This is a genomic window from Streptomyces sp. NPDC048197 (assembly GCF_043202395.1).
GTDB classification, from domain to species: Bacteria; Actinomycetota; Actinomycetes; order Streptomycetales; family Streptomycetaceae; genus Streptomyces; species Streptomyces siderophoricus.
On the sequence record NZ_JBIDAJ010000051.1, the window covers coordinates 1 to 47702 of the forward strand.

Annotated in this window: 35 protein-coding genes, 5 tRNA genes and 1 riboswitch; of the genes, 19 read left to right on the forward strand and 21 right to left on the reverse strand. The window is 72.6% G+C overall.

Going from position 1 to position 47702, the window contains the following annotated elements:
• Both ACGF4C_RS36490 and ACGF4C_RS36495 read left to right on the forward strand, forming a co-directional pair.
• A partial coding sequence (locus ACGF4C_RS36490) for an AIR synthase-related protein (RefSeq protein WP_393572493.1) occupies positions 1-261 on the forward strand: 261 nt, incomplete at its 5' end.
• Between the two features lie 127 nt (positions 262-388).
• Positions 389-1186 carry a sterol carrier family protein gene (locus ACGF4C_RS36495; RefSeq protein ID WP_393572495.1) on the forward strand — a complete coding sequence of 266 codons (798 nt, stop codon included), beginning with the start codon at positions 389-391 and terminating at the stop codon, positions 1184-1186.
• Positions 1187-1261: 75 nt separating this feature from the next.
• Here the strand turns inward: ACGF4C_RS36495 and ACGF4C_RS36500 are convergent, their stop codons facing one another.
• Both ACGF4C_RS36500 and ACGF4C_RS36505 read right to left on the reverse strand, forming a co-directional pair.
• Entirely contained in the window at positions 1262-2782 is a 1521-nt protein-coding gene (locus tag ACGF4C_RS36500; protein ID WP_393572497.1) for a sulfatase, read from the reverse strand.
• 256 nt (positions 2783-3038) lie between these two features.
• Positions 3039-3158, reverse strand: a complete 120-nt coding sequence (locus tag ACGF4C_RS36505; RefSeq protein WP_351533618.1) for a putative leader peptide — start codon at positions 3156-3158, stop codon at positions 3039-3041.
• Between the two features lie 127 nt (positions 3159-3285).
• Between ACGF4C_RS36505 and purF the strand changes: the two genes are divergently transcribed.
• Positions 3286-4845: an amidophosphoribosyltransferase gene (purF, locus tag ACGF4C_RS36510; RefSeq protein WP_030416655.1), complete on the forward strand. Its 1560-nt coding sequence runs from the start codon at positions 3286-3288 to the stop codon at positions 4843-4845.
• A gap of 34 nt (positions 4846-4879) precedes the next feature.
• The gene (gene purM / locus ACGF4C_RS36515) at positions 4880-5950 is read left to right on the forward strand and encodes a phosphoribosylformylglycinamidine cyclo-ligase (protein ID WP_201811733.1); all 1071 of its coding nucleotides are present in this window, start codon (positions 4880-4882) and stop codon (positions 5948-5950) included.
• 192 nt (positions 5951-6142) lie between these two features.
• Here purM and ACGF4C_RS36520 read toward each other — a convergent pair whose 3' ends face one another.
• Together ACGF4C_RS36520 and ACGF4C_RS36525 are read right to left on the reverse strand one after the other, a co-directional pair.
• Positions 6143-6397 (reverse strand): DUF3073 domain-containing protein, encoded by a 255-nt coding sequence (locus ACGF4C_RS36520; protein WP_393572500.1) that lies wholly within the window; start codon positions 6395-6397, stop codon positions 6143-6145.
• Between the two features lie 313 nt (positions 6398-6710).
• Positions 6711-7829, reverse strand: a complete 1119-nt coding sequence (locus ACGF4C_RS36525; RefSeq protein WP_393572502.1) for a Leu/Phe/Val dehydrogenase — start codon at positions 7827-7829, stop codon at positions 6711-6713.
• Positions 7830-8049: 220 nt separating this feature from the next.
• Here ACGF4C_RS36525 and ACGF4C_RS36530 point away from each other — a divergent pair, with 220 nt between their 5' ends.
• Together ACGF4C_RS36530 and bldC are read left to right on the forward strand one after the other, a co-directional pair.
• A complete protein-coding gene (locus tag ACGF4C_RS36530; RefSeq protein WP_362146475.1) occupies positions 8050-8886 on the forward strand; it encodes a hypothetical protein in 837 nt (278 codons plus the stop codon).
• A gap of 525 nt (positions 8887-9411) precedes the next feature.
• The gene (gene bldC / locus ACGF4C_RS36535) at positions 9412-9618 is read left to right on the forward strand and encodes a developmental transcriptional regulator BldC (RefSeq protein WP_003949541.1); all 207 of its coding nucleotides are present in this window, start codon (positions 9412-9414) and stop codon (positions 9616-9618) included.
• Between the two features lie 570 nt (positions 9619-10188).
• On the opposite strand, the gene ACGF4C_RS36540 is transcribed toward bldC, so the two are convergent.
• From ACGF4C_RS36540 to hrpA, 3 genes are all read right to left on the reverse strand, one after another.
• A complete protein-coding gene (locus tag ACGF4C_RS36540) occupies positions 10189-10434 on the reverse strand; it encodes a DUF6274 family protein (RefSeq protein ID WP_393572504.1) in 246 nt (81 codons plus the stop codon).
• Between the two features lie 256 nt (positions 10435-10690).
• Positions 10691-10765, reverse strand: a tRNA-Asp gene (locus ACGF4C_RS36545).
• Positions 10766-10857: 92 nt separating this feature from the next.
• On the reverse strand, positions 10858-14946 hold the full coding sequence (gene hrpA / locus ACGF4C_RS36550; RefSeq protein WP_393572506.1) for an ATP-dependent RNA helicase HrpA: 4089 nt from the start codon (positions 14944-14946) through the stop codon (positions 10858-10860).
• Between the two features lie 123 nt (positions 14947-15069).
• Between hrpA and ACGF4C_RS36555 the strand changes: the two genes are divergently transcribed.
• Positions 15070-16122: an ABC transporter permease gene (locus tag ACGF4C_RS36555; RefSeq protein ID WP_393572508.1), complete on the forward strand. Its 1053-nt coding sequence runs from the start codon at positions 15070-15072 to the stop codon at positions 16120-16122.
• 73 nt (positions 16123-16195) lie between these two features.
• On the opposite strand, the gene ACGF4C_RS36560 is transcribed toward ACGF4C_RS36555, so the two are convergent.
• From ACGF4C_RS36560 to ACGF4C_RS36575, 4 genes are all read right to left on the reverse strand, one after another.
• Positions 16196-16269, reverse strand: a tRNA-Phe gene (locus ACGF4C_RS36560).
• A 4-nt stretch (positions 16270-16273) separates the two neighbouring features.
• Positions 16274-16348 (reverse strand) — tRNA-Asp (locus ACGF4C_RS36565).
• 48 nt (positions 16349-16396) lie between these two features.
• Positions 16397-16469: transfer RNA gene (locus ACGF4C_RS36570), tRNA-Glu, on the reverse strand.
• 82 nt (positions 16470-16551) lie between these two features.
• Positions 16552-18270: a metallophosphoesterase gene (locus tag ACGF4C_RS36575; RefSeq protein WP_393572510.1), complete on the reverse strand. Its 1719-nt coding sequence runs from the start codon at positions 18268-18270 to the stop codon at positions 16552-16554.
• Between the two features lie 120 nt (positions 18271-18390).
• Here ACGF4C_RS36575 and ACGF4C_RS36580 point away from each other — a divergent pair, with 120 nt between their 5' ends.
• Positions 18391-18741, forward strand: a complete 351-nt coding sequence (locus ACGF4C_RS36580) for a metallopeptidase family protein (protein WP_030416647.1) — start codon at positions 18391-18393, stop codon at positions 18739-18741.
• A 132-nt stretch (positions 18742-18873) separates the two neighbouring features.
• On the opposite strand, the gene ACGF4C_RS36585 is transcribed toward ACGF4C_RS36580, so the two are convergent.
• Entirely contained in the window at positions 18874-19074 is a 201-nt protein-coding gene (locus tag ACGF4C_RS36585; RefSeq protein WP_393572512.1) for a hypothetical protein, read from the reverse strand.
• On the opposite strand from ACGF4C_RS36585, the gene ACGF4C_RS36590 reads away from it, so the two are divergent.
• The 4 genes from ACGF4C_RS36590 (at position 19064) to ACGF4C_RS36605 (ending at position 23861) form a co-directional block, all read left to right on the forward strand.
• Positions 19064-19624 (forward strand): hypothetical protein, encoded by a 561-nt coding sequence (locus tag ACGF4C_RS36590; RefSeq protein WP_393572514.1) that lies wholly within the window; start codon positions 19064-19066, stop codon positions 19622-19624. The two genes, ACGF4C_RS36585 and ACGF4C_RS36590, sit on opposite strands and share 11 nt — an antisense overlap.
• Before the next feature lie 323 nt (positions 19625-19947).
• Positions 19948-22194 (forward strand): DEAD/DEAH box helicase, encoded by a 2247-nt coding sequence (locus ACGF4C_RS36595; protein ID WP_393572516.1) that lies wholly within the window; start codon positions 19948-19950, stop codon positions 22192-22194.
• A 183-nt stretch (positions 22195-22377) separates the two neighbouring features.
• Positions 22378-22453 (forward strand) — tRNA-Lys (locus ACGF4C_RS36600).
• A gap of 265 nt (positions 22454-22718) precedes the next feature.
• Positions 22719-23861: a PP2C family protein-serine/threonine phosphatase gene (locus tag ACGF4C_RS36605; RefSeq protein ID WP_393572542.1), complete on the forward strand. Its 1143-nt coding sequence runs from the start codon at positions 22719-22721 to the stop codon at positions 23859-23861.
• 164 nt (positions 23862-24025) lie between these two features.
• Here ACGF4C_RS36605 and ACGF4C_RS36610 read toward each other — a convergent pair whose 3' ends face one another.
• Positions 24026-25303, reverse strand: coding sequence for a DUF2332 domain-containing protein (locus ACGF4C_RS36610; protein WP_393572518.1), 1278 nt, complete (start codon positions 25301-25303; stop codon positions 24026-24028).
• Positions 25304-25597: 294 nt separating this feature from the next.
• Positions 25598-25752, forward strand: a riboswitch (cyclic di-AMP (ydaO/yuaA leader).
• Positions 25753-25763: 11 nt separating this feature from the next.
• On the opposite strand from ACGF4C_RS36610, the gene ACGF4C_RS36615 reads away from it, so the two are divergent.
• Both ACGF4C_RS36615 and ACGF4C_RS36620 read left to right on the forward strand, forming a co-directional pair.
• On the forward strand, positions 25764-27158 hold the full coding sequence (locus tag ACGF4C_RS36615; RefSeq protein ID WP_393572520.1) for a M23 family metallopeptidase: 1395 nt from the start codon (positions 25764-25766) through the stop codon (positions 27156-27158).
• Positions 27159-27304: 146 nt separating this feature from the next.
• Positions 27305-28264 (forward strand): aldo/keto reductase, encoded by a 960-nt coding sequence (locus ACGF4C_RS36620; protein ID WP_393572522.1) that lies wholly within the window; start codon positions 27305-27307, stop codon positions 28262-28264.
• 88 nt (positions 28265-28352) lie between these two features.
• On the opposite strand, the gene ACGF4C_RS36625 is transcribed toward ACGF4C_RS36620, so the two are convergent.
• Positions 28353-28655, reverse strand: coding sequence for a hypothetical protein (locus ACGF4C_RS36625; RefSeq protein WP_030415925.1), 303 nt, complete (start codon positions 28653-28655; stop codon positions 28353-28355).
• 124 nt (positions 28656-28779) lie between these two features.
• On the opposite strand from ACGF4C_RS36625, the gene ACGF4C_RS36630 reads away from it, so the two are divergent.
• The gene (locus ACGF4C_RS36630; protein ID WP_393572524.1) at positions 28780-29709 is read left to right on the forward strand and encodes a YDG/SRA domain-containing protein; all 930 of its coding nucleotides are present in this window, start codon (positions 28780-28782) and stop codon (positions 29707-29709) included.
• On the opposite strand, the gene ACGF4C_RS36635 is transcribed toward ACGF4C_RS36630, so the two are convergent.
• From ACGF4C_RS36635 to ACGF4C_RS36650, 4 genes are all read right to left on the reverse strand, one after another.
• A complete protein-coding gene (locus ACGF4C_RS36635) occupies positions 29633-30877 on the reverse strand; it encodes a PrsW family intramembrane metalloprotease (RefSeq protein WP_393572526.1) in 1245 nt (414 codons plus the stop codon). The two genes, ACGF4C_RS36630 and ACGF4C_RS36635, sit on opposite strands and share 77 nt — an antisense overlap.
• Positions 30878-31058: 181 nt before the next feature.
• The gene (gene trmB / locus ACGF4C_RS36640) at positions 31059-31778 is read right to left on the reverse strand and encodes a tRNA (guanosine(46)-N7)-methyltransferase TrmB (RefSeq protein ID WP_393572544.1); all 720 of its coding nucleotides are present in this window, start codon (positions 31776-31778) and stop codon (positions 31059-31061) included.
• Positions 31779-31982: 204 nt separating this feature from the next.
• Positions 31983-33203, reverse strand: a complete 1221-nt coding sequence (lhgO, locus tag ACGF4C_RS36645) for an L-2-hydroxyglutarate oxidase (RefSeq protein WP_393572528.1) — start codon at positions 33201-33203, stop codon at positions 31983-31985.
• Positions 33204-33513: 310 nt separating this feature from the next.
• Positions 33514-34962: a hypothetical protein gene (locus tag ACGF4C_RS36650; RefSeq protein WP_030415920.1), complete on the reverse strand. Its 1449-nt coding sequence runs from the start codon at positions 34960-34962 to the stop codon at positions 33514-33516.
• An 801-nt stretch (positions 34963-35763) separates the two neighbouring features.
• Here ACGF4C_RS36650 and ACGF4C_RS36655 point away from each other — a divergent pair.
• Complete coding sequence (locus tag ACGF4C_RS36655; RefSeq protein ID WP_393572530.1) at positions 35764-37860, forward strand: asparagine synthase-related protein; 2097 nt, start codon at positions 35764-35766, stop codon at positions 37858-37860.
• 175 nt (positions 37861-38035) lie between these two features.
• Here ACGF4C_RS36655 and ACGF4C_RS36660 read toward each other — a convergent pair whose 3' ends face one another.
• Together ACGF4C_RS36660 and ACGF4C_RS36665 are read right to left on the reverse strand one after the other, a co-directional pair.
• Entirely contained in the window at positions 38036-40057 is a 2022-nt protein-coding gene (locus ACGF4C_RS36660; protein WP_393572532.1) for a sigma-70 family RNA polymerase sigma factor, read from the reverse strand.
• Between the two features lie 275 nt (positions 40058-40332).
• Positions 40333-41214, reverse strand: coding sequence for a TetR/AcrR family transcriptional regulator (locus ACGF4C_RS36665; protein WP_393572534.1), 882 nt, complete (start codon positions 41212-41214; stop codon positions 40333-40335).
• Between the two features lie 436 nt (positions 41215-41650).
• Between ACGF4C_RS36665 and ACGF4C_RS36670 the strand changes: the two genes are divergently transcribed.
• Together ACGF4C_RS36670 and ACGF4C_RS36675 are read left to right on the forward strand one after the other, a co-directional pair.
• Positions 41651-43039: an NAD(P)/FAD-dependent oxidoreductase gene (locus ACGF4C_RS36670; protein WP_393572536.1), complete on the forward strand. Its 1389-nt coding sequence runs from the start codon at positions 41651-41653 to the stop codon at positions 43037-43039.
• A 311-nt stretch (positions 43040-43350) separates the two neighbouring features.
• Positions 43351-45168, forward strand: coding sequence for a SpoIIE family protein phosphatase (locus ACGF4C_RS36675; RefSeq protein WP_393572538.1), 1818 nt, complete (start codon positions 43351-43353; stop codon positions 45166-45168).
• A gap of 138 nt (positions 45169-45306) precedes the next feature.
• Here the strand turns inward: ACGF4C_RS36675 and ACGF4C_RS36680 are convergent, their stop codons facing one another.
• Positions 45307-46611, reverse strand: a complete 1305-nt coding sequence (locus tag ACGF4C_RS36680; protein WP_393572546.1) for an MFS transporter — start codon at positions 46609-46611, stop codon at positions 45307-45309.
• A gap of 200 nt (positions 46612-46811) precedes the next feature.
• On the opposite strand from ACGF4C_RS36680, the gene ACGF4C_RS36685 reads away from it, so the two are divergent.
• Positions 46812-47372, forward strand: coding sequence for a MarR family winged helix-turn-helix transcriptional regulator (locus ACGF4C_RS36685; protein ID WP_393572540.1), 561 nt, complete (start codon positions 46812-46814; stop codon positions 47370-47372).
• Positions 47373-47702: the final 330 nt, after the last annotated feature.

Genomic DNA, 47702 nt, shown 5'->3' on the forward strand with positions numbered 1-47702 from the left:
GGGGCCGGTGCCCGGCTCGTCGTGCCCGATGGGCTGGACGCGTTCACCTTCCTGTTCTCCGAGTCGGCGGGCCGTGCGGTCGTCGCCGTGCCGCGCAGCGAGGAAGTCCGCTTCACCGACATGTGCACCGTCCGGGGCCTGCCGGCCACCCGCATCGGCGTCGTCGACGGCGAAGAGATCGACATCCAGGGCGAGTTCAGCATCCCGCTCGGCGAACTGCGCACCGCCCACGAGAGCACCATCCCGGGGCTGATTGCCTGATCTGCTCCGCCTCGGAACGGCCCGCCGGTACGCCTGGCGGGCCGTTCCGCGTGCGGGGCCGGGCGCGGGCCCGGAGGCCCTTGCGTGAGGCGGGGCGGTTGTCAGTGCTGCCGCTTACGCTGAACGCATGTCTCCTGCCGCCCGGAAGTCGCGCTCCCGCCAGTACGACGAGAAGAAGACCCGCGCCGCCGTCCGCGCGCAGTTCGCGCACGTTCGCGCGACCGTGGGTGAGCTGACGGACGATCAGTTCGCGCTGCCGACCCGGCTGGGCGACTGGACGGTGCGGGAGCTCGTGGCGCATCTGGCGTTGGTGCTCGGCAGCGTGTCGCGTGCGCTCGCGCTGCCCGCCCCGCCGCAGGTGACGACCACCTTGCTGGACTGGCCGTTCGCCACCGCGCCGCTCGCCCCCGGGATCGACGCCGACACCCGCGCGCTGGCGTCCGGCAACGACCCCGTGGAGCTGCTGGCGCGCACCGCGGAGGAGTTCGAGCGCCTGCTGCCGCCGGAGGGTGTGGAGCGCCTGGTGGCCGCCCGGCCCGGCGCGATGCGGCTGGCCGACTACCTGGTCACCCGCTGCGTCGAGCTCGTCGTGCACACCGACGACCTGGCCGCGGCGACCGGCGCGGAGATCCCGTACGACCGCCAGGCGCTGGCCACCACGACGCGGCTGCTGGCCGACGCGCTGGCCGTCAAGGCGCCCGGCGGATCGGTCGAGGTCCGGGTGCCGCCGTTCGCCGTGGTGCAGTGCGTCGAGGGCCCCCGGCATACCCGCGGCACCCCGCCGAACGTCGTCGAGACCGACCCGCTGACCTGGATACGCCTGGCCACCGGCCGGACGACCTGGGACGCGGAGCTGGCCGCCGCGACGGTCAGCGCCAGCGGCGAGCGGGCCGGCCTCGCCGGCCAGCTGCCGGTGATGGGCTGACGGACGGCGGGCCGACAGCCCGAGCGGCTGCCCGACGGGGCGTGGGGACGGCTGGCCGATGGGCCGGGTGGCCGGTCAGTCCTTCGGATACGGCAGCAGCGTGGCGTCCACCGCCTCCCAGGCCGCCCGCAGCTCGCCCAGCAGCCGCCGTTCGTCCGGCGCCTTGTCGGCCTGCTCGCGCGGATCGCTGACGATGTGGAAGAGCTGGTCCTTGCCGGTCCTGCCGCGGTAGTACTTCCAGTCGCCGCGCCGCAGCGCCCGCTCGCCGCGTACCCGCCAGAAGAGGTCGCGCTCGGCGATCCGCTCACCGCGCAGCAGATGGCCGGCCAGGCTCGTACCGTCCAGCGGATGCCCGCGGTCCGGCCGGGCACCGGCGAGCTCCAGCAGCGTGGCCGTCCAGTCCGGGGTGAAGACCGGCTCATGGCTGACCTGGCCGGGGCGCAGCCGGGCCGGCCACCGCACGATGGTCGGCACGCGGATGCCGCCCTCCTGGAGCGAGGCCTTGTTCCCGGACAGCGGCCAGTTGTACGACCAGCGTTCGCCGCCGTTGTCGCTGGCGAAGAGGACCAGGGTGTCCTCCTCCTGGCCGGAGCGGCGCAGGGCGGCGAGGACCGCGCCGATCGAGCGGTCGAGGTCCTCGACCATCTCGCGGTACTTCTCCAGCGAGCCGCCGTCCTGGTGCCGGAGCGCGCCCGGCTCGCCCGCCTTGATCCGGCGGACGATCCTCGCGCTCTCCTCCTCGTCGCCGTCGGCGATCCACGGCCAGTGCGGGGTGGTGAAGTTGAGGTTCAGCAGCCAGGGCTTGTCATGGTCGCGTTCGATGTGGTCGATCGCCCGCTCGGTGAGGATCCGGGTGTAGTAGCGCAGGTCCCGGTACTCGGCGTCGCCCTCGTAGAGGTCGTACTCACCGGCGAGCCCCAGCTTCGAGTAGTACTCCAGCGCCCCGCCGAAATTGCCGAAGAAGGTCTCCCAGCCCGATGTGGTGGGGCTGTGGTCCGGCAGGTAGCCGCAGTGCCACTTGCCGATCAGCGCCGTCGAGTAGCCGGCGGTGCGCAGCAGCGAGGCGAGGGTGGGGTGGTGCGGGTCCAGGCCGGCGCTCCGGTCCGCGATCGGCTCGGCGAGCCCGCCCTTCGTACGGCCCGGGTACCGCCCGGTGTAGAGGGAGAAGCGGGTGGGCGAGCAGGTGGCGAAGCCGGCGTAGGCGTGGGTGAAGCGGACGCCCTGACGTGCCAGCCGGTCCAGGTGCGGCGTACGGATGTGGGGCGAGCCGTACGAGGACAGGTCGGCCCAGCCCAGGTCGTCGCCCAGGATGACGAGGATGTCGGGGCGTCGCGAGTGCCGGCCGGGCGCGGCGCGGAACGCCTCCTCGGTGAACGGGGCGGCCGCCGCGGCCGGGGTGGCGCCGGCCACCGGGGCGACGGCGCCCAGTCCGCCCACGGCGGCCGCGGCACCGGCGCCGGCGAGCCCGCCGAAGGCGCGCCGCGAGAGGCCGGAGGGCGGGACGGGGGCGGTGGGATCGGAGGGATCAGCGGAATCGGGGGAGTTGAGCGACATGTCGGGCGCCACGGAGGCGCGGACGGGGTCTTCGGACGGCATGGGTTCGACTCTCCGGAGTGATCGTCCCGGGGCGGGGTGCGGCGCGCGGGCCCCCGGGGACGGCGGCGGGCGGAGAGGCGTCGCGTATCTCACACCGGAACGCCGGGGCGCTCGTACGGCATTCAGTGCGTACGGCGCGAAAGCGGCATTCCGGGTGGCGACAGGAAGGGGTGAGGGCGCGACGAAAGGCCAGCTCAGAGGGGTGGTCCGGGAAAACCGCCGGACCCGCCGTCACCCGCAGCTACGCTGCTGATGCTCAGCGACAGATCGCGCTCGCGACGCGACCGAGGTCGACGTGGCGGCGGCGCACCAGGCGCTGCGCGGAGCGGGGCGCCCGCCAACACACCAGGTGCGCCAAGGGCTGCGGGGTCTGCATGGGCAGAAATCCTGTCCGCGTGGCCGTGACCACGTCAAGCACGCTTCATGTCCCGTTCATGCACTCATCCAGGAGCGCGGCCATCCCCGGTTCGGATGAATGCGCGACCTGCCCTAGACTCAAGGGCGTGCCACGTGGTGACGGACGACTCAACCACGACCTGCTCCCCGGCGAGAAGGGCCCCCAGGACGCATGCGGCGTCTTCGGTGTCTGGGCTCCGGGTGAAGAGGTCGCCAAACTCACCTATTTCGGGCTGTACGCGCTGCAGCACCGTGGACAGGAGTCCGCGGGCATCGCAGTGAGCAACGGCTCCCAGATCCTCGTCTTCAAGGACATGGGCCTGGTTTCCCAGGTCTTCGACGAGACTTCCCTCGGCTCCCTCCAGGGCCACATCGCCGTGGGCCATGCCCGCTACTCCACCACCGGTGCCTCGGTGTGGGAGAACGCCCAGCCGACGTTCCGCGCCACCGCGCACGGTTCCATCGCGCTCGGCCACAACGGCAACCTGGTCAACACGGCCCAGCTGGCCGAGATGGTCGCCGCGCTGCCCCGTGAGGGCGGCCGGGCCACCCAGGTCGCGGCGACCAACGACACCGACCTGGTGACCGCGCTGCTCGCCGGCCAGGTGGACGAGGACGGCAAGCCGCTGACCGTCGAGGAGGCCGCGCCGCGCGTCCTTCCCCAGGTCATGGGCGCCTTCTCGCTCTGCTTCATGGACGAGCACACGCTCTACGCCGCCCGCGACCCGCAGGGCATCCGCCCGCTGGTCCTCGGCCGGCTGGAGCGCGGCTGGGTGGTGGCCTCCGAGACCGCCGCCCTGGACATCGTCGGCGCCAGCTTCATCCGGGAGATCGAGCCCGGCGAGCTGGTCGCCATCGACGAGGACGGCCTGCGCAGCAGCCGCTTCGCCGAGGCCCGCCCCAAGGGCTGTGTCTTCGAGTACGTCTACCTCGCCCGTCCGGACACCGACATCGCCGGCCGCAACGTGTACCTCTCCCGCGTGGAGATGGGCCGCAAGCTGGCCGCCGAGGCGCCCGCCGACGCGGACCTGGTGATAGCGACGCCCGAGTCCGGCACCCCCGCCGCGGTCGGCTACGCCGAGGCCAGCGGCATCCCCTACGGGTCCGGCCTGGTCAAGAACTCCTACGTCGGCCGGACCTTCATCCAGCCCTCGCAGACCATCCGCCAGCTCGGCATCCGCCTCAAGCTCAACCCGCTCAAGGAAGTCATCCGCGGCAAGCGGCTGGTCGTCGTCGACGACTCGATCGTCCGCGGCAACACCCAGCGGGCGCTGGTGCGGATGCTGCGCGAGGCCGGTGCGGCCGAGGTCCACATCCGGATCTCCTCGCCGCCCATCAAGTGGCCGTGCTTCTTCGGCATCGACTTCGCCACCCGCGCGGAGCTGATCGCCAACGGGCTGAGCGTTGCGGAGATCGGCAAGTCCCTGGGCGCCGATTCGCTCGCGTACATCTCCATCGACGGCATGATCGAGGCGACCACGATCGCCAAGCCGAACCTGTGCCGTGCCTGCTTCGACGGCGAGTACCCGATGGAGCTGCCCGACCCGGAGCTGCTGGGCAAGCACCTCCTGGAGTCGGAGACCGCGGCACCGACGAAGTCCGACGTGGACGGCGTCCAGACGCTCACCGCCGGGGTCGGCGGGGCCGACGCGCTGCGTCGCCCGTAGAGCTCGTACACACACGACACGAAAGTTCTCAGCCATGTCCGCTGAACCTTCCGGCGCCAGCTACGCGAGCGCGGGCGTCGACATCGAAGCCGGCGACCGCGCCGTGGACCTGATGAAGGAGTGGGTGAAGAAGGCCACCCGCCCCGAGGTCGTCGGTGGGCTCGGGGGCTTCGCCGGCCTCTTCGACGCCTCCGCCCTCAAGCGCTACGAACGCCCGCTGCTGGCCTCGGCCACCGACGGCGTCGGCACCAAGGTCGACATCGCCCGCAAGATGGGCGTCTACGACACCATCGGCCACGACCTCGTCGGCATGGTCGTCGACGACCTCGTCGTGTGCGGCGCCGAGCCGCTGTTCATGACCGACTACATCTGCGTCGGCAAGGTCTACCCGGAGCGGGTCGCGGCGATCGTCAAGGGCATCGCCGAGGGCTGTGTGCTGGCCGGCTGTGCGCTGGTCGGCGGCGAGACCGCGGAGCACCCGGGCCTGCTGGGCGCGGACGAGTTCGACGTGGCGGGCGCCGGTACGGGCGTCGTCGAGGCGGACCGGCTGCTGGGCGCGGATCGTATCCGTACGGGCGACGCGGTGATCGCGATGGCCTCGTCCGGACTTCACTCGAACGGGTACTCCCTCGTCCGGCACGTCCTCTTCGACCGGGCCGGGATGACCCTCGACCAGGAGGTCGCCGAGTTCGGCCGGACCCTGGGCGAGGAGCTGCTGGAGCCCACGAAGATCTACTCGCTGGACTGCCTGGCGCTGACCCGGACGACCGAGGTCCACGCCTTCTCGCACATCACCGGCGGCGGACTGGCCAACAACCTCGCCCGGGTCGTCCCGGACGGGCTGCACGCCACCGTCGACCGCTCGACCTGGACGCCGGGCCCGGTCTTCGACCTGGTCGGCACGGCCGGCTCGGTCGAGCGCCTGGAGCTGGAGAAGACCCTGAACATGGGCGTCGGCATGATCGCCGTCGTCCCGCAGGAGTCGGTGGACGTGGCGCTGACCACGCTCGCCGACCGCGGGGTGGACGCCTGGGTCAGCGGTGAGATCGTCGAGCGCGGCGACCACGCCGACGCGGTGACCCTGACCGGTGACTACGCCGCCTGAGCGGACCGGCCGCCGCACCGGCACCCACCGGTGCGGCCGCCGCTGCGGTGCACCTCCGGCGGACCGGCACGGCCGGTTCCCGGCGGGACGGCGCCCGGACGCTCACGTTCCGGGCAGCACAAAACCCGGCCCGGGCAATGCCCAGGACCGGGTCCGTGATGCTGTCAGCGGGTGCCGCGAGCGCGCAGGACGTCAAGCACGACGACGTTGCTGGGAGGGGTCGCCCTCATCCTCGTCATCGTCGTCGTTGTACAGCTCTGCGTACCGTGCGTACGGGTCGTCGTCCTCGTCATCCTCGAACGGCTCCGCGTTCGGAGGCTGCTGGCTCGACGGCGCCGTAGTTGCACCCAGCTCGCTGGCCAGTGCTGAGAGATCCGTCCCACCGCTGTTGTACTTCAGCTGGCGGGCGACCTTTGTCTGCTTGGCCTTGGCCCGGCCGCGCCCCATGGGTCGACCCCCTCAGTGACGGGGCTCGATGGCCCCAGAGTCTTGACACGCGTTCATGGATCAGAGCGGGCTCTCGACAGAGAGACCGGCCCGTAGAGCTTTAACGGTACCTGCTTCCGCGGCCATACGGTACGTCGCCCGCATCACCCGCCGCTCGGCACGACCCGCAGGGCGCCCCGTCCCCGCTGGTCAACTGCGATTTTAACCTGTCCCGTGCGGCGACCCGCCGACGGGTGGTGAGGGATATCTCCCCGACCGGCCGTGGCGGGCCGCGCAAGGTGGTGTTTCCGGCCGCCCTGGCCGGAACGTTCGGTCAGCTCCTCCGTGCCTCCGCCATCCGCTGCTCCGCGAGCCGGTCGGCGGCCGCCGCCGGCGGGATCCCATCGGCCTTCGCACGAGCGAATATTGCCAGCGTGGTGTCGAAGATCTTCGCCGCCTTGGTCTTGCAGCGGTCGAAGTCGAAGCCGTGCAGTTCGTCGGCCACCTGGATGACGCCGCCGGCGTTCACGACGTAGTCGGGGGCGTAGAGGATGCCGCGGTCGGAGAGGTCCTTCTCGACGCCGGGGTGCGCGAGCTGGTTGTTGGCCGCGCCGCACACCACCTTCGCGGTGAGCACCGGCACCGAGTCGTCGCTGAGCGCCCCGCCCAGCGCGCACGGCGCGTACACGTCCAGGCCCTCGGTGCGGATCAGCGCCTCGGTGTTGGCGACCGCGGTGACCTGCGGGTGCTCGGCGCGGACCCGCGCCACCGCGTCGGCCCGGACGTCCGTGATCACGACCTCGGCACCGTCCTTGAGGAGGTGCTCGACGAGGAGGTGCCCGACCTTGCCCACACCGGCGATGCCCACCTTGCGGCCGCGCAGCGTCGGGTCGCCCCACAGGGCTTGTGCCGAGGCGCGCATGCCCTGGAAGACGCCGTAGGCGGTCAGGACGGAGGAGTCGCCGGCGCCGCCGTTCGCGGGGGAGCGGCCGGTGGTCCACTTGTTCGTACGGGCGACCACGTCCATGTCGGCGACGTACGTGCCGACGTCGCACGCGGTGACGTAGCGGCCCCCGAGCGAGGCCACGAACCGGCCGTAGGCGAGCAGCAGTTCCTCGGTCTTGATCAGATCGGGATCGCCGATGATCACGGCCTTGCCGCCGCCGTGGTCCAGCCCGGCGAGGGCGTTCTTGTAGGACATGCCGCGCGAGAGGTTCAGGGCGTCCAGCACGGCCTCCTCCTCGGAGGCGTAGGCGTGGAAGCGGGTGCCACCGAGGGCGGGACCCAGCGCGGTGCTGTGAATGGCGATCACTGCCTTCAGGCCACTGGCCCGGTCCTGGCAGAGAACGACCTGCTCATGGCCCCCTTGTTCCGATCGGAACAGGGTGTGCAGAACGCCGCCGTCGGTGCCGGCGGGGGCCGGACGTACGTCAGTCACGGTGGTGACTCCCATAAGTCGCGAAGGACGCCCTCCTACGGGTGGGGAGGGCCGGTTGGGAAGAGCGTAAGACCTGCGACGGCGGTTGATCGGTCAGGTGCCGAGGATCACCCTCTCCCGGGGGACGGACGTGGGACGATCTGGTCGTATCGCAGGCCGGTCGGGGGCCCTCGGGCGTGTCGGGCACGCCGTGCGGCGGGTCCTCGGGCGGTGGACTTCCTCGTAAGGAGCGGGCGTGGCCCTGGCGTCATCGGTGAAGGTCCCGTACATGGCATACCTGCGGGTCTACGAGCCGCTGGCAGCGTTCCCCGAGCCGGAGCGCTCCCACTGGGCGCGCTATGCCAAGCGGGAGGACACCCCCACCGCCCAGGACGAGCAGCGCCGGGCGCTGGCCGACCTGCTGCCGACCCCGCCGGTGCCGGTCCCGGTCCACGAGAGCGCGGACGCCTTCGTCGCGGTCGTGAACGAGGTGGTGTGCGTCTGCCCCTGGCGCACCCGGCTGCGCGGCTGGCAGGCCCTGGAGGGCCTGGAGGAGCTGCTTCCGGCGGCGGTGCTGGACGCGGCGCTGCCCCCGGTGGTGCGCCGGCAGGCCGCCACCGACTACGAGCAGTGGCGCGAGCGCAACCCCGACGCCCGGCCGTGGATCCGCGGCGCGTCCTGGCACGTCCCGGTCCGCTGGTTCGTCCTCTTCGACGACGCCGAGCGGGAGTACGCGGAGGGTGACCAGGGGACGGTGCTGCGTTACCGCACGCCGATGGTGCAGGCCAGACGGCGGGTCGCGCGGGGATTGCGGACGCTGCGGAACGCCCTGGAAGAGGGCCCGCTGATCGACGGCCTGGTAGATGTGGGGCGCTGGCTCGAGGAATTCCACCCACGCTCGCTCGTGGAACTGGACTACGGAGGGCTGGTGCACGCGGTGCCCGAGGGGCAGCTCGCCGAGGACCGTTCCGCCGCCGAGGTGGCGGAGGGACTGGCGGCGCTGCGCGAGGGGGACGGCGAGCGGGCCGGTGCCGCGTACGAGAAGCTCTCCCAGCGGTGGCGCGCGGTCCGCGAACGTCAGTTCTCGAGCTGACCGCCCGAACTCTTTCCCGAGTTCACGGTGCTGTCGTACGGTGCTCGCTTCACGGTGGTCGGGCGGTAAGGGACGTAGGTCCTCAACCGGGCGATTGCCCCGCGATTGCCCCAAGCGTGACCTAAAGCACTTACTTCGGGTCTTGCTAGCAAGCCTCTTCCTCGTGCCAAAATAGGACAAGGAGCCCGACCCGGGCTCCTTCCGTCCAACTAAGGGCGGATAGATCGGTATTGCGGTCCTTGAGGGGTCTCGTGGCGGCTGAGCCCGTTGTGACTGATCGTCACGGCGGTGTGACTGTCCGCTATGGCACGGTCCATCGGCATCCGCCGAGGTTGAACACCTGAGAGGGCAATTCCATCGGTTTGGCCGACGTGGCTGGACAGATGGTGTAGTTGTAGTGCCGAGGACAAGCCGTTCGTCCTATAACCGACTCGGCCCGCGTCCGCCATTTCGGGCAACGCGGGTCAAGGTGCAGAATTTAGAGGAAAGAACCGTGATGGTTCGGTTCTCCCGAGGAGGCCGCTCATGACCGCTCGCACCCCTGACGCCGAGCCGCTGCTGACCCCTGCCGAGGTTGCCACGATGTTCCGTGTCGACCCCAAGACGGTCACCCGCTGGGCCAAGGCAGGCAAGCTCACGTCCATCCGCACGCTCGGAGGGCATCGGCGTTACCGCGAGGCTGAGGTCCGCGCACTGCTGGCGGGCATTCCGCAGCAGCGCAGCGAGGCCTGAAAAGCCGCGTAGCCAGGCCGTTTTCGGGGCCCCCAACCCGAAAACGCCCGCTTCGCGCACCAGGCTCGACCTGCTCCACCACGCTTCACACAGCTTCATACGACGCGGCGTCTGACCCCAACAGGCCCCACACCCGCTCCACTGGGTACGTCACCGATCGCGCTGGACTCCGCCGGGTCCAGCGCGATTTTCATGTGTACGGCCGCTCCAGGGCCGGTCAGAAGGCTCGGGTCAGCTGTCGCCGGGGCCGGCGCCCGGTGGCGTCCACGGCGCCTTGAGGGGCCCTCCGAGGGCCTTCAGGAGTGACTCCGGGAATGGGTATTCGATGCACCCGGAGGGTGGTGCAATTGCACATATTAAATTGACCCGTTGTAGGGCGGGTGTAAGTTCCCTGCCCGGCAAAAGTTGTTCGGTGACTCCCGTCACACGGCGCGCCGCTTGTGGCCATCCGCCCACTGCGGTAGGGGAATTGCCCCCTCCCGGGAGGCGTTTTCCCTCGCCACCCTTTCCCACTCTTCCCCGGCCGTTCCCACGCTCCCACCGGACAAGACGCCGTGTGGGCGTCCTTGGTCACCGTGGCGCGGGACTTTTGTCCTCGGCCTCCGGGGGCTCGCAGGCGGCCGGCGCGGGGGCCGGGGCGGAAGCGGGTGCGGCCGGCGCCGCGGCAGGCCCGGAGCGGGCCGTGTGCGGCTCCATGGCGAGCCGCAGCAGCTGATGGCAGATGGGGCAGTGCCGCATCCGGTGGCGGTAGCCCTGGGCCGCGGCCAGATGGGCTCGCAGCAGCGCTCTGGTTTCGTGCCGTACCGCAGTCGTCATCGTGCGTACCTCCCCGGCCCCCACAAACCTCCCCAAGTGAGTACCGGCGCCGGAAGGTCCCGTCAATACAGCGGGCAGCAAAGCAGTCACGGGCCGCAGCCGACGGCGCGCGAAGGGCGGAGGCGGCGGACGTGTGCCGGACCGGCGTACGGGCCACGGCGGACGCGCGGCGGTCGCATGGCGGTCGCGCGGCGGGTACGGCGCACGACAAACACAGAACGGCCCGCATCCAAGAAGGATGCGGGCCGAACAGAGGCGGTCCTGACGGGATTTGAACCCGCGGCCTCCACCTTGACAGGGTGGCGAGCACTCCAAACTGCTCCACAGGACCTTGCGTTTTGCTTTCCGCTTGCGGCGGGCTGCGAAGCAAGACTGTACAGCAGGTCAGGGGGTGCGGTCGAACTCGATACCGGAGGCCCGCCCTCAGGCGGGCACCGCCGCGTCCACCGCCTTCATGATCCGCTTGTCGGAGACCGGATAGGCGGTCCCCAGGGCGTGCGCGAAGTAGCTGACCCGGAGCTCCTCGATCATCCAGCGGATCTCCCGGGCCTCGGCCGGCACCGCACGGCCCGGCGGGAACTGCTCCAGCAGCCAGGCGTATTCGTCCTGCATCTCCTTCACCTTCGCCATGCGGGTGCGGTCCCGCTCGGCGTTGGTCGGCAGCTGCGTCAGACGGCGGTCGGCGGCGATCAGATAGCGCATCAGGTCCGGCAGCCGCTTGGCGCCGTGCGCGGTCACGAAGCCGGGCCTGATGAGCTCCGCCAGCTGCGCCTTGACGTCCGTCAGCGACGGCAGCAGCGAGGGGAAGGACGTCTCCTTCAGCCGGCGCTCACACGCCTGCCAGGCGGCCAGCACCTCCTGCACCTGCTGGATCGTCCGCAGCGTGACGTCCACCAGGTCGGCCCGGACCGCGTCGAACAGCTTGCGGAAGGACTCCTCGTCCCACGCCGGTCCGCCCCGTGCCGCGATCAGCCGGTCCGCGGCGGCGGTCACGCAGTCGTCGAAGAGCGCCGCGATCGAACCGTGCGGATTGCGGGACAGCGCGAGCTTCTGCTGGTTGCTCAGCTTGTCCTGGGCGAACTTGGCGGGATTGGAGGGGATGTTGAGCAGGATGAGGCGGCGGGTGCCCGCCCACATCGCCGACTGCTGCGCGGCCTCGGTGTCGAAGAGCCGGACCGCGACGCTGCTTCCCTCGTCCACCAGCGCCGGATACGCCTTCAGCAGCTGGCCAGCCCGCCGGGTCTCGACCGTGCGCGGCAGCGTGCCGATCGTCCAGGACGTCAGGCCGGTGCGCTGCTCCACGCCGGCCGGTGCCGCCTCGTCGGCCGCGGGCCCGCCGCCCTTGCGGCCCCGGCCGGGCCGCTCCGCGGCCTGCTCGAAGGCCTTGGAGATGGCCGCCTGGGTCTTCGGCTTCAGCTTGTGCCGCAGCGCCTCCAGGTCCTTGGCCTCGGCGAGCTTGCGCCGTCGCTCGTCGACCACCCGGAAGGTGATCTTGAGGTGGTCGGGGACCTTGTCCGGGTCGAAGTCCGCCGGATCGACGGGCACGCCCACCATCCGCTGCAGCCCGGCGGCCAGCGAGGCCGTCAGGGCGCCCTGCAGCGGCACCGCCGAGTCCAGGAAGCGGGCCGCGAAGTTCGGCGCCGGGACGTAGTTGCGCCGGATCGGCTTGGGCAGCGACCGGATCAGCTCCGTCACCAACTGCTCGCGCAAACCCGGGATCTGCCAGTCGAAGCCTTCGGAGGAGACCTGGTTGAGGACCTGCAGCGGGATGTGGACGGTCACACCGTCCGCGTCCGCGCCCGGCTCGAACTGGTACGTGACCTTGAACTTCAGCTTTCCCTGCCGCCAGGAATCCGGGTAGTCGTCCTTCGTGACGGCCTCGGCGGACTCGTTGATGAGCATCGAGTGCTCGAAGTTCAGCAGCTCCGGCTCGTCCCGGCGCTTGGTCTTCCACCAGGAGTCGAAGTGGGCGCCGGAGACGACGTGGTCGGGGATCCGCCGGTCGTAGAAGTCGAAGAGCGTCTCGTCGTCCACGAGGATGTCGCGGCGCCGGGCCCGGTGCTCCAACTCCTCGACCTCACCGAGGAGTTTGCGGTTGTCATGGAAGAACTGGTGGTGGGTGCGCCAGTCGCCCTCGACCAGGGCATTGCGGATGAACAGCTCGCGCGAGGTCTCCGGATCGATCCGGCCGTAGTTGACCTTGCGCTGGGCGACGATCGGTACGCCGTAGAGCGTGACCCGCTCGTACGCCATCACCGCGGCCATCTTCTGTTCCCAGTGCGGCTCGCTGTACGTGCGCTTGACCAGGTGCTGGGCGAGCGGCTCGATCCACTCCGGCTCGACCTTGGCGTTCACCCGTGCCCACAGCCGGGAGGTCTCGACCAGCTCGGCGGACATCACCCAGCGCGGGGGCTTCTTGAAGAGCGCGGAGCCGGGGAAGACCGCGAACTTGGCGCTCCGGGCGCCGAGGTACTCGTTCTTGGCCTCGGTGTCCTTCAGTCCGATGTGCGAAAGCAAACCGGCGAGGAGGGAGGTGTGGATGTGGTCCGGTGCCGCGTCCTCCTCGCTCAGATGGATCCCCATCGTCTTGGCGACCGTACGCAGCTGGGAGTAGATGTCCTGCCACTCGCGTATCCGCAGGTAGTTCAGGAACTCGTTGCGGCACATCCGGCGGAAGGCCGACGAGGACAGCTCCTTCTGCTGCTCGCGCACATAGCGCCAGAGATTCAGGAACGCCAGGAAGTCGCTGGTCTCGTCCTTGAAGCGGGCGTGCTGCTGATCGGCCTGCTGCTGCTTGTCGGACGGCCGCTCGCGCGGGTCCTGGATGGACAGCGCGGCCGCGATGACCATGACCTCGCGGACGCAGCCGTTGCGGTCCGCCTCCAGCACCATCCGGGCCAGCCGCGGGTCGACCGGCAGCTGGGACAGCTTGCGGCCGGTCTGTGTGAGCCGCTTCTTCGGATCCTTCTGCTTCGGATCGAGCGCGCCGAGCTCTTCGAGGAGCTGCACGCCGTCCTTGATGTTGCGGCGGTCCGGCGGATCGATGAACGGGAACTTCTCGATGTCGCCGAGGCCGGCCGCGGTCATCTGCAGGATGACGGAGGCGAGGTTGGTCCGGAGGATCTCCGCGTCGGTGAACTCGGGGCGGGAGAGGAAGTCGTCCTCGGAGTACAGCCGGATGCAGATGCCGTCGCTGGTCCGGCCGCAGCGGCCCTTGCGCTGGTTGGCGCTGGCCTGCGAGACCGGCTCGATGGGCAGCCGCTGGACCTTGGTGCGGTAGCTGTAGCGGGAGATCCGGGCCATGCCCGGGTCGATGACGTACCGGATGCCCGGCACGGTCAGCGAGGTCTCGGCGACGTTCGTGGCCAGCACGATCCGCCGGCCGGTATGGCGCTGGAAGACGCGGTGCTGCTCGGCGTGCGACAGCCGGGCGTACAGCGGCAGCACCTCGGTGTGCGGCAGCTGCTTCTTGTTGAGCGCGTCCGCGGTGTCGCGGATCTCCCGCTCGCCGGAGAGGAAGACCAGGATGTCGCCCGGCCCCTCGGCCTGCAGCTCGTCCACCGCGTCGCAGATCGCGGTGATCTGGTCGCGGTCGGCGTCGGTGCCGCCCTCTTCCAGCAGCGGGCGGTAGCGCACCTCCACCGGATACGTACGGCCGGACACCTCGACGATCGGCGCGGTGGGAGCCTCGTCGCCGTCGCCCGCGGCGGCGTCCGCCGCTCCGACCGTGGCGAACGAGCCGAAGTGCCGCGCGAACCGCTCCGGGTCGATGGTCGCGGAGGTGATCACGACCTTCAGGTCGGGGCGCCGGGGCAGCAGCTGCGCCAGATAACCGAGGATGAAGTCGATGTTGAGGCTGCGCTCGTGCGCCTCGTCGATGATGATCGTGTCGTACTGGCGCAGCTCGCGGTCGGTCTGGATCTCGGCGAGCAGGATGCCGTCCGTCATCAGCTTGACGAGGGTGTCGGCGCCGACCTGGTCGGTGAAGCGGACCTTCCAGCCGACCACCTCGCCCAGCGGGGTCTTCAGCTCCTCCGCGACGCGCTCGGCGACCGTACGGGCCGCGATCCGGCGCGGCTGGGTGTGCCCGATCAGACCGCGCACGCCCCGGCCGAGCTCCAGGCAGATCTTCGGGATCTGGGTCGTCTTGCCGGAGCCGGTCTCACCGGCCACGATCACGACCTGGTGGTCGCGGATCGCGGCGAGGATGTCGTCCTTCTTCTGGCTGACCGGCAGCTCTTCCGGATACGTGATCTCCGGGAGCGCGGCACGCCGCTGGGCGACCCGCAGCTCGGCCTCGTCGATGCCGTCGGCGATCTCGGCGAGCACGGCGGCCCGGGCTTCGGGCTTACGGATCCGGCGCGCGCCGTCGAGCCGGCGCCCCAGCCGCTGCGCGTCGCGCAGCATCAGCTCGGGCAGGCGTTCGCTCAGCGCGGGGAGGGTGGGAGCAGCGGTGCCGGGCGGGGTGGAGGAGATGCCGTCGGGCAGGGCGGAGGCAGGCTGACTGGACATACGTCCCCCAGGATCTCACCTCGGGTGAAGGACTGGCGAACCATTTGCCGGCCCGGCCGGGCGCCCGCCCGCGGACGGCCTCCCGTACGGGAATGTCGGACATCGGTGGCTTAGCGTGGCCGCATGCCTGATCATCGCGGCGACCCCGGCCCCAGGACCGGGGCGGAGAAATGGTCCGCCTTCAAGAGGTCCCCGTTCTTCCCCGCCTGCGTGCTGGTCCTCATCCTCGCCGCGGCCGCCGGCCTCTTCGCCGGCTCGTACACGTACGCCATGGCCAACCCGGCGCCGCGGCACATCCCCACCGCGGTGGTCGGTTCCCCCGCCGCCCCGCAGGTGAGGGCGTTCGCCGAGGGGATGGAGAAGGCGCTGAACGCCACCCTCCGGCTGACCGAGTACCCCTCGAACGGCGCGGCCAGGGCGGCCGTCGACGAGCAGCGGGAGTTCGCGATCCTGCGCGCACACGGGCGCGGCGTCGAACTGGACGTCTCCGCTGCCTCGGGCGCCACGGTGGCCCAGCTGCTGGCCGAATCCGGCGCCGCGGTCGGCCGGGCGACCGGCGTGGACGTCCGCATCCGGGACATCACCCCGCTGCAGAAGGGCGACCCGCGCGGGCTCGCCCTCTTCTACATCTCCCTGGCCGCGGTGATCATCGGCTTCGTCGGCGCGATCCAGCTCAGCGTGCACGCCCGGGCCCTCAATCCGGCCGAGCGGATCGCCTTCACGGTCGGCTACGCGCTGCTCGGCGCGTTCGCCATCGCGGCGGTGGTCGACTGGTGGCTGGGCGCCCTGCGGCTGCCGTTCTTCGAGTCCTGGCTGATCCTGGCCCTGACCATGTTCACCTCCGGCATGGTCTTCACCCTGTTCAACACCCTCATCGGGCGCTGGGCCATGATCCCCACCTGGGGCCTGATGGTGCTGCTGGGCAACCCTTCTTCCGGCGGCGCGGTCTCCTGGCCGCTGCTGCCGTCCGTGCTCGGCCACATCGGCCGCTGGCTCCCGCCGGGCGCCTCGGTCAACGCCCAGCACACCGCGGTCTACTTCGGCGGCCACCAGCACGCCTTCCCGTTCCTCGTGCTGGCCGCCTGGTCGGTGCTCTCCTGCACGGTCTTCTGGGTTTGGCGCCACCGCCACCCCGGCGGCCGCGAGAGCGAGGCGGGCCATGCCGCGGACGGCTGAGCGGCGGATCCCGCCGGGCGGACGAACGACGAAGGCCCCGGTTCGGGGAACCGGGGCCTTCGTCCAAAGGGTGTGGCTGGGGCCGGGGTCGAACCGGCGACCTATCGCTTTTCAGGCGATCGCTCGTACCAACTGAGCTACCCAGCCGCAGCGGTCCTGACGGGATTTGAACCCGCGGCCTCCACCTTGACAGGGTGGCGAGCACTCCAAACTGCTCCACAGGACCTTGCATTGCGTGAAAGCGGCCTGAACCATTCTCACACACGGTGTTGCGTGCCCCCAACGGGATTCGAACCCGTGCTACCGCCTTGAAAGGGCGGCGTCCTGGGCCACTAGACGATGAGGGCTGGTGGCCTCCTTGGCGTCGTTACCGGCGCCGTCGGGGACGTGAGAAGCATATGGGATGGGAGGACCGTTCGCCAAAACGGTTTACCCGGAGCCGTCGGAAGGGGTCCTGGTCGGCCGCGAGAAAGCCCCCGGTGAGCGGCCGGCCGACGGCCCGGGGTGCGGGCCGGACGGGTGAGCGGAGCGGGTCGGCTCCGGCGTGGCGCCGGGCTGGTTCTCCCGCGGGAGGTGGCGGCTGACCTCGGCGCGGGACAGGCCCAGCCCGCCCAGGGTGATCTCGTCCCAGGCCTGCAGCCGCTTGGTCCTGCGGTCCAGATAGAGCACCGACGCCTGGACCGGGGCGGGCTTCTTGTTCTGCACCGCGCGCAGCCCGCCGCCACCCGTGGAGCCCTCGACCATCAGCCGGGTGCCCCGGGGGAGCGTGGTGTTCTCGCGGTGGTGGATGTGGCCGGCCAGTGCCAGCGGGACCAGCCCGTCGGTCTGCGTCGCGGCGGCCGGGTTGTGGGCCAGCGCGAGGTCGACCGGCGTCCCGGCCAGCCGCTCGGTGCGCAGCACGTCGGCGAGCCGGTCCCCGGCGGCGCGCTCGGCGGCGTCCCCGGCCGCCACGACCGAGCGGTCCGGGGTGAACTGAGGGTCGCCGGTGCCTGCGATCCGCACCCCGGCGACCCGGACCACCCGGCCGTTGTCGAGGACGGTGACGTGCCGGCGGCCGGACAGGTACTTCTGCGTGGTGCGCGAATCGTGGTTGCCGCGCACCCACACGTACGGCGCGCCGAGCGTGGACGCCGCGTCGAGGAAGTGGTTCTCGGCGGCCGAGCCGTGGTCCATGGTGTCGCCGGTGTCGACGATCACGTTGATCCGGTACTGCTTCACCAGGGAGGCGATGATCCGCCAGCTGGCCGGGTTCAGGTGGATGTCGGAGACGTGCAGGACGCGGAGGGTGCTGGGGTCGGGCTGGTACGCCGGCAGCGTCGAGGTGGCGTCGTAGAGCTTGGTGACGTTGGTGACCAGCCGGGCCAACTCCTTCTGGTACACGTCGAATTCGCTGACGATGCTGCGCGCGTTGCCGACCACGGACGGGGCCGAGGACAGCAGCCCGGAGAACTTCGGCTCCAGGACCGAGTCAGGGTTCCAGGTGGCGTACGCGGTGCCGGCGGAGGCGCCGAGCAGGGCGAGCGCCAGGCCACCGGCGGCCAGGGCGCGGCGCGGGCGGCGGTAGACGACCAGACCCAGTGCGGTGGCGCCGGCGGCCACGGCGAGGCAGGAGTGCGCCGCCAGCCCGAGGGCGCCGCGGGTGACGTCATGGGTGACCTCGTCCTGCAGGCCGGCGAACCGTTCGGGGTGGGCGACCAGCGCCTGCGAGCGGACCGGGTCCAGCCGGTCGACGTCGACGTCGAGCCGCAGGGGCGCGTAGTGGCTGCTCAGCTCCAGGTCGCCGAGCGGCGCGACGTCGATCCGGGTCCCGCCGGTCAGCGAGGGGCGCAGGGCCATGCTGGTGTCCATCGGGCCGACCGGGGCGTGCACGGTGCCTATGAGGAGCAGCCCCAGCCAGGAACCGAGCGCGCTCACGGCTATCAGGCCGAGCGAACGGGCCGGCGGACGCGGCGGGTCGAGGAGGTCGACGGCGGGTTCAGTACGGCGGAAGCGGGAGGGGCGGCGGACGGCTCCGGGCGGCGCGGATACGCCGGGCGGCCGGTCCCGGCCCGGACGCCACGGCGGGCGGAACGGGCGGGGCAGCCACCGGAGCAGGGGGTTTCGCGGTAGGTCGGGGGCCGATGTCCGGGAGCGCTCAGCACGGGCCATTGGCCCCGTATGCCCGGCAAGGACGGCCGTCAATCAGGGTGCGGCGACTCCGGTGGTGGTGCGGGACGGCGGGCGGGCGGCGACGATCGGAGGCGGGGAAAGGTGGCGGAGAATGGTGGTGTGCTGGAAATGACGCGCGAGGAGTTCGAGGAACTGGTCGCCGAGGCCCTGGACCGGATCCCGCCGGAGCTGACCCGGCTGATGGACAACGTGGCGGTCTTCGTCGAGGACGAACCGCCGGCCGAGGACCCCGAGCTGCTCGGGCTGTACGAGGGGACGCCGCTCACCGACCGCGGTGAGTGGTACGCGGGCGTGCTGCCGGACCGGATCACGATCTACCGGGGGCCCACCCTCCGGATGTGCGCGACGCGTGAGGACGTGGTCGCCGAGGCGGAGGTGACGGTCGTTCACGAGATCGCGCACCACTTCGGCATCGACGACGCCCGGCTGCATTCGCTCGGCTACGGCTGAGCCGCGGCGGCGCCCCGGCGTGATCGGCGGCGCGGGGCGCGTGTCCTCAAGCGGGGGGCGGGAGTTGGGCAGGGCGTCCGTGCCGCCGTCCCTGCGCTCCGGATCCGGAGGTCCCGCCGTGCGCCCGAGCCCCTACCGCCCCTCACCGTCCCCGAAGCCGCCGCCCGCCGCCCCCGCGGCGGCGCGGCCACCGGAGCCACCGGTGCCGTCCTCGCAGCCGCCCGTATCGCAGCCGTACGCCTCCCGGTCGTCCACTGCGCAGCCGTCCGTGCCGCCACCGTCGTCGGCGGGCCGGGCGCTGTCCCGGGTCGCCGTCGCCGCCGTGACCGTCACCGCACTGGCCGCGTCCCTGGCCGGCTGCATGAGCGTCAGCGACCCGGGGCAGCCCAAGCCGTCCGGAGGTGCCGCCCGGCACGACGGCCAGGGCGCGCAGCCCGGCCCCGGCGGACCGACCGCCGACGGGCGCGGCGCCGGAGCGCGGCAACTGGGCCGCAACGGCGAGGCCCGCCCGGCCGGCGGCGACGAGAAGCCGGGAAAGAAGTCCAAGTCCGCGAAGCCGAAGCCCTCCGAGGAGGGGGCGACCCCCGGCCCGGTGCAGCCCTCGGGCCCGGAACCCGGCGCGGGCAACGGCGGCGGCTCCGGCGGGCCTCACGGACCCGCCGTCCCCTCGCCGTCCCACTCCGCCCGGCCGTCCTCCCCGCCCGACACGCCCCCGCCCCCGAGCACCCCCACCGCCGCCCCGACCCCGCCGCCGAGCACCCCCGCACCGCCGCCGACCGCGCAGGCGTCCGGCCCTTCCCCGGTCTCGCCGATGTCGTCGCTGGCCGAGCCGGGGGAGCCGGGGGAGCCAGGGGAGCCGGGCACCATGGACGAGGGGGCTTGAGACGGGCCCTGACCGGCCCTGACGGGGGCTGACGGGACGGGCTGACAGGGGGAGCGGAGGCGGGGCGGCGGCCGTAAAGGCGCGGGGTCGGACCGGGAAGGCGCGAGGCCCGGCCGGAAAGCCCTGGTCAGCGGCTCATTTGCCATCCGGGGGGCGGAGTGCGTATGGTGGTAGATCGTTTGATCCCATTTGCCCGGCGCCAGAAAAGAAGCGCGCCGCGTGGCGCGTTCTCTCCCTTGCCGTGGCTGACCGCATTGAGGCGGTCGTGTGAAACACACGGAGTTTGGGCGCGTGCCGAGACTCCGGAAGGTTTCGCATTTCGCATGTCCATTTCCACTGATCAGTCCGTCATGCCCGCACACGACGAGCAGGACGAGCGTCCGGCCGCCGAGGTGACCGAGGCCACGACCGACGCCGACACCGCTGCCGACGTCCAGGCCGACACCGACACCGAGGCCGACGCCGACGCCATCACCTTCGCCGACCTCGGCCTCCCCGAGGGCGTCGTGCGCAAGCTCGCGCAGAACGGCGTGACGACCCCCTTCCCGATCCAGGCCGCGACCATCCCGGACGCGCTGGCCGGCAAGGACATCCTCGGCCGCGGCCGCACCGGCTCCGGCAAGACCCTCTCCTTCGGTCTGCCCACCCTGGCCCGGCTCGCCGACGGCCGCACCGAGAAGAAGAAGCCGCGCGCCGTCATCCTCACCCCGACCCGTGAGCTGGCCATGCAGGTCGCGGACGCCCTCCAGCCCTACGGCGACGTGCTCGGCCTGAAGATGAAGGTCGTCTGCGGCGGTACGTCCATGGGCAACCAGATCTACGCCCTGGAGCGCGGCGTCGACATCCTCGTCGCCACCCCGGGCCGGCTGCGGGACATCATCAACCGCGGCGCCTGCTCCCTGGAGGACGTCCAGGTCGCCGTCCTCGACGAGGCCGACCAGATGTCCGACCTGGGCTTCCTGCCCGAGGTCACCGAGCTGCTGGACCAGGTGCCCGAGGGCGGCCAGCGGATGCTGTTCTCCGCCACGATGGAGAACGAGATCTCCACCCTGGTCAAGCGCTACCTGACCAACCCGGTCAGCCACGAGGTCGACAGCGCCCAGGGCAACGTCACCACCATGACCCACCACGTCCTGGTCGTGAAGCCGAAGGACAAGGCGCCGGTCACCGCCGCCATCGCCGCCCGCAAGGGCCGCACCATCATCTTCGTCCGCACCCAGCTGGGCGCCGACCGCATCGCCGAGCAGCTCGTCGAGTCCGGCGTGAAGGCCGACGCGCTGCACGGCGGCATGACCCAGGGCGCCCGCACCCGGGTCCTCGCGGACTTCAAGGACGGCTACGTCAACGCGCTGGTCGCCACCGACGTCGCCGCCCGCGGCATCCACGTCGACGGCATCGACCTGGTCCTGAACGTCGACCCGGCCGGTGACCACAAGGACTACCTGCACCGCTCGGGCCGTACCGCCCGCGCCGGCCAGTCCGGCACGGTCGTCTCGCTCTCGCTGCCCCACCAGCGCCGGCAGATCTTCCGCCTGATGGAGGACGCCGGGGTGGACGCCTCCCGGCACATCGTCGGCTCCGGCACCTTCGACGAGGACGTCGCCCGGATCACCGGCGCCCGTTCGCTCACCGAGGTCCAGGCCGAGTCCGCCAACAACTCCGCCAAGCAGGCCGAGCGCGAGGTCGCCCAGCTCACCCGCGAGCTGGAGCGCCTGCAGCGCCGGGCCGCCGAGCTGCGCGAGGACGCCGACCGGCTGACCGCCCGGGCCGCCCGCGAGCGCGGTGAGGACCCGGCCGAGGTGCTGGCCGCCGCCGCGGAGACCGCCGCTGCGGAGGTCGCCGCCGAGGCCGCCGCCGCCGAGCGGAGCGCCGCCGACGAGCGCCGCCCGGCCGCCTCCGACCGTCGCGACGACCGCGGCAACTTCGAGCGCCGGGACCGTCGTGACGACCGTCGCGACGACCGTGGTGGCTTCAACCGGGACGAGCGTTCCGGTGGCCGTTCCTTCGACCGGGACCGTCGTGACGACCGCGGTGGCTTCCGCCGGGACGACCGCGGCGACCGCGCCGGTGGCCGTTCCTTCGACCGCCGCGACGACCGCTCCGGTGGCCGTTCCTTCGACCGCGACCGTCGCGACGACCGCGGTGGCTTCGAGCGCCGGGACCGTCGTGACGACCGCCGTGACGACCGTGGTGGCTTCAACCGGGACGAGCGTTCCGGTGGCCGTTCCTTCGACCGGGACCGTCGTGACGACCGCGGTGGCTTCCGCCGGGACGACCGCGGCGACCGCTCCGGTGCCCGTTCCTTCGACCGCGGCGACCGCGGCTTCAACCGCGACCGCGGCGACCGCCCGAGCCGCCCGTTCCACCGCGACGACCGCTCCGGCGGCTACCGCTCCGGCGGTGGCGACCGGCCCTTCAACCGCGACGACCGCTCCGGCGGCCGCCCCTCCTCCGGTGGCCACCGCTCCGGCGGTGACCGCCCCTACGGCCGCCGTGACGACCACCGTGGCGCCACCGCCGGCTCCTACGGCCGCCGCGAGGACAAGCCGCGCTGGAAGCGCAACGGCTGATCACTGACCGACGCCGCTCACCACCGGGCCCGTACGCACACAAGTGCCGTACGGGCCCGGTGCGTTGTGCGGTCGAGGAGCCCCGCCCAAGGGCCCGCCGCACGGCCCGCGGCACCCCTGTGACCTGGCCGTTCGGTAATGCCTTCGGGTTGCGGCACGTCCTCGGGCTATGCTGCTCGGTGCGGGCCATTAGCTCAATTGGCAGAGCAGTGGACTTTTAATCCATTGGTTCAGGGTTCGAGCCCCTGATGGCCCACCAGAAGGGGAAGGGGAGGGGCTGGTTCCCTCCCCTTCCCTTTTCCCTTGCTTTCTTTCTCCCCTCCTCCTGGTGACACCCGTCGATGGTCCTCCGGGGATCCGTCCGGTGATCCTCCGGGGCCCGTCATGTGATCCGGCGCTGACCCGTCCGGCCCCCGTGGGATCGCCGTGCCTCCCCGGAGCGGACAGCCTTGGGACGTCGAGGTGACGGCCGGCATGCCGGTACTCGTACGGCGGACGGGTGGAGCGGGGAGAGGCCGGTGCGGATGCTGCAGGGCGACGGGCCCTCCACGGGCGACGGGGAGCGCCGGGCGCGCCGGGCCCGGATGTCCCCGCTGGGCCGGAGCCTGGCCTGCTGGCTCCCCGTCGTCCTCATCGTCGGCGGCCTCGCGTTCGACATGGCGACGCCGCCCAGCTACACCGCCGCGCCCTTCTTCTCCGCCGCCCCGCTGGTGGCGGCGCCGCTCCTCTCGCTGCCCGCCACCGCCCTCACGGCCCTGGCCGCCATGGCCGGCGAGTCCCTGGTGGTGACGTACCGCAGTGCCGCCCAGGACACCCACGAGTCGGTGACCGAGATCGCGACCGTCTTCGTGGTCGCCCTGCTGGCGCTCGCCATCAACCGCGTCGTCCGGAGGTCCGACGCCCGTCTGGCCTCCGTACGGGACGTCTCGGAGGCCGCGCAGCGGGCCGTCCTGCCGGCGCCGCCCGAGCGGCTCGGCGGGCTCGCGGTCGCCGCCCGGTACGTGGGCGCGCGGGCGGACGCCCGGATCGGCGGCGATTTCTACGCCGTGCAGGACACCCCGCACGGCGTACGGCTGATCGTCGGTGACGTCCGTGGCAAGGGGCTGGAGGCGGTGGAGGCCGCCGTGGTCGTCATCGGCGCCTTCCGGGAGGCGGCGGAACAGGAGGCCACCTTGGAGGCGGTGGCCGGCCGGCTGGAGCGGGCACTGCAACGGGAGGGCGGGCGGCGCGCGGGGATCGATCAGTACGAGGGGTTCACCACCGCGGTCCTGGCCGAGATCCCGGCCGACGGGCGGCCCGTGCTGCGGGTCCTCAACCGCGGCCATCCAGCGCCTCTGCTGCTGGGCCCGGACGGCGGGTTGTGCGAGCTGATGCCCGTCGTGCCTGCGCTGCCGCTGGGGATGCGCGAGGTGGCGAGCTGGCCGGACCGTTCCGACGAGTCGTTCTTCCCGGCCGGTTCGCTGCTCGTCTTCTTCACGGACGGCGTGACCGAGGCCCGCGACCTGCGCGGCCGCTTCTACGACCCGGCCGACAAGCTCCGCGGCCGGCGCTTCCCGGACCCCGGCAGCCTCCTGGACGCCCTCATCGAGGACGTCGCCCGGCACACGGGCGGGGCCCCCGCGGACGACATGGCCCTGCTGGCGCTGCAGCGGCCGATGGGGGAGTGAGAGCTCGGCGACTCTGCGACTCGGCGACTCGACGATCCGGGCCGGTTCGCGCGGCGCACTTCTACGGCGGGCGGAAGGGCTCACAAGGGTGCGCCAGGGGCCTGGGCCTGGGCCTTGGGCCTGGCCGGGGCCAGCCGCTGCCAGGCCCAAGTCCCGGGGGCCTACTACAGCGGGCGGAAGCTCTGGCCGTGCGGGTCGGTGAGCGCGACCGGGTGCCCGTCCAGGGCGAGGGTCAGCTGCAGCGGGTCGTCCGGGCGTGGGGTGTGGTGCGCGGGCAGGGGGAGCCACGGCAGTACGGAGTGGTGCTCCTGGGAGATCCAGTGCCCGCCGCCGTCCCGCCCGTCGAGGACCGACGGTACGAGCCGGGCGAACTCCTCGCGCCGGGCGTACGGCAGATAGCTCAGCACGGAGGTGTGGAACACGACCAGCGTCGCCCCGGCCGGCGCCTCGGCCGCCAGCGCGGGCAGTTCGTCGATCAGGTCCCCGCGGACGATCCGCGGCCGCGGCACCGCCCGCACCGCGTCCACGGCCGCGGACAGCCGGGCCGCCCGCGCCTCGTCGCCGGGCCATACGAGCGACTGCAGCCAGCGCAGGTCGTCCGGCTCGGCGACCGGGTCGAGCGGTGCGAGATCGATCCCGGCCCGCCAGACGACCTCGGGCAGGCGGGTGGGGAGGTGCGACGCCCCTTGCCCTGCCGGCCCTGCCCCCGCCCCCGGCACTGGCGACGGCACCTGGCAGTGGAAGACCACGGGGCTGTCGGCCGCGCCTACTTCGGCGAGCGGGGCGTGGGCTGCCGGTCCGCCCGCTTCCCCGTACCCGTACTCGTGTCCGTGTCCGTACGCGTACCGATAGCGGTCCGGGTGCAGGCACAGCCCGGCCGAGGTGCCGACCTCCAGGAGGGCCAGCGGCTGGGGCAGCCGGGCGAGCAGCGGCAGCAGCGTGGCGCAGCGGGCCGGTTCGTTGGTCTGGGTGCCGCGGCGCATGATCACGTCCCGCACCTGGTCCCAGTGCCGGATCGTCCATTCGCGCCAGCGCCCGTACGCCGCCGCGCCGCGCGGGCCCTGCTCCGCGTGCGGGCCGTCGAGGTGGCGTACGGCGGCGAGCAGGAGCTGGGGCTGCTGCTTGTTGCCGGCCGGCAGCGAACCCGCCAGCAGCTCGCACAGCTCCTGGTCCTGGCCGATCCGGGCGCTCAACTCCTCGTGGGCGTCGGACCGGCCGCGCGCCTCGCGCCAGGAGAACTCGTGGTACCGCCGCGCCACGTCCTGGGCGTTTCCGGTCGGGATTCCGCCGTGGCCGGGACGGCCGTGACGCCCGGGGCCGGCGTTGCGGAGGCGTTCGGCGGGTCCGGGGCTCTCGGCGTATCCGGGACTTTCGAAGTGTCCGGGGCGCTCGGAGTGTCCGGGGTGCAGGGAGTGTCCAGGGCGCTCGGCGTTGACGACCATGATCCGACGTTACTGTCTTCACGTTCCGTAATGGGCAGGCACCCCTCCGCATAACAACTGACGCACAATCATCGAGAGATCGTTTAGACGCGGCACGGGGCGGTGCGGTCAACTCGCCCGATTTATGGCCATGGTGACCGGAAAACACCACGCCAAAGCTGGTGCGCGAGGCATATGGATTCCCGGGAAGGCTTGGAAAACCGTCGCGATCTCTATTACTGTCCGATAACGCAGCGCGGTCGTCCCAGCCGCCGCAAGAGGCGGCACCGTGCGCCGACGCCGAATCCCGCACGCGCTTTTCACGCACCTCCAGCACCTCGAACTGCACCAAGGGAACCGGGGAACCACCACCTTGGGGTGAATCGGACGCCTTCGCCAGAGGGTGCCCGTAGGAGACCTTCCTGCTCCGAACCCGTCAGCTAACCCGGTAGGCGAGAAGGAAGGAAAGGAGTGCGCCCCCGTGGCGTCCAACAGGCCTGTCCCCGAGGCTCCGTCCGCCTACGACTCCGACGACCGGGGCCCGGGCGCCCCGTATGCCCGGTACGCGTCAGGCGCTCCCAACGCCCCCAACGCCTTCGCGCATCCCGGCGACACCGCAGTCGCCACTGACACTGCTTTCGCCACCGACACTGCTTTTGGCACCGACGCCACTGTCGGTGCCGACACGGCTGTCGTCACCGACACCCGCTGCGCGGCGGCCGGTGAGGCGAACGGTGACGCCGACGGCCAGTGGGAGGAATGGAACCCCACCGAGGAGTCCGTCCGCCCGGTCCGCGGCAAGCACCGGGTGGCCAGGCAGCGCGGCGGTGGACTCGCCCGCGGCGGGACGGTCCTGGGCGTCGGCGTCATCGCGGCGGTCGGCGCGGGCGGGATGGCCACGGCCGAGGGCCGGCCGCCGGTGCCGATCTCGATGCCCGACCTCGGCGGAGTGGCCGACGCCGTCTCCGACCACCTCCCGGACGCCGCCTCCCTGCCCGGCGTCGGCGACCTGATATCCGACGGCGGCTCGCACACCGATGGGGGCGCGCACACCGCTTCCGCCTCCTCCGCCACCACTCCCGCCGACCCGCTCACCGGGAACGCCGGGCCGGGCTCGCCGTCCACCACCGGCACGGGCGCGGACGCGGGCGCGGGCGGGGGCGCCGGATCGAGCACGGGCACGGACTCTGGCTCCGGCTCTGACGCGGGTACGGGCTCGGGCTCTGGCGCGAACGCCGGTGAGGCGCTGCGCAGCCGCATCCTCCAGCAGGCCGACGCCCAGCAGGGCGCCGCCGAGCAGGAGACCCGCGAGGCCGCCGAGCAGGCCGCGATCAAGCAGGCCACCACGGACGCCGCCGCGGACCTGAAGGCCGCCGAGCAGGCCGCGGCCGCCAAGAAGGAGGCAGCGGCCGAGGCCAAGCGCAAGGCCGAGGAGGAGGCCCGCCGTAAGGCCGAGGCCGAACGCCTCGCCAAACTGGCGCAGAGCTTCATCACCCCGGTCTCCTCGTACACCCTCACCGCGAGCTTCGGGCAGGCCGGTGACCGCTGGGTCGCGGACCACACCGGCCAGGACTTCGCCGCCCCGACCGGCACGCCCGTCAAGGCCGTGCACTCCGGCACCATCACCCAGGCCGGCTGGGCCGGTTCGTACGGCTACCGCATCGTCCTGACCCTCGACGACGGCACCGAGCTGTGGTTCTGCCACCTGTCCTCGATGGTCAAGACCTCGGGCAAGGTCAGCACCGGCGACGTCATCGGCCGGGTCGGCGCCACGGGCAACGTCACCGGACCCCACCTCCACCTGGAGGTACGCCCCGGCGCCGGCGACCCGATAGACCCGATGCCCTGGCTGCGCGACCACGGCGTCAACGTCTGAGCACCTGACGGGCGGGGCGGGCGGCCACGGCGCGAAGGTGGCCGCCGCCCGAGGAGCGAGAAGGTCCGAGGAGCGAGAAGGTCCGAGGAACGGGAATAACTCCCGTAAGCGGGAATAGCCACTCGCCCCGCGACGCTGTCATCACCATGAGCGCGACAAGCAACAACTCCCGTACCCCCAGGGCCCTGGGCTCGCTGTCCGTCTCCCCCCTCTCCCTCGGGGGCAACGTCTTCGGCTGGACCGCCGACGAGGCCGAGTCGTTCGCCGTACTGGACGCGTACGTGGCGGGCGGCGGGAACTTCATCGACACCGCCGATGTGTACTCCGCCTGGGTGCCGGGCAACAAGGGCGGCGAATCCGAGACGGTCCTCGGCAACTGGCTGGCCGCGCGCGGCAATCGCGACGACATCGTCATCGCCACCAAGGTCGGCGCGCACCCGGACTACAAGGGTCTGTCCGCCGCCACCATCAAGTCCGCGGTCGAGGAGTCCCTCACCCGGCTCCGCACGGATTACATCGACCTCTACTACACCCACTACGACGACGAGTCCGTCGAGGTCGGTGAGTTCCTGACCGCCCTGGACGACCTCGTCCGGGCCGGCAAGGTCCGCGAGATCGGCGCCTCCAACATCTCCGCGCAGCGCCTGGAGGAGTCCCTCGCCTTCTCCGACCGCGAGGGCGTGGCCCGTTACGTGGCCCTGCAGCCGCACTACAACCTGGTCTCCCGCGACACCTACGAGGGCGAACTCGCCGACGTGGCCGCCCGCAACGGCGTGTCCGCGGTCCCGTACTACGCCCTGGCCTCCGGCTTCCTGACCGGCAAGTACCGGCCGGGTGCGGCGGTCGACAGCGCCCGGTCCGGGAAGGCTGCTCAGTACCTGGCCACCGACCGCGGCCCCCGCGTCCTGGAGGCCCTCGACACGGTCGCCGCCGCCCATGGTGCCGAGCTCGCCACCGTCGCGCTGGCCTGGCTCGCCGCCCAGCCGACGGTCGCCGCCCCGATCGCCAGCGCCCGCACGACCGCCCAGCTCGCCCCCCTCCTGGCCGTCACCGACCTCACCCTCACCGCCCCCGAACTCACCCTGCTCAACGAGGCATCGGTGTAATCCCGGACACGGGCCCGCCCCAAAGGGGAGGAGCGGGGCCCCAGGGCCCCTCTCCTCTCCCACCCGCAGCGCAACGCCGCCGGGCGCACTACCCCCGCCGGTCCACCACCGCCCAGGACGCCAGCGCCACCCCGCCCGCCACCGCGAATACCGAAGGCCAGGCCCCGATCTTCTTGGCCAACGGATGCGACCCCACAAACGCCGCCACATAGGCCCCACTCAGCGCCGCCGCCGTCTTACCACCGGCCTTGCGCTGCCACTCCCGAGCCGCCACCGCCCCCGCCGCAGCCAACGCCACACCCCCCAACGGCCGCTTCTTCGTCCACCGAGCCACCCCATAACCCCCGAGCAACCCACTCGCCGCCACCACACTGCTCGGAACGCCGGCCATGTCCACTCCACTCCTCAGAAGAGACACCAGACAAACCACAGAAGAAACAACTCCTGTGAGCCTACGCCCGGGAATGCTGCACCGACTGATGACGTAGTGATCAAGCACTTGGCAGTATGCGTGCATGGCGAAGAAGAACGCGGCGAACCCCGTGAAGTTCGGTACCCCACCGGGTGTCCACGAAGGTCAGCACTTCAAGGGGCATGCCGAGTTGCACGAGAAAGGGGTGCACCGGCAAAGCGGATTGGGGATCTCCGGAACCGCTCACCAGGGCGTCGACTCCATCGTTCTCTCCGGCGGTTACCTCGACGACGTCTACGGCGAGTCCGAGATCGTCTACACCGGCGAGGGCGGGCGCGACCGCACGACTCAGCGCATGGTGGCCGATCAGACGATGGACTCACGCGGTAACGCCGGATTGTTGCTGAACCAGGCGCTGGGGAATCCGGTACGCGTCATTCGCGGTTTGGACATCAAGCGACAGAAGGCCACCGGTGGCTATGAGTACTGCGGCCTCTTCCGAGTCGCGGAGAGCTGGACCACGATCGGTAAGGAAGGCTTCCGCATTTGTCAGTTCCGGCTCCTCAAGCTGGCACCCGGCGAATCACCGAAGCCGCAACCCGTGGCACCGGACGGTGAGAAGAAGACCGACCTGGAAGAGCAATTTCGCCGAACCGTCGCCTACGAACGACTCATACGTGACTCGGCCGTCGTACGCGAGGTCAAGCGGATGTACGACAACACCTGCCAGGCGTGTGGACTGCGGCTCGTAGTGTCACCCGAGGGCGAGGCCATCAGCGAAGCCGCGCACATCCAAGCCCTGGGCAAGCCGCACAACGGGCCCGACGCGGTGGACAACGTGCTGTGCCTCTGCCCGAACTGCCATGCCCTCTTCGACCGGGGTGCCCTTCAGCTGACCGATGCCTATGAGGTGATCGACGGGCTGACGCAGAAGCTCGTTCGTGCGCTGACGCGGGTCAAGGAGCACCAGATACGGGTCGACTGCATCCGCCAGCATCGGTCACGTTGGGCGGACCGTCCGTACGACGGCTAGTCCGCAACGCACACGTCAACGCCGGCCGTCCCCACCTCTCGTACTGCCTGACCCGTTGCAGCAAGTACTGCTCGCGGGTGCTGAAGTCCGGGTCGGGGCCTCTGAGGTGGGCGCGGCGGCGGTGGAAGGAGAGGGCGGTGGCGGCGGTGGTGTAGGCGGTGACGGCGCGGGCGGCGGCGGGGCCCTCGGTGCGGCGGGCGATGTCGCGGGCCAGGGCGCGGGTCTTGAGGGAGGCGAGGGCGTCCGGTTCGGCGGGGGTGAGCCAGCCGGCCGTGATGTAGGGGGCGAGGTAGCCGGGGAGGGAGAGGAGCTCCTGTTTGCGGGCCCAGACGGCCAGGGCCGTCAGGGCGAGGAAGACGGGGACCATGAAGAGCCCGTAGACGAGGAGGAAGCCGACGTCGCCGAGGGAGGAGGCGGCGTTCCAGATGGCGTGCAGGAGGACGGCGGTCAGCAGGCCGAGGGCGGCGAGCGCGATACGGGCGGCGCGGCGGCGGGGGTAGCGGGTGGCGGCTATGCCGAAGGCGAGACCGGTGAGGATGGTGAAGAGGGGGTGGGCGAAGGGGGAGATGATGATGCGGACGAAGAAGGTGCCCACGGTGAGTGAGTCCAGTCCGGTGTGGCCCATGGACTGGTCCTCGCCGAAGGCATTGCCCAGATAGACGATGTTCTCGGTGAAGGCGAATCCGGTGGCGGTGATGCCGGCGATCACGATGCCGTCCGTGATGCCGTCGAAGTCGCGTCGGCGGAAGCGGTAGAGGAGCAGTACGGCGGCGGCCTTCACCGTCTCCTCGACGACCGGGGCGATCGCCGTCGCACCCCAGGTCTCGGCCTCGGAGGGCGAGGCGGACGCGATGTTGGCGGCGAGCCAGTCGGTGGCGAAGCCGTTGGTGACCAGCGCCACCAGGGCCGCGGCACACGCCCCCCAGGAGAACGCGAACGCGAGGTTCTGCCGGGGCTCCGGCTCGATGCGGTCGAGCCAGCGGAACGCCGCGACCAGCAGCGGCACCGGAAAGACGGCAAGGCCCAGCCCCACGAGCAGGCCCTCGGTACCGGTCTCCCGGCGGACCATTCCGACGATGATCACGCCGGAGAGCGCGAGCAGGCAGACGAGCACGGATATCAGCGCGGTAGCGCGGAGCGTCGTACGGCGGGTCCTGTCGTGAGGCATATCGCGGGTGCTGTGGCGTGGCATACCGAGGGTCCCGTCGTGAGGCTTACCGCGGCTCGTCTCACAGGGGCCGCCCCGGGGCGTACGGCGGAGCGGGCCGCGCCGGAGGGCTCTCCGGCGCGGCTGCGGCGGTGGCGGAACGGGCGGGTGCACCCCTCGACCGTAACGAGCGGCGGTCGCCCTACGCGCCGCGGCGGCGGAACAGCAGGTCGTGGACGGTGTGCCCCTTGTCCAGGCCCTGGCCCTCGAACTTCGTGAGGGGCCGGAAGTCGGGACGCGGCGCGAAGCCGGGGTGGAGGTTCTCCAGCGTCGGCTCGGCGGAGAGCACCTCAAGCATCTGCTCGGCGTACGGCTCCCAGTCGGTCGCGCAGTGCACCAGCGCGCCGGGCGCGAGCCGGGTCGTCGCCAGGGCGACGAATTCCGGCTGGATCAGGCGCCGCTTGTGGTGGCGCTTCTTGGGCCACGGGTCGGGGAAGTAGACGCGCAGCCCGGCGAGGGAGCCCGGCGCCAGCATTTCGCGCAGCAGGATGATCGCGTCGCCGTTGGCCACCCGGATGTTGGACAGCCCGTTCCGATCCGCGAGACCGAGCAGATTGCCTTGGCCGGGGGTGTGCACGTCGCAGGCGAGGATGCCGGTGGCCGGGTCGGCGGCGGCCATCTGTGCCGTGGCCTCGCCCATCCCGAAACCGATCTCCAGCACGACCGGCAGACCGCCGAAGAACGCGTCGAGGTCCAGCCGCGACAGCCCGTCGATGTCCAGGCCCCACGTCGGCCACAGCCGGCGCAGCGCATCGGCCTGCGAGGGCGACACCCGGCTGCGGCGGGGCTGGAACGAACGGATCCGCCGCTCGTGGTGCGACCCCGCGGGGTCGGCCGCGGGCCCGGTGCCGTCGGGGAACATCGGCTCGCCACGACGCGGCGCCGGCGCGGTACGCCGACCGTCGGCCACGGCTTCCACAGCGTCTGCTGCCACGGCGTCGGTCACGGGGGCGGGGGAGGGGGTGCGGTTCTCGGACACAGTGGGTTCGATTCTACGGGGGTGGCGTGCGGGCTCCGGATCGACGGAGCCAGGGGGCGCCTCCCCGGCCTGATCGAGGCGACACCCCTAGCTCCGGGCCGCCTCGAGCACCCCCAGCGCCCTGCGGGCCACCTCGCGGCCGATGGGGAGGGAGGCGGTGGCGGCGGGGGACGGGGCGTTGAGGACGTGGATCATGCCGGGGGATTCGGAGAAGAGGAAGTCGTCGACGAGGGTGCCGTCGGGGAGGACGGCCTGGGCGCGGACGCCGGCCGGGGACGGGAGGAGGTCCTCCTCGCGGGCGGCGGGGAGGAGGCGGCGGACGGCGTCGGTGAAGGCGCGGCGGGAGAGGGAGCGGTGCAGCTCGCCGGCGCCGTAGCGCCAGTGGCGGCGGGCGATCCGCCAGGAGCCGGGGTAGGCGAGGGTGCCGGCCAGCTCGCCGGGGCGGACCGTGCGCCAGTCGTAGCCCTCGCGGGCCAGGGCGGGGACGGCGTTCGGGCCGATGTGGACGGCGCCGTCGATGCCGCGGGTGAGGTGGACGCCCAGGAAGGGGAAGGCGGGGTCGGGGACCGGGTAGACCAGGCCGCGGACGAGGGCGGCGCGCTCCGGGGCGAGGGTGAAGTACTCACCGCGGAAGGGGACGATCCGCATCCCTGGGGCATCGCCGGCCAGCCGGGCGATCCGGTCGCAGTGCAGACCGGCGCAGTTGATCAGGGCGCGGGCGCGGTGGACCGTGCCGTCGGCCGTACGGACCGCCACCCGGCCGGGGCGGCGGCCGATCACCGTCACGTCGGAGCCGTAGACGATCCGGGCGCCGGCGTCCGAGGCGAGCGCGCCGAACCGGCGGGCGACCGCGCCGAAGTCGCAGATGCCGGTCGTGCCGACATGGATGGCGGCCAGGCCGCGGACCTCGGGTTCGTACTCCGCTATCTGGGCCGGGCCCAGCTCGCGGACCGGCAGGCCGTGCTCGCGGCCGCGCTGGATCAGGCCGTGCAGCCGGGGCAGCTCACTGCGGTCGGTGGCGACGATCAGCTTGCCGGTGACCTCATGCGGAATGTCGTGTTCGGTGCAGAATTTCACCATCTCCGCGGAGCCCTGGAGCGCGAAGCGGGCCTTGAGCGAGCCGGGCGGGTAGTAGATGCCGCTGTGGATCACTCCGCTGTTGCGCCCGGTCTGATGCCGGGCCGGGCCCTGCTCCTTCTCCAGCACCACGACGCGCGTGCCCGGCGCGGCGCGCGTGATCGCATACGCCGTTGAGAGCCCGATGATGCCGGCACCGATCACCAGCACGTCGCAGTCGTACGACGACACTGCACCTCCCCTACCGCATGCCCAACCGCATGACCGCAGGCCCGACCGTCACCGCGGGCCCGCGCGCCATCCCGACGACGTATCCCATCATGACGGCCGGCACTGACAATCCCGTCGGCATTTCCCCCGGCAGGCTCGACCGGCACGCTCGATCGTCGATCGTCGATCGGCAGGCTCGGTGGGCAGGCTCGATCGGCAAGCTCCTTCGGCGGCCGCTCGGAACTGCCGGGCGACCCGGCGGCCCAGCGATCCGTCGCCCGGCCCACCGCGACCCCGCGACCCGCCGCGCCCCACCGCCCGCCTCGCCCACCTACGCCGGCGCCGCCAGCAACGGTCTCGCCCGTTCCCGCAGCTCCACCACGCGCGGCTCGTCGCCGTACGGTTCGAGGCGGTGCAGCAGGTCGCGGACGTACTCCGTCGTACGGGCCGAGGAGATCCGGCCCGCCACCTCGACCGCGCGGGCGCCCGCCGCGCAGGCCGCGTCCAGATTGCCGGACTCCAGTTCGGCCACCGCGGACACCACCAGCCGCAGCCCGTGCGAGCGGACGAACTCCTCGGTCGGCCGGGACAGCGCCTGCTCGGTGAAGCGGCGCACCTGGCGGGGCAGCCGCAGGTCGCGGTAGCACTCGGCCGCGTCGGCGGCGAACCGCTCGTACGAGTAGAAGTCCAGCCACGACGGGTCGGGGTCGCCGCTCCGGGACCGCTCCAGCCAGCCCTCGGACGCCTTCAGCGCCACCTCGCAGGCGCGCGCCTCACCGGCCTTGGCCTGGGCCCGCGCCTCCACCAGGCGGAAGAAGCTCATGGTGCGGGCGGTGGCCAGACCGCGGTTGCGCTCCAGGGCCGCCTGGGCGAGGTCGACGCCCTCGTCGGCGAAGCCGCGGTACGTCGCCTGGAGGGACATCGAGGCGAGGACGTACCCACCGAGGGGGACGTCGGCGGCCGCCCGGGCGAGCCGCAGCGCCTGGATGTAGTAGCGCTGCGCGGCCTCTTGCTGGCCGGTGTCGAAGGCCATCCACCCCGCGAGCCGGGTGAGCTCGGAGGTCGCCCCGAAGAGCGCCCGGCCCACCTCGTCGCTGTACGAGGCGAGCAGCAACGGCGCCGCGTCCACCCGGAGGCACTCCGGCACCATGGAGGAACGCCAGTCGCCGCCGCCGTACTTGGAGTCCCAGCGGCGCGCGTCCTCCGCCGCCTCGCGCAGCTTGCTGACGTCGCTGTGCCCCACGTGCTGCGGGATCCCGGCGTCGCCGGCCGCCGCGGCGTCCTTGTCGCGCGCCTCGGCCGCCTCCCGGGCCACCGAGCTGTCGGCCGGGGATATCAGCCAGCGCGAGGCGGGGGTGGCGTACGCGCTCACCGCGAAGGATCCGGCCAGGCTCTGCCAGATGCCGCCCCCGCCGGCCCGTCGTCCGGCCAGATCGAGACGGTAGAGCTCGGTCGCCGAGCGCACCGCGGCGCCGACATCGCGCGGGAAGGCCAGCCCGACCTCGGGCGCAGGGTCGGCGTCGGCCAGCCCGATCTCGTGCAGCGGCACCGGCCGGCCCAGTTTGCTGCCGATCGCGGACGCGATCAGATGGGGCGCGGCGCCCTGCGGCACCATGCCCTTGGAGACCCATCGCGCCACCGACGTCTTGTCATAACGAAGCGTCAGCCCGCGCTGCGCGCCGAGGTCGTTGACCCGGCGGGCCAGTCCGGCGTTGCTGATACCCGCGAGGGCGAGAACGGTGCCGAGCTTCTCGTTCGGCCCGCGTATATCCCTGGACATGCGCACCCCTCGACACAGCGACGGCCGCCCCGCTACCCCGGGGCATGCGTCCACCCAGAGTAGTTCGCCGGATCCCGACCGTTAAGGGCCGGTGTCCCGGATGGCGAGATTCATGTTCAGACAGGGGTGCGGGATCTGGCATGTGCTCCGGGTACGTGTGCCCGTGCGCCCGGCCGTGCGCGCTGGTTGCCCGACCTCGGGAGCGCTTCCATGGCTGGTGCGTGGGTCGGCCCGCTGCACTGGATCCAGTGGGCTGGGGGACACCGTCACCTCATTCCCCGCGGGTGACGGTCCGGTCCGGGGGGCGAAGCCCGCCTCCCGGACCGTCGCGCAGGCCGTCCGTCGTAGGGTCGTGCCACCGGTTGACATGCGGCCCGTAGTTGTCAACTGCACCGTGCCGTACGGACTTTGGCCGAAAATAGACGGGTGATGATTTCGCGCCGCGGCGCGTCGAGGAGCGCCGCGCGGGCGCCCCGGGGGCCACACGGGGGGCCTTCCGGGGGCGAGTTGGCGCATCGGTGGACCAAATGCCCCGCCAAGATGGCCAGTTGCCGGGTTTGTCGACGTATCGCGTGGTGCCGCGCCGCGGGTGTGCCGTCCACCGTACGTGCCCGCCGCCCGCCGTCCGTCGTGAACTGCCCGTATACGTCCCGCCGCGACGTCTCCGGCGCGCCGTTGTCATGGCAGCATGGTCGCCACTACGGGCGGCAAGGCCGTCACTACGGCTCGGCGACAGCTTGGCGATCCGCGGTACGGGGCGGCCGTTGGCCCCGGTGGGCGGGTGATTCGGGTGGAGGCGGCATGCGCTGGTTGGTGGGGTGGAGCAGTGCCGCCACGAGGCCGTCCGCCGCGGACCCGGAGGGCGTCGGCAGCCGCACCGTCCTCCCCGTGGGTGCGCAGATCCTCTGGGGCGATCCGGACCCCCTGTGGGCGGTCGGCGACTGGCGGCCGGACGAGGTCCGCGTCGTCCAGGCCGACCCCGAGACCCGGCTTGCCGTCTTCGGCATCTGCGGGGCCACCGACGACCAGCTGCGGGTCGGCCTGTACGCGGCCCGCGGGGGCGCCCTGCGGCACCTCACCGCCTGGTCCGGCAGCTACACCGCGGTCGTCCAGATAGGACGGCGGATCACCGTCACCGGTGACCTGGCCGGCGCCCGCCCCGTCTTCCACACCCCCTGGGCGGGCGGTACCGCCTACGCCACCGCCGCGCTGCCGCTCGCCGACCTGATCGAGGCCAGCCTCGACATCGGCCACCTCGCCGCGCTGCTGGCCTGCCCCGACGCCCCCGAGGCGCTCGGCGCCGGCACCCCGTACGAGGGCGTCCGCCGGATCCCGCCCGGCCACGCCCTCGTGCTGCGCGGCGGCGCCAGCGAGATCACCTCCTACGAGCCGACCGCCTCGCTCGCCGTCGCCGCGCCCCAACTCCCCCCGGAACAGGCCGTGGACGGGGTCCGGGACGCGCTCGTCGAGGCCGTCCGTGCCCGGCTGGCGGTCCCCCGGCACGCCCCCGACCCGGACGGGCTCGACGGCCTCGATCCCGGCCCGGTGCCCGGTATGGGGCCCGCCGAGCGGCGCGCGGCACGCGGTGCGCCGGCCCCCGGCGTCGGCGCCGACCTCTCCGGAGGCAGTGCGTCCGGAACCCTCGCCCTTCTGGCCGCCGGTCTGCCCGGCCGTCCAGGACGCCTCAACGGCCATGGGGAACGCCTGCTGGCCGTCACCTTCAACGACCGCGCCACCAATGGCGCGCGGGCCCACCACGACGCCGAACTGGAGCGGGCCCGCAGCATCGCCGACAACCCGCGGCTGCACCACGTCGTCGTCGCCGCCGGGGAGGAGGCCCTCCCGTATGCCGACCTCGAAAGCGGCCCGCTCACGGACGAGCCCGGGCCCTCCCTGACGGTGGCGGGCCGCCACCGGCGCCGGCTGCTGGCGGGCAGTGCGGACCATTTCGTCGGGCACGGCGCCCGGCAGGTCCTCGACGCCCATCCCGCCCGGCTCGCCGACCTCCTCATGGACCGCCGCCGGCGCCATCTCCTGCGGCCGGTCACCGCGCTCGCGAAGGCCGACGGCCCGTCCGCCCAGTCCGTCCTGGTGCCGTTCACCGTCTACCGGGCGGCGCGGCGGCTCGCCCGTACCCCGTACCCGGAGGGCATCACGGAGGCCGCGCGGCGCCTGCTGGAGCGGCAGTTCGCCGACGAGCCGGTGACCGGCGGGGCGGTGGACGCCTCGCTGGCCGCGCTGACCTGGTGCCGTCCCGGGCCCGCGGCGCGCTGGCTCACGGGCGAGGCGCTGGCCGAAGTATCGGTTCGCCTCAGCGAGGCGGCGTCCCGTACGGCCGCGGTCGGGCGGCCCGGTGAGCGGCGGGCCCGTGCGGCGCTGGCCCGGCAGGCCGCCGACCACCGGGTCTTCGAGCAGGCCGCGGAGGTCCGCAGCCAGCGGCTGCACGCGCCCTTCCTCGACAACCAGGTGGTGCTCGCCTGCCGCGCGCTCCCGGACACCCTCCGGGTGCAGCCGGGGGCCCGGGCCGCCGTACTGCGCTCCGTACTGGCCGGCGCGGGCGTACGGGACCTGCCGCCCGGCTGGGGCGCCACCTCGCACGTCACGCACGCCGCGGCGGTACGCGCCGGGCTGCGGGGTGCGGTCGGCGACCTGGTGCAGCTCTTCGACGCGCCCCTGCTGGCCGATGCCGGCCTGATCGAGGCGCGGGTGGTCCGCACCGCCCTCCGCGCGGCGGCCGAGGGCGCCGCGCTCCCGTTGGACGGGCTGGCGGAACTCGTCGCCACGGAACTGTGGTTGCGCCGCCTGGTCGCCCGCCGCGGGAGCTGCTGGACGGGGGCGGAGGCGCCGCGCCAGAAGGCGGTCGCGGGCGGCGTGGTGCCGCGCGCCCGGCTGTCCTGAGGGCGCGTCCGCGAGCCCCACTCCTGCCTTTTGCCCTGGGTCGGGCCGGAGCTACGGGGCGCGCGGCCTATGTGCCCGGCCGGGCCGCGCGTGCGACGGCGGGGAAGACACACTGCGCGCCATGGGCGTACGCCGGGACGCCGGTCCGTTGGCGTCGCCCGCGCCGCCGGCGGGCTCAGCGGCAGCTGATGCGGGCCTCCGCCCAGTCGCCCAGAGCCACCGCGTCCAGGGGCGTCGCCGGGTCGACGACGAGGCGCAGCGTCCTGCGGCCGGTCAGGGGCACGTGGACCGGGACGGCCGGCCGATTGCCGCGGACCACCGGGGACCGCCAGAGCCGCTCCCCGTCCGCGTACACGGAGAAGCGCAGGGCGCCGATCCCCAGGCTGAGATCGTCGACGCCCACCAGGGCGTCGTAGGAGGTGCACGACCGGTTGAGGTCGATGAGGACGGACGACCCGGCGTGCATGGTCGCGCCGTCCGCGTAGGTCGTCCCGGCGATCTCCGGCGACCGGCGCTGCCACAGCCAGCCGCTCCCCAGGGTGCGCACCTCCGGTTCGCTGCCGTCGCCCATGAAGTCGTGGCCGAGCGCGGCGACTCGGTACGAGGTCGAGGCGGGCTCCGGCGGCTCCGGCGGCTCCGGGCGCGGCCGGGGCGGCTCGTGCGGGGGCTTCGATGGGGGAGCCGTCGGTGCGGGCGTACGAGTGGTGGGCGTCGGGGCGGGCGCCGGCCGGGACGGTGCCCGGCGGTGGGCCGAGGGGTGCGACGGGGTCGGCTGGGGGCTCGGGGCGGCGCCGGCCGCCGGTGGCAGCGGCTTCGCCGGGCCGGGCGACGGATGGCGCGGCGCGGCGGGGGCCGGCCGGTGCGGTGCGGCCCGCGGGTGCGACGCGGGCGAGGGGTCGCCGCCGGCCAGCGCGAGCGCGAGCGTCACCCCGGCCACCACCACTCCGACCCCGATGCCGACCTTGACCGGCGCGCCGAGCCCCTCACCCGCGACGGCGCCACTCACGCCACCTGCGCCACTCGCTCCGCTCGCGCCACCTGCCGCACCGGAACCGCCCGTTGCCGCGGCGGCCGCACCGGCCCCGGCTCCGGCCGCCCCCGCGACCCCGGCCACCGCGGCAGCCGTCTTCACGGCGTACCCGGCGGCGAACCAGCCGATGACCGCCACCGGCAGCACCGCACCGATCCGCTCGTTGACGTGCTCGACCTCCAGCGCCGCGGTACGGCACCGGGCGCAGCCGTCCAGGTGCTCGCGCAGGCCCCGTTCGGCCCGCATCCGCAGCCCGCCGCGGGCGTACGCGCCGAGCCGGTCGGCGTACCGGGCGCAGTCCCCGCCGGCGGTCAGCGACTGGCTGACGTGGGCCTGCAGATACGCCTGCTTGAGGCCCTCGCGGGCGCGGTGCGCCAATACGGCGGTGGCGTTCGCGGTCAGTCCCAGCAGCGGGGCGACCTCGCTCGGCGACTCGTCCTCGACCGTGGTGTGCCACAGCACGGTCTGATAGCGCTCCGGCAGGCTGCGGAACGCCTGCACGGCCATCGACTGCTCGGCCTCGTGCATGGCGTGCACGTCCGCACCCAGGTCCAGGGTGCCGTCGTCCAGCGCCGCACCGGCCGCGGACACCGCGAACACCGCGAAGTCCTCGACCAGTTGCTCGCGCCGGGCGGTCTTCGCCCAGGAGGCGGCGACCCGGCGCACGGTCGTCAGCAGATAGGCGCGGACCGCGGTGGTGGGTCCCGCGCCGCCGCGCACCGCCTGCAGCGTCCGGGCGAAGACCTCACCGGTCAGGTCCTCGGCGGTGTGCTCGTCGCGGCAGCAGTGCCGGGCGTAGCGCCGGACCGCCTCGGCGTGCCGGCGGTACATCTCCTCGTACGCGCTGTCGTCGCCGGCCCGCATGCCGGCGATCAACTGGTCGTCGGACGCCGGGAGTTGACCCCTTTCGGCCGCTCCTCCCGCGGCGCCCCGGACGCCCCCCGGCCCGCCGCGCGGCGTCGCCCGGCCGGCCCCGTCCCGCTGCGGCGGCACGCTGGGGCCGTCGCCCGCCGGGCCGCCGGCGCGGGCCTGCCACCCGGCCGGCCCGCCCGCCGGGGTGGCCCCCGACGGACCGGCCTGCCCGGGCACCTGAGGGGGCGGCGCCGTCCCGGACCCGCCCGGCCCGGTCTCGCCGTCGCGTTGCTCGTCCCGCCCGTCAACACCCATCGCCGAGGCCCCCGAAGCCGCCGTCACACCCGAATACCGCGCAAGCGTGCCACATCGGGCGGTGGCGGCTGGGGGCCTCGTCCGTCAACCACTCATCCGGGGAGGGCGTCCGCCCGCCCGCACGGGCGTTCACCCGTACGGGCCATATGGCGCAATCGGGTCATACGCCACGGGAAACCCGTACGGGCCACATCGCGGGCCGAGGCCACCGCGCGCCCGGGACACCCGGGACCGGGACCAGCAGGACACCCCACCGGAACTGGTCCCCCTCCACATCACCGCCCCGGGCGCGAGCGCAGTCCCTCCAGCAGGATCTCCAGCAGCCGCGCGGAGGCGGCCTGCTGCTGACCGGGGTCGGGCAGCGCGGGCGCGCCCGTGGCGATCACCAGCAGGACGTCCGAGACCGTCACGTCGGGCCGCAGCTCACCGGCCGCCCGGGCGCGCTCCACGAGCCGTCCGACGACCTCCAGCAGCGCCTCCGCGCCGTTCGTCGCCTCGGCCGGACCGGGCGCCGGTTCGGCCGCCGGGCCGTCCTCGGGCCCGCCGCGCCGCTCGACCAGCCGCAGGTCGGCCGGCCCGCCGTCCGGGCCGGGCGCCATCCGCTGCTGCGGTACCCGGGCCTCGCCGAGGCCGTCCGCCGCGGCGTCCGCCCGGTCGGCCTCCGCGCTCACCCGCAGGATCCCCGGCGGCAGCAGCCGTCCGGCGCCCGAGGCGACCGACGTCCGCAGGAAGCGGGACAGCGCCGACCACGGGTCGTCCTCCTGCCCCAGCGCCGCACGCGCCTGGTCCGTCAGCCGGGAGGTCTCCTCCTCGGCTATGCGGCGGACCAGGACGTCCTTGCTCGGGAACCGGCGGTAGACCGTGCCGACCCCGACCCGGGCGCGCCGTGCCACGTCCTCCATGGGCGCGCCGTAACCCAGCTCGCCGAACACCTCGCGCGCGGCACGCAGTACGTGTTCCAGATTGCGCTGGGCGTCCACCCGAAGCGGTGTGGTCCGTCCGCCCGCGCCCGAACCGGCACCGAGGCTGCCGCCGCCCCCATTGCCGTTGGTGCCGTTCGTCCCGTTCGTGCCGTTGTTGCCGTGCATGCCGCTGCCGCCGTCGGTGGCGTGCGCCATGGCGACGGCCGTCGGCCATTGAGAGCCCTGAATGGTCATAGTGATCCCCCGGTAATGACGTCTCCCCCCGGAGACTCCCCGCCCTGACTGCCGGGACGCACCGACGAAAGGGTGCACCCCAACGAGATACGAACATAGTTGAGCCCGCGTCAAGATTGAAGGGGGCCTTCCGCACGGTGCGCCCCCCGATCGGCCCAACGGACTGATCCGCCCGGATTATGCCCCCGTACGCTTTCCGCCACCCGCCCGCTGACCAGCGCAGCTGGGCCCGGCAGCCCGGAGGGTGCGGCTCCGTCCCCAGGGCGGCGCCCGGTCATACATTTCGACGGGCCTGTGGACAAAGGCGCTGCCAGGGTGCGTCATGGAACAGTGCTGCGCTTTCCCGGGAGCGCGGCACCCGAGGGTGGTCGCGCCGCCGGCCGGCCGCCTGATCGGCGCCGCCCCGGGCCCGGTCGACACCGCGAGGAGAACCCCTGTGAAGGCTGTGTCTTCGAACAACGTGGCCCGCATTCTCGTCGTCGGCGGTGGCTACGTGGGGATGTACACCGCCCTCCACCTGCAGCGGAAACTGAAGCAGCAGCTGCGGGAGGGCTCCATCGAGGTGATCGTGGTCGATCCCGATCCGTATATGACGTACCAGCCGTTCCTGCCCGAGGCCGCGGCCGGTTCCATCTCCCCGCGCCACGTGGTCGTCCCGCTGCGCCGCGTCCTGCCGCAGTGCACCGTGGTGGTCGGCGAGGTCACCGACATCAACCACGACGAACGCCGGGCGACGATCGCCACCCTGGCGGCGGAGGAGTCCGGCGACGGCGCCATCGAGGTGGTCTACGACGAGCTGGTTCTGGCCCCCGGCTCGGTCTCCCGCACCCTGCCGGTCCCGGGCCTGGCCGATTTCGGTATCGGCTTCAAGACCGTCGAAGAGGCCATCGGACTGCGCAACCACGTCCTCGGACAGCTCGACATCGCCTCCTCCACCCGCGACCCGGCGGTCCGGGACGCCGCGCTGACCTTCGTCTTCGTGGGGGGCGGCTACGCGGGCGTGGAGGCCCTCGCCGAACTGGAGGACATGGCCCGCTACGCCGTCCGCTACTACCACAACATCAAGCCCGAGGACATGAAGTGGATCCTGGTAGAGGCGACCGGCCGGATCCTGCCCGAAGTGGGCGCGGAGATGGGCCGCTACGCCGTACGGGAGCTGCGCGGCCGCAACATCGACGTACGGCTGGAGACCCGCCTGGACTCGTGCGAGAAGCGCGTCGCCCAGCTCAGCGACGGCTCCCGCTTCCCCACCAGAACGCTGGTGTGGACCGCCGGCGTCAAACCGCACCCCATCCTGGCGGCGACCGACCTGCCGCTGACCGACCACGGCCGCCTCAAGTGCAATGCCACGCTCCGGGTGGACGGCGTCGAACACGCCTGGTCGGCGGGTGACGCCGCGGCGGTCCCCGACCTGACGGCCGAACCACCCGCCAAGCCCGACGAGCCCCGCCCCGTGTGCGCGCCCAACGCCCAGCACGCCCTCCGGCAGGCCAAGGTGCTCGCCGAGAACGTCGCGGCGACGGTGTGCGGCGGCACGGTCCAGGACTACCGGCACAAGTACGTCGGCTCGGTGGCCTCGCTCGGCCTGCACAAGGGCGTCGCGCACGTCTACGGGCGCAAGCTGCGCGGCTACCCCGCCTGGCTGATGCACCGCGCGTACCACCTCGGACGGGTGCCGACCTTCAACCGGAAGGCCCGGATCCTGGCCGAATGGACCCTCGCGGGCCTGTTCAAACGCGAGATCGTCTCGCTGGGCTCGCTGGAGAACCCGCGCGCCGAGTTCGAACTCGCCGCGGGCACCGGCCGGCACAACGAAGCCAGCTGACGCGCCGTAGGGACAGAAATTTTGACCTGACGTCAGCCCCGGGCGGGCCGGTGGTTGCGGAGTGCGGAACTCCACACCGGCCGCCGGGCGTCTGACGGATGTCCGTCCGGTCGGCCACACTGGACGTGTGACCATGGGTGGGCTCGTATCTGCAAAGAGTGACAATCACGAGGATTCTGGAAGTTTGCTGCATTCCGCAAAAGGGCGCCGAGAGCGCCCCCAGCCGACCCTCCCCCGGCCCGTCGCCGGGAGGTCCCACCATGCCGACGGCCCGATCCCGCGCGACGACGCGAAGTAAGAGGTACCCCTCCGTGATCTTCACGCGCTGGAGCGCCAAACTCCCCGGCACACAGCGGCGTGCCGCCGCGCGGTCCGACCGCGCCGCAGCCCGCCCCGCCGCCGGTACGCCGGCCACCCCACCCACCGCGGCCCCGGAGCCCGCCGCCCCGCCCGCGTCCGCGGACGGCACCCCGGCCGCCCCGACGGCCGCCACCACCGGCTCCGTCCCCGCCGCCCGCGCCGAGCGCCCCGACCCGGCGTCCGCCCAGGAAGCCGCGCCCGTGACCCTGTCGCCCACCGTCGACGCGCTCTCCGTCCACGACATCCTCGGCACCATCCCCGCCCTGGTCGCCGTCGTCTACGGCCCCGAGCACCGCCTCGCCTACGTCAACGGCGCCTACGCCTCCGTCTTCGGCCCCCGCCCCGCCGGCCACACCGCCCGCGAGGCCCTCCCCGAGCTGGACGCGCTCGGCCTGCTCCCCCTGATGGACCAGGTCCTGCGCAGCGGCAAGCCCCGCACCGTCAAGTCCCGCAAGGTCCCCGGCGGGGCCGGCGGCGACCGTTCCCGCGGCGGCTACTACACCTTCACCTGCACCCCCATCGAGGTCGCCGCCAGCGGCCCGGCGCCCGACCCCGAGGTCGCCTGCGTCGCCCCGCACAAAGGCGTCCTCGTCTTCGGCGCCGACGTCACCGACCAGGTCGAGTCCGCCGAACGGCTGCGCGCCAGCGAGGCCCGCCAGCGCGAGGCCGCGGTCACCCTCCAGCGCTCCCTGCTCCCCCAGGAGCTCGAACAGCCCGACGACCTCCGGGTCGCCGCGACGTACCAGCCCGGCGGCACCGACGCGGCGGTCGGCGGCGACTGGTACGACGTCATCACCCTCGGCGCCGGCCGCACCGCCCTGGTCATCGGCGACGTCATGGGCCGCGGTGTGCGCGCCGCCGCCGTCATGGGCCAGCTGCGCACCGCCGTCCGCGCCTACGCCCGCCTCGACCTCCCGCCCCACGAGGTCCTGCAGCTCCTGGACGGCCTGGCCGCCGAGATCGACGCCAACCAGATCGCCACTTGCGTCTACGCCGTCCACGACCCCAACGAGGGCCGCCTGGCCTACGCCTCGGCCGGCCACCTGCCCATCCTCGTCCGCGACCCGGACGGCACGGTCCGCCGCGCCGCCGAGCCCACCGGCCCACCCCTGGGCACCGGCGGCTGGCTGCACACCTCCGGGTCCGTCACCCTCGGCCCCGGCGCCAGCGCCGTCCTCTACACCGACGGCCTGGTGGAGCGCCGCGACAAGGACATCGACGACGGCGTCGAGGCCCTGGAACGCGCCTTCGCCGGCGCCGCCGGCCCGCCCGACATCGTCTGCGACCGCCTGCTCCGCTCCCTGGGCATCACGGCCGCCCACGACGACGACGTCGCCATCCTCGTCCTCCAGCACCCCGAGCGCAGCGGCCACGACGCCGAGCTCTTCCACAACGCCGCCCTGGAACTCCACGGCGGCACCGAAGCGGCCCCGCGCGCCCGCGCCTTCGCCTCCGGCGTGCTCGCCTCCTGGCGCTTCTCACCGGAGCTGCACGACCTCGGCGTCCTGGCGGCCAGCGAGCTGGTCGCCAACTCCCTCCAGCACGGCACGCCCCCGATGCGGCTGCGCCTGCGCCGTACGGACCGCCGGTTGATCGTCGAGGTCACCGACGGGGACGACCACCTCCCGCGCCGCCGCCGCGCCGAACCGGTCGACGAGGCGGGCCGCGGCATCTCCATCGTCGCCACCATCGCCTCGTCCTGGGGCTCCCGCCGGACACCGGGCGGCGGCAAAGCGGTCTGGTGCGAGTTCGCCCTGCCCCGAAGCTGATCCGGCCAGGCGGACGAGGCCGTCCTCAGGGGCGCCTGAACGGGTCACCTGAAACGGGCCGCCTCCAGCGGGCGCCTGAAACGGACGGTCGGCCGCGGACCCCCCACGGGACCGCGGCCGACCGACACCTGCCGGACCTCAGGCCCCGCAGACCACCGACTCCGCCTCGGCCGGCACCCGCGCCGCGGGCACCACCGCGGCCGGCGCCACCCGGTGCGGGTTGTCCTGCCAGGGCCGCAGCATCCGGCCCACCCGCAGCGACAGCGCGGTGATCCCCAGCGCGCACACCACCAGCATCACGATGTACGCGCCGTACATGCCATGACCGACCATCAGGGCACCGGCCGCCGGCCCGACCGCCAGCGCCAACTGCTTGACCAGCGCGAACGCCGAGTTGTACTGGCCGATCAACGAGGCCGGCGCCAGATCCGCCACCAGCGGCGCCACCGTCGGAGACAGCATCGACTCACCGATGCCGAACAGCGCGTACGTCGAGATCAGCAGCGTCGTCGCCACCGCCTGCGCACCGTGCACCAGCCCGGACAGCCCGGCGGCCAGCCAGGCCACCGTCCAGACCATGCCGACCAGCGCCATCACCCGGCTGCGCCGCCGCCGCTCGACGAGCTTGAGCACCACGAACTGCGCCGCCACGATCGCCGCCGTGTTGGCCGCGAGCGCAATGCCCAGGCTGGCCGGCGGTATTCGGGTCACCTCGGTCGCATACGCGGCCAGCCCCGACTCGAACTGCCCGTAGCAGGCGAAGAACAGCACGAACCCCAGCAGGCAGACCCACATCATCCGCCGGTCGGCGAACAGCGCCCGCCAGGCGCCCGCGGGCCGCTCCTCGCTCGGCACCGCGTCCTCGACCTTCGGCACCCGCGGCAGCCGCACGGTGGCCACCGCCGCGCCGAGCACCAGGAACATCACGGCCTCGATGGCGAACAGCCGCACGAAGCTCGCCGCATGCGACTCGTCGACGAGCAGCCCGCCGACGAGCCCGCCGACGCCCAGCCCCAGGTTGTTGAGGAAGAACTGGGTGGCGAACGCCCGCGACCTGGTCACCGTCGTCGAGCACCACACGATCATCGTCGCCAGGGCCGGCTGGACCACCGCTATACCGGCACCCAGCGCCGCCGCCGAGGCGATGACCAGCGGTTCGGTCGACGACAGGCCGAGGCCCAGGGAGCCGATCGCGGCGGAGACCGTACCGACGATGGCCACCGGCAGGGGGCCGCGCCGGTCGATCGCCCGACCGGTCAGCGGAAGCACGGCCAGCGCGGCCACGGCCAGCATCGCCAGCACGACACCGGCCGTACTGGCACCAAGGTCGCGCACCTTCGCCACATAGACGTACAGATACGGAACCGTGAAGCCGTTACCGAACGCGCTCAGCGCGTTCCCGAGCTGGATCCGGCGCAGCGCGGCGCCCATCGCGGTGGTCACACTCACCTACCTAGGTCAGGTCATCAAAGACATAAGGGACAGTCGAAGGGGCTGGACAGACGCCAGGGTGAGACACGCGACCCGGACAGTTGTCATCCGGACGGTCTCACCCTGAAGACTTGAACGCTCTAGACTTCGAAGCTAAAGAGTACACGGAGAAGAACTTCAACGCCAATCACTTTCATGTCATACTGCGCCGCATGCCTGAGCCCTCCGATGCGGTCGCCGACGCTGCCGAGCCGTCCCTCGAGGAACAGATCGCGGCCTACCAGCGCGAATTCCAGGACCTCGACCCCCAGGTCGAGCAGGTCGTCTCCGCACTCCAGCGCCTCAACCGCCGGATGAACGTCGCCTACGGGCGGCAGACCTCGACCCTCGGCATGAGCAACGCCGAATGGGAGGTCCTCAAGGCCCTCGTCGTCTCCGGCGCCCCCTACCGGATGGGCCCCGGCGAACTCGCCAAGCGCCTCGGCCTGACGCCGGCCGCGATGACCCACCGCATCGACCGGATGGCGAACGAAGGACTGGTCACCCGCGAGCGCGACGAGAACAACCGCGTCCGCGTCATCGTCGAACTGACCCACGAGGGCCGCGAGAAGTGGCTCGCCGCGATGCGCATGGCCTCGGTCTTCGAAGAGGACCTCCTCCAGGACCTCTCCGACGAGGAGCGTCAACTCCTCGGCCAGGTACTCACCCGCCTGCTCCGCCGCGTGGAAGAGGCCCAGCCGGACGCCGGCGGTCGCCTCACCGACCTCGACTGAGGAGCGACCCGCCCGACGCGGGTTGACACCGGTCACCCGGATCTATAGTGTCCTCCGAGTTGCCACAGCGCCGGAACGGTTCTGCGGCAGCCCTTCCGCCGCCTCGCGGCACACCACTACTGCACGGCCCCTCACCGGGAACAATTTCGGCATGCCGAAATTCGGACCGTGGCGCGATTATGCGTCGACGAGGAATTCCGCTAACGTAGTGAGCACGCCGAAAGGCGCGGCAAAACCCCCTCCGACGGGGAATCGGAAACGAATTCGGACCGGTAAACGGAACGAACAAGATCTGATAGAGTCGGAAAGGCCGAAAAGCGAAAGCCGAAC

What these genes read in the sequence shown, in the direction of transcription:
- ACGF4C_RS36660 (WP_393572532.1), bottom strand. Translation starts at nt 40,057, where the DNA reads ATGGGTGTTGACGGGCGGGACGAGCAACGCGACGGCGAGACCGGGCCG.
- ACGF4C_RS36655 (WP_393572530.1), top strand. Translation starts at nt 35,764, where the DNA reads ATGCGCTGGTTGGTGGGGTGGAGCAGTGCCGCCACGAGGCCGTCCGCC.
- purM (WP_201811733.1), top strand. Translation starts at nt 4,880, where the DNA reads ATGTCCGCTGAACCTTCCGGCGCCAGCTACGCGAGCGCGGGCGTCGAC.
- trmB (WP_393572544.1), bottom strand. Translation starts at nt 31,778, where the DNA reads ATGTTCCCCGACGGCACCGGGCCCGCGGCCGACCCCGCGGGGTCGCAC.
- ACGF4C_RS36630 (WP_393572524.1), top strand. Translation starts at nt 28,780, where the DNA reads ATGGCGAAGAAGAACGCGGCGAACCCCGTGAAGTTCGGTACCCCACCG.
- hrpA (WP_393572506.1), bottom strand. Translation starts at nt 14,946, where the DNA reads ATGTCCAGTCAGCCTGCCTCCGCCCTGCCCGACGGCATCTCCTCCACC.
- ACGF4C_RS36495 (WP_393572495.1), top strand. Translation starts at nt 389, where the DNA reads ATGTCTCCTGCCGCCCGGAAGTCGCGCTCCCGCCAGTACGACGAGAAG.
- ACGF4C_RS36605 (WP_393572542.1), top strand. Translation starts at nt 22,719, where the DNA reads ATGCTGCAGGGCGACGGGCCCTCCACGGGCGACGGGGAGCGCCGGGCG.
- ACGF4C_RS36685 (WP_393572540.1), top strand. Translation starts at nt 46,812, where the DNA reads ATGCCTGAGCCCTCCGATGCGGTCGCCGACGCTGCCGAGCCGTCCCTC.
- ACGF4C_RS36555 (WP_393572508.1), top strand. Translation starts at nt 15,070, where the DNA reads ATGCCTGATCATCGCGGCGACCCCGGCCCCAGGACCGGGGCGGAGAAA.
- ACGF4C_RS36505 (WP_351533618.1), bottom strand. Translation starts at nt 3,158, where the DNA reads ATGCAGACCCCGCAGCCCTTGGCGCACCTGGTGTGTTGGCGGGCGCCC.
- ACGF4C_RS36610 (WP_393572518.1), bottom strand. Translation starts at nt 25,303, where the DNA reads ATGGTCGTCAACGCCGAGCGCCCTGGACACTCCCTGCACCCCGGACAC.
- ACGF4C_RS36525 (WP_393572502.1), bottom strand. Translation starts at nt 7,829, where the DNA reads ATGGGAGTCACCACCGTGACTGACGTACGTCCGGCCCCCGCCGGCACC.
- ACGF4C_RS36650 (WP_030415920.1), bottom strand. Translation starts at nt 34,962, where the DNA reads ATGTCCAGGGATATACGCGGGCCGAACGAGAAGCTCGGCACCGTTCTC.
- ACGF4C_RS36575 (WP_393572510.1), bottom strand. Translation starts at nt 18,270, where the DNA reads ATGGCCCGTGCTGAGCGCTCCCGGACATCGGCCCCCGACCTACCGCGA.
- ACGF4C_RS36520 (WP_393572500.1), bottom strand. Translation starts at nt 6,397, where the DNA reads ATGGGGCGCGGCCGGGCCAAGGCCAAGCAGACAAAGGTCGCCCGCCAG.
- ACGF4C_RS36540 (WP_393572504.1), bottom strand. Translation starts at nt 10,434, where the DNA reads ATGACGACTGCGGTACGGCACGAAACCAGAGCGCTGCTGCGAGCCCAT.
- ACGF4C_RS36635 (WP_393572526.1), bottom strand. Translation starts at nt 30,877, where the DNA reads ATGCCTCACGACAGGACCCGCCGTACGACGCTCCGCGCTACCGCGCTG.
- ACGF4C_RS36665 (WP_393572534.1), bottom strand. Translation starts at nt 41,214, where the DNA reads ATGACCATTCAGGGCTCTCAATGGCCGACGGCCGTCGCCATGGCGCAC.
- ACGF4C_RS36620 (WP_393572522.1), top strand. Translation starts at nt 27,305, where the DNA reads ATGAGCGCGACAAGCAACAACTCCCGTACCCCCAGGGCCCTGGGCTCG.
- bldC (WP_003949541.1), top strand. Translation starts at nt 9,412, where the DNA reads ATGACCGCTCGCACCCCTGACGCCGAGCCGCTGCTGACCCCTGCCGAG.
- ACGF4C_RS36500 (WP_393572497.1), bottom strand. Translation starts at nt 2,782, where the DNA reads ATGCCGTCCGAAGACCCCGTCCGCGCCTCCGTGGCGCCCGACATGTCG.
- ACGF4C_RS36595 (WP_393572516.1), top strand. Translation starts at nt 19,948, where the DNA reads ATGTCCATTTCCACTGATCAGTCCGTCATGCCCGCACACGACGAGCAG.
- ACGF4C_RS36625 (WP_030415925.1), bottom strand. Translation starts at nt 28,655, where the DNA reads ATGGCCGGCGTTCCGAGCAGTGTGGTGGCGGCGAGTGGGTTGCTCGGG.